The organism is Rhodanobacter sp. Root480 (genome assembly GCF_001426645.1).
Classification (GTDB): Bacteria; Pseudomonadota; Gammaproteobacteria; order Xanthomonadales; family Rhodanobacteraceae; genus Rhodanobacter; species Rhodanobacter ginsenosidimutans.
The window spans coordinates 1,259,288-1,313,564 of record NZ_LMEX01000002.1 but is presented as its reverse complement, the minus strand read 5'-3'; the positions used below and the strand labels follow the sequence as shown (position 1 = coordinate 1,313,564).

Here is a 54,277-nt window from a genome sequence, read left to right as displayed (position 1 = left end):
CGCCGCGATGCGAGCGCTCGGCCGGCAGCAGGCGCGTGCGCACGGCGTTGGCCACCGCGTAGTACATCTCGTCCAGCCGCGCGCGGTCGGCCAGCGCCAGTTGGCCCAGCGCGTACAGCGTCTGGCCTTCGGCCAGGTGGTGCTGGGCTTCGTGGAACAGCTCCAGCGGCGGGCGGTGATCGAGTTCGGCCCAGATCTCGCGCAGGTGACGCAGCACCATCGGCTCGTCCGCCGCCGGGGGTGGAATCGTGCCGGCGGGCACCTGTTCGACCTCGGTCACGTTGACCACCATCACCGCATGGTGCGCGGTCATGGCGCGGCCCGATTCGGTGAGGATGTGCGGCGCCGGCAGGCCCTCGGCCGCGGCGGCTTCGGACAGCGACTGCACGATGGTGGAGGCGTATTGCTCGATCGAGTAATTGATCGAGTTGTAGCTGCGCGAGCGCGAGCCGTCGTAATCCACGCCCAGGCCGCCACCCACGTCCACGATCTCCAGCGGCACGCCCATGCGGCTCAGCTCCACGAAATACCGCGTGGCCTCGCGCATGCCGTTGGCGATGTCGCGCACGTTGGAGATCTGCGAGCCCATGTGGAAGTGCTGCAGCTTCAATGTGTGTTTGAGCCCGGCCGCATCCAGCCGCTGGATCAGCGTCAGCACCTGGCTCGGCGACAGCCCGAACTTGCCCTTGTCGCCGCCGGTGTTCTGCCACTTGCCTGCGCCGATGGAGGCCAGGCGCACGCGCACGCCCAGCAGAGGCTCGATGCCCAGCGCCTTGGCCTCACTGAAAACATGGTCCAGCTCGGACAGCTTCTCGATCACGATATGGACGCGCAGGCCGAGTTTCTTGCCGATCAGCGCCAGGCGGATGTATTCGCGATCCTTGTAGCCGTTGCAGATCACGATGGAACCGGGCCGCGCCATCCCCAGCACCGCCATCAGCTCGGGCTTGGAGCCCGCTTCCAGGCCGAAACCGTGGGTGCCGGCGGCCACCAGCTCGCCGGCCACGCCGCGCTGCTGGTTGACCTTGATCGGGTAGATGGCGGTGTAGCCGCCGGCGTAGTCGTACTCGGCAATCGCTTGGGCGAACGCGGCCTGCATGTGCGCCAGCCGGTCGGCGAGGATGTCGGGAAAACGCACCAGCAGCGGCAGCCGCAGGCCGTCGGCGCGGGCGCGTTCCACGATCGCCGGCAGCGACAGCGCCGGGCCGCCGGGACCGCGCGGCTGCATCACCATCTCGCCGTCGGTGCTCACGTCCACGTAGCCATCGCCCCAGTGCGGCACGGCGTAGGTGTGGCGGGCGTCGTCGGTAGTCCACTGTTTCGCCATCGATGTCATCTCCTGTGCAGCCGGCGCTGACGGCATCCACCGTCGCGGGCCACGTTTCCACGGATGATCGTCGCAGCGGCGGACCTTGACGGAGTACTTCGGTGTAGCCACCAGGCCCGTACGACCGGAAGCCTCGCACGCCGCGGGGCCGATCGGGCTTGTCGGCACCAGCGCGTTCTGCGCCCGGATGCCAGCGGCCATTGTAATGGCGGCTCGTGACGATAGGGACACGGCGGCCCGCAGGCGTTGCCGCTACAATGAGCGGCCTTGCATCCCACGGTTTTCAGGACACCCGCCATGTCGCAGCAGCTCAGCTGGTTCACCGAAGCCCACCAGGCCTCCGGTTCCTCCATCGGTTTCCGCACCGAGCAATTGCTGCACGCGGAGAAGACCCCGTTCCAGAACATCGAGATCTACCAGACCACCGACTGGGGCAACCTGATGGTGATCGATGGCTGCGTGATGCTCACCACGCGCGACAACTTCTTCTACCACGAGATGATGACCCACCCGGCGCTGTTCACCCATGCGCGGGCCAAGCGCGTGGTGATCATCGGCGGCGGCGACTGCGGCACGCTGCGCGAGGTGCTGAAGCACGAGGAAGTCGAGAATGCCGTGCAGGTGGAAATCGACGAGCGCGTGACGCGCCTGGCGGAGGAGTATTTCCCCGAGCTGTGCGAGGCCAACAACGATCCGCGCGCCGAGCTGCTGTTCATTGACGGCATCAAGTACATGGCCGACGCCGAGCCCGATTCGCTGGACCTGATCATCGTCGACTCCACCGACCCGGTGGGCCCGGCCGAAGGCCTGTTCAACGTGGCCTTCTACGCCAGCTGCTACAAGGCGCTGCGCCACGGCGGCCTGCTGGTGCAGCAGAGCGAATCGCCGCTGGCGCACCTGGATCTGATCAAGTCGATGCGCTCGGCCATGCGCACGTCGGGCTTCAGCGCAGTGAAGACGCTGCCGTTCCCGCAGCCGTGCTACCCCACCGGCTGGTGGAGCTGCACCATGGCGCGCAAGGGCGGCGACCTGTCCGGTTTCCGCGAGCGCGGCGCCGCCGCCAAGAACTTCCCCACCCGTTACTACAACGCCGAAGTGCACAAGGGCGCGCTGGCGCAGCCGGAGTTCATGCGCGAAGAGTTGGGGGAGTAGCGGGGCTTCCCGCGGCGTGTCCCTGCCTTGTCGATAAACGGAAAAGCCCGCGGGCACCGTAATCTCCTCTCCCCTTTGGGGAGAGGACACAGGAGAAGGGGCGGTGCTTGCGAGGGAGCTGTTGGCGCAGCTTTTCGGCGTCGTGGACAGCTTCGTTGGGGTTTCCCGCGGCGTGTCCCCCTCTCCCCTGCCCTCTCCCCAAGGGGAGAGGGTATTACGGCTTGATCTGGCGCTGAGGTTTGGCAATTACGGCTACGCATGAGCCGGCCGCGGGTGCCTTCAGAACATCTTTGATCGCACTTTGGGCAGCAGCACCAGCACCAGTGTCGCCAGCGGTCCGAGTATCAGTGACAGCAGGAACCACAGCAGGCCGCTGCGGTTCTTGCCTTGTGCCAGGGCGGCGTTGATCAACGCCAGCGTGCCCCAGCCGGCGAACCACGGCGCACCGTCGGCCCATGTGGGAAATTGACTCACGGCGGTCTCCTTTGGGTTGCCGCTGCGCCTTCGCGCTGAACAGACGGCCATATTCGTACCGCCAAGCCTCGCGCAAGCGCGCTCGCCGTGCAAACCGTGCGATCAGCCGCGCTTAAGATTCAGCCGTTAAGCTGGGGACTTTGTTTGTCTGGAGAGCATCATGCGCGGATTGCGCTATGTATGGCTGGCTTGCGCATTGACCACGATGGCGGCGCCGGCGTGGGCCGCTCGCCATCCAAAACCCGCGACAAACCACAAGGCCGATGTGGCCCGCGACAAGGCGCTGGCCGGTTTCCAGCGCGATCTGGTCAGCGTGCTGGCGCCACGCGCCGATGCCTTGCCGCTGCTCGGTGCCGCCCTGCTGGCCCGACCGCTGCCCAACCAGCCCAAGTACAACAGCTTCCACGCATTGATCGAGCGTGCGGCGCAGGCGCAGGACGCGGGCCCGGCCACCGACTGGGTGCGCCTGGCCGATTGCGACGCCAAGGCGGATGCCTGCCCCAACCGCGAGGCGCTGAGCGCCTTGCAGGCCAAGGCGCCCGACAATGCCGCCGTCTGGCTGCTCAAACTCGGCGACGACCAGCGCCAGCTGCACGACGACGCGGCACGCCAGGATCTGGCACGCGCCGCCGGCGCGAAGCTGTATGACGATTACGCCGGCATCAGCCTGAAGGCCCTCGCCAGCACCGTCGCCGTGCTGCCGCCACCGGCCACCACGCTGGATCCCAACGACACCGCCGGCGCCGCCGGCCTGCAGGTGATGATGGTGTTCGGCAGCGCCCGCGCCCAACCGCAACCGAACCTGCCGGCCGCCGCCAAGCTGTGCGAAGGCGCGGCCGACGATGCCGCGCTGAAGGCCGATTGCCTGAAACTGGGCAAGGTACTGGAGTGGGGCTCCAGCCCGCTGGCCCGCTCGCTGGGCCTGCACCTGCGCGAAACCCTGGCCGACGATGCGGCGCAACAGGAAGACGCCCGCCAGGCCCGCCACAACCTCGTGTGGCAGGTGCAGAACTTCGCCGCCCTCTCCGCCCGCGCGCAAACCGACCCCGCCGTGGCCCAGCACCTGCTGACCCTGGCCCGCAACGGCGGCAGCGAAATGAGCCTGATGCTGGCCGCCCTGCGCAACGCCGGCATCGCCGCCGAAGCGCCAGCGGACTGGAAACCCGGGAGCTGAGGGGCCGCTTCCCGCGAGCACCCGCCCCTCTCCTCAATCCTCCCCAAAGGGGAGAGGAGGTCGCAGTACGGCACAGCCGCACTATTCGACGACGACCCGCGCAACAGCAAAAAGCCGCACCACCCCAACCTCAGCGCCCAAAAGCACCGTAATCCCCTCTCCCCTTGGGGAGAGGGCAGGGAGAGGGGACACGCCGCGGGAAAGCCCCAACGACGCGACTCACGACGCCGAAAGCCCAACGAAGAGAGGCCACGCCGCGGGCGACCCAACAAAGCTGCTCCCGCCGTCCCAAAGCCTCTTCCGCCGGACCTCCCCGCAAGCACCGACCCCTCTCCTGTGTCCTCTCCCCAATGGGGAGAGGAGGTCACGATGCCCTCGGGCTTCTGTGTTCATCGACCCAGCCACCAACAACGCGGCAAACACCAAACCTGTGTCCTCCCCCCCAAGGGCAGAGGACGTCACAGTGCCTTCGAGCCTCGATGTTTGACGGCTTGGCACGGCTACGCTCAGGGCGAATGGTGGAGTTGTGCGACGCCGTTGTCATTCCCGGCTCCCCGGTTCGCCATCTTCAATATCGCTTTCCGCTCGCCCGTTCCCCTTTACCCCTTCCGCGGGTTAGGCTTGATCCACCTTCCGGGGCAAGGGTCAACCGATGCTTACGACGCTGGTGGCATGCAGCAAGGGTGGTTGCGGCAAGAGCACGCTGGTGACGCAACTGGCGTCACACTGGGCACAGGCGGGGCAGCGTACCGCCATCGTCGATGCCGACAAGCAGCATTCCAGTTTCCACTGGGCCGAGTTGCGACCCGACAACGTACCCGGCGTGCTGGCGCTGGAGGGCGGCCGCCGCGGGCTGCAGCGGGTGCCGGACGATACGCAGCAATTGCTGATCGACACCCCCGCCGGCGTCGGCGAGCGTGAACTCGAACCCTATCTCGAACTGGCCAACGTGCTGCTGGTGCCGGTGTTGCCGTCGTCGTTCGACCTCGACGCCACGCTGCGTTTCCTGGACGAACTCAAGGCCATCAATCGCATCAAGCGCGGCAAGTTGCCGGTGGCGCTGGTCGCCAACCGGCTCAAGCCGTGGACCCACGCCAGCCAGGACGCGCTGACGCGGCTGGCCGAGGAGTCGCCTTTCCCGATCGCCGCGCAACTGCGCGACAGCCAGGCCTACGTGCTGCTGAGCGCGCTGGGCAAGGGCATTTTCGATTACCAATCCGAGCAGGTGCGCAACCACCAACAGGACTGGAAAGCATTGCTGCGTTGGATCAAGCGCCACCCATGACCCTCGGAGCAGGATCGATCGACCCGCCCCCACCATCACGGAGTCACTCATGCACGAATTGATCCTGCTGCGGCACGCCGAAGCCGTCCCCATAGAAACCAGCGGCGACGATCGCCAGCGCCCGCTCAGCGCCCACGGCGAACAGGAAGCGCAGGCGGCGGGGCTGTGGCTGGCCAGCCACAATATCCGTCCGCAGCGCGTGCTGTGCTCGCCGGCGCGGCGCACCACCGAAACCGCGCGACTGGCGCTGACCGCGCTGGATTCACTGCCGGTGCCGCAACTGGCTGAGGAAATCTACGACGCCTCGCCGGGCGAACTGCTGGCCCTGCTCGATCAGCATGGCGATATTGGTTCCGTGATGCTGGTGGGCCACAACCCCGGCATCGAGCGGCTGGTGGCCCTGTTGGTGGAAGGCCGCTCGGACGATTTCCGCGGCATGCCGCCGGGCGCGCTGGCGGTATTGCATCTGGATGGCATGCTGGAGCCGGGGAATGCCCGGCTGGACGCGTTCTGGTCGCCGTGATCGCCGCGTCGGGCTGAGCACCGGACGCGGCACCGCGCCTCCGTCATCAACGCCCTCACGACACTGCCCGTATCATGCGCGCATGTCGTCACGCCTCTTTTCCCTGTCCCTTCTACTCGCAGCCTTGCTGTTGCAAGGCTGCGCCGTGTCGCGCGCGAAAATCCACCAGGCCGACCTGGCGGTGGCCGACACCATCGACCGCCAGCTCACCTGCCAGCAAGCCGACCATTGCGCCCAGCCCTCGCCGCTGCTGCAGGCGGCGGACAGCGCGCTGGCCCAATCCACGCCGGAGCAACCGGTGCATGTGGTCACCCTGCTCGACGACAGCGAGCCGGCGCTGGCCGCGCGAGTGAACCTGGTGCGCGCCGCGAGAAAGTCGATCGACGTGCAGACCTTCATCTGGGCCCAGGACGACGCCGGCCAGCTGATGTTGAACGAGCTGGTGCAGGCGGCGCGACGCGGCGTGAAGGTGCGCATCCTGGCCGACCAGCTGTTCTCCTTCAACGACCTCGACCTGCTCGACCGGCTGGTGCGCGCCAGCGTCAACCTGCACGTGCGGCTGTACAACCCCACTTTCCACAACGCGCGCACGCCGCCACTGGAATTCGCCGCGGGCGTGATCTGCTGCTTCATGAAATTCAACCAGCGCATGCACAACAAGCTGCTGCTGGTGGACGACAGCATCGGCATCACCGGCGGGCGCAACTACGAGGACCGCTACTTCAACTGGGATGACGACTTCAATTACGTCGACCGCGACGTGATGGTCGCCGGGCCGGCGGCGCGCGAGATGGCCGACAGTTTCGACCTGTTCTGGAACCACCGCCGCTCCGTGCCGCTGACCCACCTGCGCGATCTCAACAAGCGCATCCTGTCCGACGCCGAGGCGCCGACCTGGCGCCCACCGCAGTACCGACGACCCTTGCGCGTGGCGCAGGTGCAACAGGCCGCGGAGGATCCGTCGTGGCTGCATGCGTGGCTGGTCGCGCCGGGCATCGAAGTCGGCAACGTGGATTACTTCAGCGACATGCCGACCAAGACCCGTGCGCCCAAGCGGGCACGCGCGCAGGTATTCACCCGCCACATCATGCACATGATCGCCAGCGCGAAACGCGAGGTACTGCTGCAGACGCCGTACCTGGTGATGAGCGACCAGGCGCAGAAGATTTTCCGCCGACTGCACAAGCGCGCCGAACCGCCGCGCATCGTGGTGTCCACCAACTCGCTGGCGTCCACCGACGCGTTCGCCGTGTACGCCATGTCGTACAAGCACCGCAAACGCTACCTCACCAAATTCGGTTTCGAGATCCACGAGATGAAGCCGCACGCGGTGGCCGCGGCGGTCGACAACGAGCTGGCCAACCTGGGCATGGATTCGCCGACGCCGGCACCGGAAACCGCCACGCCGGCCAGCGCCCGCCAGGCGCGCTTCCACCTGCTGGGCAGCCGCGGCAGCAGCAGCCGGCCAGCGCCGTTGCTCAGCGAAGGCCGCCGCTTCGGCCTGCACGCCAAGTCGATCGTGGTGGACGACAATTTTGCCATGGTCGGCTCGCACAACTTCGATCCACGCTCGGATCACTACAACACCGAATCGGGCGTCATCGTCTACGACCGGCATTTTGCCGACGAACTGCGCAGCTCCATCCTGCGCGACACGCAACCGGAAAACGCCTGGGTGATCGCGCCACGCCGCCCCGTGGTGCCGGTGCTGACGGACATCAACCAGGCCATCGGCACCGTCTCCGAACACCTTCCGCTGTTCGACCTGTGGCCTTTCCGCTACGCCACCAGCTACGACTTGAAGCCCGGCTGCCAGCCCCTGCTTGCCAGCGACCCCAACTTCTTCAACTGCTACCGGCCGGTGGGCGATTTCCCGGACGTGGCGCTATCGCCGAAGCTGATCATCACGCGGCTGATTACCGCGTTCGGCGTGGGTGCGAAAGGGATTCTTTGAGGAAGCAGGGAATGGGAATCGGAGGGCGGCGCGCTCCGGTCGCAGCGCGGTTTACGGTGCGCGGGCGAGGCTGTCCTGGTGCGATGAGAAGCGCATCGGCAGTTCGCCGCTGACACCGGCGGGGTGATCGGCCGGCACGGCGAAGCGCCAGCCGCGCACGCTGCGCAAGGCGTGTTCGTCCAGCACCGGGTCACCGCTGGATTCGACCAGGCTGGCGCGGTCGACCTGGCCGCGGCCATCGGTATCGACGTGCACCACCACGCGGCCGTCCAGATGGCCGCGCAGCTTGTACCACGGTTGCGTGGTGTCATACGGCATCGCCACCGGCTCCAGCGGAGCGGGCGGTGATGGCGTGGCCGCAGGCGCCACTTCCTGCGGCGCGGTGCGAACGACCTTCGCCTTCGCCACGTGCACCGGCGCACGCGCATGCCGCTGCACGGGTGCCTTGGCGATGGTGGCCGAATGGCGGCTCGGCGTCTTCGCCACCGGGCCGCTCCAGCCGGCCGTCAGCGTGCTGAGCCAGCCGGTGCCGGCGATGCCGCCAGCCAGCAGCAGCAAGCTAAGACCGGTGGTGGTGCGAAGGCGTGGCATGTCGATACGGGCCGCGACTCACGGCCGCTCGAGAATCGCGGTGACGCCCATGCCGCCGGCGGTGCAGATCGAGATCAGCCCGCGGCCGCTGCCCTTCTGCTCCAGCAGCTTGGCCAACGTGGCGATGATGCGCGCGCCGGTGGCGGCGAACGGATGGCCCACCGCCAGGCTGGAGCCGTGCACGTTGAGTTTGGCCGGATCGATCGAACCCAGCGGCGCCTCCAGCCCCAGCCGGTTCTTGCAGTACTCGGCCGATTCCCACGCGCGCAAGGTGCACAACACCTGCGCCGCGAACGCCTCGTGGATTTCGTAGTAATCGAAATCCTGCAGGGTGAGGCTGTTGCGCGCCAGCAGGCGCGGCACGGCGACGGTGGGCGCCATCAGCAGACCCTCGCCGTGCACGAAATCCACCGCGGCCACTTCCGCATCGCGCAGATAGGCCTGGATTGTCAGGCCGTGGCGCGCGGCCCAGTCATCGCTGGCCAACAGCACCGCGGCCGAGCCGTCTGACAAACCGGTCGAATTGCCCGCCGTCAGCGTGCCCTGGCCGGAGCGCTTGTCGAACGCCGGCTTCAGCGAAGCCAGTTTTTCCAGCGTGGAATCCGGGCGCAGGAAACCGTCGCGCTTCAGCCCGCGGAACGGCACCACCAGATCATCGAAGAAGCCGCTCTCGTACGCCGCCGCCAGCTTGCGGTGGCTGTCCAGCGCCAGCTGATCCTGCGCTTCGCGGCTGATGTGCCACTCCTTCGCCATCAGCTCGCAGTGGTCGCCCATCGATTTGTTGGTGCGCGGCTCGGCCACGCCGGGAAACGCGGGTTTCAATTCGCGGAATGAGAAGCCGTGCAGCGCCACCTTCAACTTGTCCAGCGGCGTCTTGGCCCGGTTCATCGCCAGCAGGCGCTTGCGCAGGCGCCGGCCGTAGACGATCGGCACGTCGCTGGTGGTGTCCGAGCCGGCCGCGATGCCCGCCTCGATCTGCCCGGCGGCGATCTTGTTGGCCACGATGATCGCGTTGTCCAGCGAGGTGCCGCAGGCGCGCGCCGTGGTGATGCCCGGCGTGGTCGGTGCCAACCCGGACGACAGCAGTGCCTCGCGCGCCAGGTTCCAGTCCGCCGCATGCTTGATCACCGCACCCAGCGCCACTTCGCCCAGCTCCACCCCATGCAGTCCGTAGCGTTCCACCAGCGCGCCGAGCACCTTTACCGACAAGCCGAAATTGCCGACTTCGGCGTAGGCCGTGTTGTTGCGGCAGAACGGAATACGTACCCCGCCAACCACACCGACGCGCTTCTGCGTGTTCTCCATGCTCAGGACGATCCGAAAATATCAAGTCTCACAAGGCTAACCCGCAGTGCATCCGGGGGAAACCCCACCACGGCGCGGGGTGGCAGGTTCATTCAGCCGCGGCGAACCGCAACCGCCACCCCTCGGCACCACAAAAAAGCCGTAATCCCCCTCTCCCCTGCGGGGAGAGGGCAGGGAGAGGGGGCACACGCCGCGGGGAAACCGCGACGAAGCGGAACACGCAGCAGGGAAACCCCAACGAAACCACACCGCCGAAAACTCCATCCATCAACCTCCCCCGCAAGCACCAGCCCCCTCTCCTGTGTCCTCTCCCCAATGGGGAGAGGAGATCACGGTGCCCTCGGGCTTCTGTGGTCATCGTCCTTCGACTCCCAGGCCCCCATCCCCCATACCCGCTAGAATTGGTCTTCCCGCCCGGAATTCCCCACGTGGAAGCGCAAACGCTGCTCGACCTGCCCGCTGTACTCGCCCTCGAAATCGCTGCCGGCCAGACGCCGCCCCGGCTCACGCTGACGCGCGACGAGGCGGATGAGTTGGCCGAGCACGTGGCCACCGACCTGCGCGGGCTGGTACCGCAGGTGGACGCGGCGCGGCTGGCGCTGGCTGGCGCGCTGTTCGATCCGGTGGAATTGCTGCGGCCGAATTTCCCGGTGTGGTCCACGCTGGGCGACCTGGCGCGCCGCGTGCCGCGCGGCCAGCTGGAGAACGTGGTGGCCTTTGGCAGCAACGACGGCCAGATGCCGGCGCCTGCCCTGGAGCCCTCACCGCATTACGCCGACGGCCCGATGCGCCTGCTGCCGCTGAGCCTGCTGGCACCCGCCGAGCTGGCCGAGACGCTGTCCGAGCAGTGGGAGCTGCAACTGATCGGCCGCGGTGAAGCCGGCGCGCACACCGCCGACTGGCTGATGCGCACGCTGGGCATTCCGCTGGAGCACGTGCGCTACCTCACCCGCCACGACCTGATGGCGCTGACCTGCGTGCAGTACGAGCATGTCAACCTGGCGCCGCTGTGGGCGCTGCTGGAAGCGGCCCTGCTGACGCCCGAGCGTGACGAGTCGGCGATGAGCGCCCGCGGCCTGGGTTGGCATTACGCGCAGGGCACCATCACCGCGCAATCGCCAGCGCAATGGTTGGCCACGCAGCACGGCGAGCCGCAGCAACGCGCCCACGATTTCGCCGGCATCGTGTTCGAACTGCGCCAGTACGCCGCCCTGCTCGACGCCCACCAACTGCCGCTGGCCATGGCCGGCGACGACAGCGAAGCCGGCCGCGGCTATCTGCTGGAAACACTGGCGCCCGCCGCCGCCAACGGCAGCACGCCCACGCTGTATGCGCACGAGGCGCCGGGCCTGGGCGTGGTGGCGATCACGCTGAGCCAGCGCGATGCCGACGGTTCGGTGCGCGTTCTGGCGCACGGTTACCCGCTGCATCCGCAGGCGCGCGACGCGCTGCTGAGCCGACTTTCCGAACGCTACGGCATGGCCATCGAGCTGCAGGCACGTGGTGAGGTCGTGCTGGATGAGAGCGGGCGGTTGTCGGCACCCGCCCAATAGCGGTCCTCAGCCCCACTTGTGGGAGCGACTTCAGTCGCGATGCTCCTGCTTTGAAAGCCAAAAGCAAAAGGCATCGCGGCTGAAGCCGCTCCCACAGAAAATCACCTGTGGTCGCCCGTCGTGAAATCCGTCTCATACATCCAGTACGGGCAGCGCTGCATGCCCAGCTGCGCATAGGTGGCCTGCGCGCGCTCGTTCTCGGTTTCCACGTACAGCCGCAAACCCACCGCACCGGCGGCGCGGGCGCGTCGTGCCACGTCCGCATGCAGCGCGCGGAACACGCCGCTGCGGCGCGCGGCGGGGATCACGTAGACGCTCTGGATCCACCAGAAATCGCCGTTGCGCCAGTCGCTCCATTCGTAGGTCAGCAACAGGCCGCCCACCGCCACGCCGTCGCGTTCGGCGATCAGGTAGAAGCCGCGCCGCGGTTGCTCCAGCACGCCGGCGATGCCGCGTTCCAGCACGGCGGGGTCCAGCCGTTTGTGCTCGGTTTCCCACGCCATCGCGCTGTTCCAGGCCAGCAGGTCGGGGATGTCGGCAACCGTGGCCGGGCGGATCGACAGGGGCGGCATGGGTGGCTCCGGTGGAGGGGGAGCGGGCCATGCTAGCGCATCGTCTTCACACGCCGACGCGTACGCTGGCAGCAGAGTCAGCCGCCGAGGCGGTCTGCTCCTCACACGACAGGGTCGGGCGATCGCACGCAGCGGACGCCGGTGCCTGCGCGTGGCCAGCGCCCAAGGAAACCGGAATTGAAAATCGCAAGCCTGCTCGATCTGTTGAAGTTGCGTCGCCTGCGCGCGTTCCGCCGCCGCCGCGTCGCGGCGCATGCGCGGCCGGAGCAGGAGCCGGCACTGCGCTCGGAGCTGTTCAGCGCCGAACAGATGGAGCGCCACGGCGCGGTGCTGGCCGCGCAGCACAAGATCAGCGAGCGCTCCAACGCCGACCTGCTGCTGGCGCGCCTGGCCGACAACGAAGCGGTGCTGCTGCACACTTGCGAACGCCTCACCGCGGCCACGCGCAAGCGCAGCCGGGTCACGCCGGCGGGCGAATGGCTGCTGGACAACCTGTACCTGATCGAGGAGCAGATCCGCCTCGCCCGGCGCCACCTGCCCAAGGGCTACAGCCGCGAACTGCCGCGGCTGAGCCAGGGGCCGTCGATCACGCTGCCACGCGTGTACGACATTGCGCTGGAGATCATCTCGCACGGTGATGGCCGGGTGGACATCGCCAGCCTCAGCCGCTTCGTGATGGCCTACCAGACGATCACGCCGCTGAAGCTGGGCGAGTTGTGGGCGATCCCGATCATGCTGCGGCTGGCGCTGATCGAGAACCTGCGCCGCGTGGCGGCCCGCGTGATGGCCGACTGGCGCCACCGCAGCGAAGCCGTGGGCTGGGCCGACGCGCTCACCGCCAGCGCCGAAAGCGACCCCAAGAACGTGGTGCTGGTGGTGGCCGACATGGCGCGCTCGGACCCGGCCATGGCCAGCTCGTTCGTGGCCGAGATGACGCGCCGGCTGCAAGGCCAGAGCCCCGCGCTGGCCCTGCCGCTGAGCTGGATCGAACAGCGGTTGTCCGAATCGGGCCAGAGCATCGAGCACCTGGTGCAACTGGAGGCGCAGCAGCAGGCCGCGCACCAGGTGTCGATCAGCAACAGCATCGGCAGCCTGCGCGCGCTGTCGGCGATCGACTGGCGCGATTTCGTGGAGCACACCAGCCTGGTCGAACAACGCCTGCGCAAGGAGCCGGCCGGCATCTACCCGACCATGGATTTCGCCACCCGCGACCACTATCGCCACGTGGTCGAGTCGATGGCGCGCAACCACCACCTGACCGAGCAACAGGTGGCCGACGCGGCGCTGGAATTGTGTGGCCGTGCGGAACCGCCCGCGCTGCAACAGCATGTGGGTTTCTACCTGATCGACGAGGGTCGCCGCACGCTGGAGCAACGCCTGGGCGTGCGCCCGCTGCTGGGCGAGGCGCTGCGTCGCCAGTTCGACCGCACGCCACTACCGGTGCACCTGGGCCTGCTGGCGCTGCTGACGTTCCTGTTCGCGCGACCGCTGGTGCTCACCGCGTTCCATGACGGCCTGCCGCTGTGGGGGATCATCGCCATCGCCATCCCCGCCGCCATCGTGGCCAGCCAGCTGGGCATGAGCCTGCTCAACTGGCTGGCCACGCTGATGGTGGAACCGCAGCGGCTGCCGCGGATGGATTATTCGGCCGGCATCCCGGCCAGCGCGCGCACGCTGGTGGCGGTGCCCAGCCTGTTCGCCAACGCGCAGGACATCGAGGATCTGGTGGAGACGCTGGAGGTGCGTTTCCTGGGCAACCGCGATCCGAATCTTCACTTCGCGCTGCTCACCGATTTCACCGACGCGGCCAGCGAAACCCTGCCCGGCGACGCTGCGCTGCTGGCGCTGGCGCAGCGGCGCATCGAGGCGCTCAACGAGCGCTACGCCACCACCGACAGCGACCGCTTTTTCCTGTTCCATCGCCCGCGCCGCTGGAACGATGCCGAGCAATGCTGGATGGGCCACGAACGCAAGCGCGGCAAGCTGGCGGACATGAATGCCCTGCTGCGCGGCAACGGCCACGACCGCTTCCAGTTGATCGTGGGCGACATCGACACGCTGGGCACGGTGCACTACGTCATCACGCTGGATACCGATACCCAGCTGCCGCGCGACTCCGCGCAGGAGATGGTGGGCACGCTGGATCACCCGCTGAATCGCGCCGTGTACGACCCGGCGCAGCGGCGCGTGGTGGCCGGCTACTCGATCCTGCAGCCGCGGGTGGGCATCAGCCTGCCCAGCACCGCGCGCTCGCGCTACGCGCAGTTGTACGGCAGCGACGCCGGCATCGACCCGTATACGCGGATGGTTTCGGACGTCTATCAGGATGTGTTCCAGGAAGGCTCGTTCATCGGCAAGGGCATCTACAACATCGATGCGTTCGAGCTGACGCTGGACGGCCGCTTCCCGGAAAACCGCATCCTCAGCCACGACCTGGTGGAAGGCTGCCACGCGCGCTCGGGCCTGCTCAGCGACGTGCAGGTGTACGAGGAATACCCCGCCCGCTACAGCGCCGACGTCAAGCGTCGCCACCGCTGGATCCGCGGCGACTGGCAACTGCTGCCCTGGCTGCTGCCGTGGGCGCCGACCGCGCACGACGGCTGGCGCCGCAATGCGCTGACCGCGTTGTCGCGCTGGAAAATCCTGGACAACCTGCGCCGCAGCCTGGTGCCGCCGTCGCTGGTGGTGTTGCTGGCGGTGGGCTGGCTGATGTTGTCGCCGCCGCTGTCGTGGATGCTGGCGGTGCTGGCGATGGTGGTGCTGCCGCCGATGCTGGCGGCGCTGCTGGACCTGGTGCAGAAGCCGGCCGAGGTGCAACTGGATCAGCATCTGCGCGCGGCCTTCCGCTCGGCCGCGCAACACCTGGCGCGCATGCTGCTGGGGCTGGCGTGGCTGCCGCACGAAACCTTGTACAGCCTCGACGCCATCGTGCGCACGCTGTGGCGCATGGGTTTCAGCGGTCGCCATTTGCTGCAATGGCAGACCTCCAGCGATGCCGAGCGCACCAGCAGCAACGCGCCGGGCGCGCTGTGGCGGCTGATGTGGATCGGGCCATTGCTGGCGCTGGTGCTCACCGTGGTGCTGGCGCTGCACCGGCCGATGGTGTTGTTGCTGGCCGAGCCATTGCTGCTGCTGTGGCTGTGCTCGCCAGGTTTCGCCTGGTGGATCAGCCAGCCACGACGCGCCAGCGCGTTTGCGCCCAGCGGCAGCCAGCAGCGCTTCCTGCGCTCGCTGGCGCGGCGCACCTGGGCCTATTTCGATACCCACGTGGGCCCGGCCGAGCACTGGCTGCCGCCGGACAACATGCAGGAAGACCCGGAGCCGGTGGTCGCCCACCGCACCTCGCCCACCAATATCGGCATGGCGCTGCTGGCGAACCTGGCGGCCTACGATTTCGGTTTCCTCAGCATGGGCCGGCTGCTCGACCGCACCCGCCACACGCTGGCCACGATGCGCGCGCTGACACGTCACCGCGGGCACTTCTACAACTGGTACGACACGCAGACCCTGCAGCCGCTGCAGCCGCTGTACGTCTCCACGGTGGACAGCGGCAACCTCGCCGGCCACCTGTTGACGCTGCAGCCAGGCCTGCTGGCGCTGGTCGACGAGCCGCTGTTCCACCCGCGCCTGCTGCACGGCCTGCGCGATACCGTGGCGGTGTTGCGCGACGCGCTGGGCAGCGTGCGCCCGACCGTGCTGCAACCGATGCGGCGCGCGCTGGATGCCGCGGTGGAAACGCCACCGGCCACGCTCGGCGAGGCCGTCGCGCTGCTGCAACGCCTGTGCGACCACGCCAACGCACTGGCGCTGGAATTGCCGCAGGAACCGGACAACGAGGTGGCATTCTGGAGCGCTGCGCTGGTGCAGCAATGCCACGAGCTGTACGACGACGTGCAGGCCTTCCAGCTCGATCCCCCGGCCGACGAGAAGATCAATTTCAGCGGCATTCCCACCCTGGCCCAGTTGGGTCGTATCGAGCCGCTGTGCTGGCCCTGCGAGGCCGGCGCCGAGGCGATCCGCGAACGCGCGCGCGAGCGCATCGCCCTGCTGGAGCAACTGGCCGACCAGGCCGGCGAGATGGCCGTGGTCGATTACCACTTCCTGTACGACGCCGGCCGCGACCTGCTGGCGATCGGCTACAACGTGGACGAACGCCGCCGCGACGAAGGCTATTACGACCTGCTGGCCTCCGAGGCGCGGCTGGCCAGTTTCGTGGCCATCGCCCAGGGCCAGCTGCCGCAGGAAAACTGGTTCGCACTGGGCCGGTTGCTGACCACCAGCGCGGGCGAGCCGGTGCTGTTGTCGTGGACCGGCTCGATGTTCGAGTACCTGATGCCGATGCTGGTGATGCCCAGCTACGAGAACACCCTGCTGGACCAGACCTGCCGCGCGGCCGTGGGCCGGCAGATCGAATACGGCAACCAGCTGAATATCCCGTGGGGCGTTTCCGAATCCGGTTACAACACCCGCGACGCGCAGTTCAATTATCAGTACCGCGCGTTCGGCGTGCCCGGCCTGGGCCTGAAGCGCGGGCTGGGCGAGGACGTGGTGATCGCGCCCTACGCCACCGCGCTGGCAATGATGGTGCGGCCCGCCGCCGCCACCGCCAACCTGCAACGGCTGGCGACGGAAGCCGGCGCGCTGGGGCGCTTTGGCCTGTACGAGGCGATCGACTACACCCCGGCGCGGCTGCCGGTGGGGCAAGGTTCGGCGCTGGTGCAGTCGTTCATGGCGCATCACCAGGGCATGAGCCTGCTGGCGCTGGCGCACGCGCTGCTGGGCCAGCCGATGCAGCGGCGGTTCGAGTCGTACCCGCCGTTCCAGGCCACCAGCCTGCTGCTGCAGGAGCGCATCCCGCGCACCGCAGCCGAATACCTGCATGCGTCGGGCTTCCCCGAATTCGACGGCACACCACGCATGGCCGAGTCGCGGCTGCGCATCTTCACCGACCCCGACCGCCCGCGCCCCGCCGTGCAGCTGCTGTCCAACGGCCGCTACCACGTGATGGTGAGCAGCGCCGGCGGCGGTTACAGCCGCCGTGGCGAGCTGGCGCTGACGCGCTGGCGCGAGGACATCACGCGCGACCACTACGGCATGTTCTGCTACCTGCGCGACGTGGCCAGCGGCGAGTACTGGGCCACCACCTACCAGCCCACGCTGAAGAAGACCGAACTGTTCGAGGCGATCTTCTCCGACGCGCGGGCCGAGTTCCGCGTGCGCGAGAAGGATTTCCACGCCCATACCGAGATCGTGGTTTCGCCCGAAGACGACATCGAACTGCGCCGCACCCGCATCACCAACCGCGGCCGTGGCCGCCGCACGATCGAGCTGACCAGCTACGCCGAAGTGGTGCTGGCGCCGCCGATCACCGACGCCGCGCACCCGGCCTTCAGCAACCTGTTCGTGCAGACCGAGCTGCTGCCCGAGCTGCAGGCCATCGTGTGCAGCCGCCGGCCGCGTTCGCAAGGTGAGGCGGTGCCGTGGATGTGCCACCTGCTGGCCGTGCACAACGCGCACATTGACCAGATTTCCTACGAGACCGATCGCGCCCGCTTCATCGGCCGCGGCCGCAGCACCGCGCAACCGCAGGTGCTGGATCTGGAGCAGGCCCGGCTGTCCAACAGCGAGGGCTCGGTACTCGATCCAATCGTGGCGATCCGCTGTCGCATCACGCTGGAGCCCGAACAGTCGGCCACCATCGACCTGGTCACCGGCATGGCCGACAGCCGCGACGGCTGCCTGCAGCTGATCGGCAAATACCGCGACCGCCACCTGGCCGACCGCGTGTTCGACCTGGCCTGGACGCACAGCCAGGTGCTGCTGCGCCAGCTCAACGCCAGCCTGGCCGATGCGCAGCTGTACGAACACATGGCCACCGCGATCATCTACCCGAACACGCAGTTGCGCGCTGACCCGGCCGTGTTGCGCGGCAACCGGCGCGGCCAGTCGGGGCTGTGGGGGCAATCGATTTCCGGCGACCTGCCGATCGTGCTGCTGCAGATTTCCGACCCGGCGCGGATCGAGCTGGTGCGCCAACTGGTGCAGGCCCACGCGTACTGGCGGCTGAAAGGCCTGACAGTGGACCTGGTGATCTGGAACGAGGACCGCGCCGGCTACCGGCAGGAGCTGCAGGACCAGATCATGGGCCTGATCGCGTCGGGCAGCGAAGCGAGCCTGCTCGATCGCCCCGGTGGCATCTTCGTGCGGCCGTCGCAGCAATTGTCCAGCGAGGATCGGATGGTGGTGCAGGCCAGCGCCCGCATCATCCTGGGCGACACCCGCGGCAGCCTGGCCGAGCAGATCAGCCGCCGCCGCGTGGAAACCCACGCCCCGCGCTTCGAACCCGACCGCACCCGCCGCGCCGCCGCCCCCACCGAAACCATCACGGCCACGCCCGAGCCGCGCACGCTGCAATTGCCCAGCCCGCACGGCGGTTTCAGCGCGGACGGCAGCGAGTACGTGATCGTGCTGCGCCCCGGCGACGCTACCCCGGCACCGTGGTCCAACGTGCTGGCCAACCCGCATTTCGGCACCGTGGTGTCCGAAAGCGGCGGAGCCTATACCTGGGGCGAGAACGCGCACGAATTCCGGCTCACGCCGTGGCACAACGACCCGGTCAGCGACAGCAGCGGCGAAGCCATCTACCTGCGCGACGAGGACACCGGCCAGCACTGGTCGCCCACCCCGCTGCCGCATCGCGGCGAGGGCGAGTACGTCACCCGCCACGGCTTCGGCTACAGCGTGTTCGAGCACACCGAGGACGGCATCCACGGCGAGCTGTGGATGTACGTAGCGCTGGATGCCTCGGTGAAATTCTCGGTACTGAAACTGCGCAACGACTCCGACCGCCCGCGCCGGCTCAACATCGTCGGCTACGTCGAATGGCTGCTCGGCGACCTGCGCGAGAAAACCTCGATGCACGTGGTCACCGAAGCGGACCCCGCCACCGGCGCGTTGTTCGCGCGCAACGCCTACAACGGCGAATTCCCCGACCGCGTGGCGTTCTTCGACGTCGACGACCCCGACCGCCGCGTGGGCGGCGACCGCACCGAGTTCCTGGGCCGCAACGGCAGCATGCAGGCGCCGGCGGCGCTGGAGCGCGCGCATCTCTCCGGCCGCCTCGGCGCCGGCATGGACCCCTGCGGCGCCCTGCAGATGACCGTGCCGCTGGAACAGGGGGAGCAGCGCGAGATCGTGTTCCGGCTGGGCCTGGGCCGCGACAGCGCCGATGCCCGCGCCCTGGTGCAACGCTTCCGCGGCACCAGCGCCGCCGCCGACGCGCTGGCCCAGGTGCGCGCGCACTGGCAACGCACGCTGGGCGCGGTGCAGATCAGCACGCCCGAACCCGCGCTGGACATGCTGGCCAACGGCTGGCTGATGTACCAGACCATCGCCTGCCGCTTCTGGGCACGCAGCGGCTATTACCAATCTGGCGGCGCGTTCGGCTTCCGCGACCAGCTGCAGGATTCGATGGCGATGCTGCATGCGGCGCCCGAGCTATCCCGCGCCCAGCTGCTGCTGTGCGCCGCGCACCAGTTCCCCGAGGGCGACGTGCAGCACTGGTGGCATCCCCCGCTCGACCGCGGTGTGCGCACCACCTGTTCGGACGACTACCTGTGGCTGCCGCTGGCCATCAGCCGCTATGTGCTGGCCACCGCCGACACCGCGGTACTGGACGAGCGCGTGGGCTATATCGAAGGACGCGCGCTGCATCCCGACGAGGAATCCTATTACGACCTGCCGCAACCCTCGGGCCTCATCGAAACGCTGTACCAGCACGGCGTGCGCGCGATCGAGCACAGCCTGCGCCGCGGCGTGCACGGCCTGCCTCTGATTGGCGGCGGCGACTGGAACGACGGCATGAACCGCGTCGGCGAAAAAGGCCGCGGCGAAAGCGTGTGGCTGGGCTTCTTCAGCTGCGAAGTGATGAACCGCTTCGCCGAAGTGGCACAGCTGCGCGGCGACGAAGCCTTCGCCAAACGCTGCCATGACGAAGTGCAAAAACTCACCGCCGCACTGGAACGGCACGGCTGGGACGGTGAGTGGTTCCGCCGCGCCTACTTCGACGACGGCACGCCGCTGGGTTCCAGCGAAAACATGGAGTGCCGCATCGACGCCATCGCCCAGAGCTGGTCGGTGCTGTCCGGCGTGGCCACGCCGGAACGCCAGGCACAGGCGATGGCATCACTCGACCGCCATCTGGTGCGCCGCGACGCCGGCCTGATCCAGCTGCTGGACCCGCCCTTCGACAAATCCCCGCATGACCCCGGCTACATCAAGGGCTACGTGCCCGGCGTGCGCGAAAACGGCGGCCAATACACCCACGCCGCCATCTGGACCACCATGGCCTTCGCCGAACGCGGCGACCACGCCCGCGCGTGGGAACTGCTGCGCATGATCAACCCGCTCAGCCACACCAACGACGCCACCGAGATGGACGTCTACAAGGTCGAGCCCTACGTCATCTGCGCCGACGTCTACGCCGTCCAACCCCACACCGGCCGCGGCGGCTGGAGCTGGTACACCGGATCGGCGGGCTGGATGTATCGCCTGATGGTGGAGTCGTTGCTGGGCCTGAAACTGGAAGCCGGCCACCTCCGCTTCGCGCCCGTGCTGCCGCCGGAGTGGGAAGGCTTCTCGATGACCTATCGCCACGGCGACACCACGTACCGGATCGAACTGCGCCTGGTTCCGCCCGACAGCCCCGCCACCGTCCACCTCGACGGCATCGCGCGACCCGACGCCCATATCCCGCTGAAAGACGATGGCGCGGACCATCACGTCTTGATCAACCACCCCCGCCCCCACTGACTCGCCACCCGAATAGCCGTCTCCTCCCCGGGGGAGAGCGGTTGGGGGAGAGGGCCCGACAGCACGCACACCCCCACCCCATGCCCGAATAGCCCCTCTCCCCTCGGGGAGAGGGGTTGGGGTGAGGGCCCGACAGCGCGAACAGTCCCACCCCACCCTCACCCCAGCCAATCCGCTCAACGATCCAGCGGACTCACCACTCCCTGCCCGCCCCGATTGAGCACGTGCGTATAGATCTGCGTGGTCGCCACGTCCTTGTGGCCCAGCAGTTCCTGGATCGTGCGGATGTCTTGGCCAGCCTCCAGCAGATGCGTGGCAAACGAATGGCGCAACGTGTGGCATGTGGCGGGTTTGACGATGCCCGCGCGCTCCCGCGCCGACTTAACCGCGCGCTGCAGCCGCGACTCGTCCACGTGATGGCGACGCTCCGCGCCGTCGCGCGGGTCCACGCTGCGCGCCGCCGCGGGAAACACGTACTGCCAGCCCCACTCCGCCGCAGCGCCAGGAAACTTGCGCGCCAGCGCGTCAGGCATCCAGGCCCGGCCGAAGCCGGCCGCCAGATCCCGCTGGTGGATTCGCTGCGCCTCCGCCAGCTGCGCCCGCAATGGCTCGGCCAGCGTACGTGGCAGCATGGTGCGACGATCTTTCGCCCCCTTGCCCTGGCGCACCAGAATTTCGTGACGTTCGAAATCCACGTCCTTCACGCGCACGCGCATGCACTCCATCAACCGCATCCCGGTGCCGTACAACAGGCTCCCCATCAACCACGGCAGGCCCGTCAATTCGCCCAGCAGCGCCGTCACCTCCGGTCGGGTCAGCACCACCGGCAGACGCTGCGGCCGCCTCGCCCGCTCGATCCCGTCCAGCCACGGCAGCTCGATGCCCAACACCTGTTTGTAAAGGAACAGCAGCGCCGACAAGGCCTGGTTCTGCGTAGCCGCAGCGACATGGGCATGCACCGCCAGCGCGGTGAGGAAACGCTCGATCTCCGGCGCACCGAGTCCGGCCGGGTGGCGCTTGTCGTTGGCCAGGATAAAACGGCGAATCCAGCCGACATAAGCGTCCTCACTGCGCCTGGACATGCCCAGCCGCCGCATCCGGTCGCGCACCTGGTCGAGCAGCTTCGGCGACGATGCCGCCGCTGCCCCATCCGTCCGTTTCCCCGCGTCGCCAAAGGAAGTCATCCGTGTCCCCTGTCTGCAATAGACGGCGAGATTAGGTTGCCAGATTAGGCGGGCCCAAGAAGCGCAACCCATTGATTCGTGTAGGCTGCCGGCCCTGGCAAGCCTCGGGATGCAGGGATTAGGCTGCAGGATTAGACTGCACTTTGAAATCTACTTAGCGTTAGACAGCAGTGGAAAAAAACTTATGGCAGACGGACGGGAAACGCGGGCCGCAATTGACTCGGAGACAGTTCGTGGCTTACTCCTCATTAACGGCGGCGGCGCAGTTGCACTTCTCGCATTTCTTTCCAGCATCATTGGCAAGCCAGGCTTCTCATCCCTTTCAGCGGCCATAATCTTCGCTACTTTCCTTTTTCAATTGGGCTTGATGACCGCCGTCATCCACAACCGGTTCCGTCGTCTTTGCTCGATGGAGTACGCAAAGAAGCCAGAGAACAGAAAACAATGTGCTATTTTTGGTCGGACACTGAGAGAGCCATGCATTTGCCATTGGAGCACCGGCTTCATGTGGGCGTCCATACTCGCATTCGTGGCTGCTGGCGTGGTTGTGCTTGTTTCTGGCCTCTGTGTTGTCAATGCACAAACACATGCAGTTCCTTCCAAAGCACCAACTGTCAGCGGCCTGCTGTCTAACCACTCGTCCGAGGCGGACGGCTCCGCCGCCGCTCAACTCAAGCGTTAGGCCGCAAGCAGCAGATATGGAATTTCTCCTCTACCTTGCTGGCGTTATCGTTTTCAGCGCCTTCTATTTCCAGCTAAAGGTCTCTCTTGGTGGAGGCGTTTGGTTTTTCCTCGCGGTGGTCGTGTACTTGTTGAGCGTTCGCGCAGTCGGGCGTTTTGTCAGTCGGCGTCTTGGCGGGTCGCGCCGTAGCGGCGGGTCGCGCTAATGTGTAGTGGATAGCACTTCCATGGCCCGGTTCCGGTCTAACATTTCGTTCGAGGCGGACGGCTACGCCGCCGCTCAACTTCAGCGTTAGGTGTTAAACAAATGCTTCAGTGCCCTCACTGCCACCAACCCGCAATGTCACAAGCTAGGAAATCGTTCCTAGGCCCAGCGCTATCAACGTCTTGTGCGCACTGTGGTAAGCGTGTCTCTGTCTCTTGGCTCGCCATGCTTGCGGTCATACCTTTTCTTGCCAGCATCCCAGCGGCACGACATTTCGGCTATTCCTGGCAAGCTGCTCTCGTCGTACTGGTTGGCGTTGGTGCCATGTTTGCCATTCATGCGTTTCTGGTTCCACTGGTGCCGCGAGGCACCTAACCAGTCGTTCAAGCGGACGGCTCCGCCGCCGCTTAATTCCAGCGTTAGACACCAGGATGTGGGGGCTTGGCATGATGCGTATTTTGCTTAGGAGCGCTGCGGTATCCCTCTTGACCACACTGGCTGCGCTACTCGCTTTTCTATTCTTTCTGGGCAGTTACGCGTTTATTCCTACTGCCGCTGCGGCCGGTCTAAAAGCCGTGCCGGTCGCACAACAGGCGGCATGGATAGCTGCCAATACAAAGGTTGTCACTGGTTTGGGCTACGCGAGCTTCGTCGCAGTCGACCCCGCGATGCGCTCGGCCGCCATTTTAGGCTCCGCTTACGTAGTCGTGTTCGGTTTGGTATGTGCGTTCGCAAGTGCGCTCGTTCAGCGCCGCAGCGCAGGCGTCTAACATTTCGTTCAAGGCGGACGGCTGCGCCGCCGCTTAACTCAAGCGTTAGGCCGTATGAGAGAGCTCCTTCCATTCCTATTCCCTGCGGCACTTGTTGCCATCAGCATCTATTTTCAATCTAGGCGTCGCTCTGCTCCCAGTACTACCGAGCGTTTTGCGGCGTTTGCTTGGCTCATCATTCGTCGCATTGTTTGTTTTGGTGCAGCAGCGATTTGCCTTGCAGCAGCCGGTGCGCTTGTTTACTCCATGTTTCGCGCATCTATCTCAGCCATCGGCGTTGTTGGTGCTGTGCTCGCACTTTCGTTTGCCTTTATCCTTGGCCATTGGGGCATGTACGGCACGGGGTACCGCAGGTACGATGTCAAAGACGACAGGCCAGTTCATGAGTTACGCAAGAAGAGATATGGCTGGCCGTGGTAGTTTGCGGCCTAACAGGTCGTTCAAGGCGGACGGCTTCGCCGCCGCTTAACTCCAGCGTTAGGCGCTAAGGGGGTAGCATGAAGTATCTAATTGCAGTCGCACTGGGTCTTCTCATTACCGTGCCTGCACACGCTGTATCGAGCGATAACCTGGAGGGTCTTGTCGGTTACACAATAATCGCAAGCAAGACCATAGATGGGTATCGCGACGGCGGCCAAAGCGGGAAAAACGGAGACGACTTCGAGGGTTGTGACTTCGACAGGGTCATTGTGTTCAGAGACGGTACAAGCCTCACGTGCGCAGAATACGGCTATCAGTATGCCTATGCGCCAACGGCAATTATATCGCAAAGCAAGTATCCTCTGGCGGCCACACCTTCTACGACTTCAAGATGCTCGTAGAGGACGAAGTCTATGACATGCATAAATAGGGCGTGTCCGATGCCTAACCACTCGTTCGAGGCGGACGGCTGCGCCGCCGCTCAACTCAAGCGTTAGAGCGCAATGAAAGATTCTCAGGAATTGCAAAAGGAGCTAGAAACGTTCTTCGGTGTCCTTGAGGACGCCACGGAGACCTTTGGTATTTGGCAAGCTTGCCAGCAGTCCCATGGCGACAACGAGACCGTTAACATGTTCAACAGCACCTACCCTGGTCTGTTTGTATGGATCGAGCATTCATTGCTAGCAAATAGCGTCAACTGTCTTTGTTTCCTCAACGAGAGGCGCAAGGACACGCTCAACTTCGGATCGCTGTTATCTCGTTTCAAAGAATCATTGTCGGACACTTCGTACCGCGAACTTGAATCAAAAATCTCGGAGCTGAAACCCGTGTGGGTGAAGCTGTCGATGCTTCGCAATGAGATCTTTGCTCATCGCACAGGCAAACGCGCTATCGAAGACTCCTTCAGCAAAGCCAGCATCGCGCCCGTCGAAATTGAGTCATACATCAAGACTGCACAATTCATCGTGCGACGGCTTGGAGTCCTGCGCTATGGCGTCACGTATCACTTCACTCCAAGCAGCGGCGCAACAATGGCTAGACTCATCCAGGACTTGCGCTCTAACAACTCGTTCAAGGCGGACGGCTTCGCCGCCGCTTAACTCCAGCGTTAGGCCTACATGAAACCCACAGGCTGGTTGATCGCCTTTCTACTTGCTCCGCTGGCGGCGCTATTGGTGCTGGCCCAGAGCCTTTCTGGCTTCGGAGTCGGCTATGGGTTAGCCGATGCAATAGCGATCTCTTGTTATTACCTTATCTACCTGTTCTACGGCCCAAAGCGAGAAAGCGTCTTGCAGCGTTGGCTTCCCATCAAGACAAAGGTTCGCCCTGTAGTTGCATGTACTCTGCTACTTTTGAGTGCAAGTGCTTGCATGTACTACGCAGCTACAGCCCTCCTGGGCCACGACTGCGCTGTTTTTTCCCAGGGACCTTCGGTTAGATCGAGGTGGGTTGGCGTAATCTTGCAAGGCGGCTGCCAAGTCCTTGGTCCCGTTATTCCAAGCCTCTTCATATGCGCTGTGGGTGTATTCGCCGCTTATCGCGCATTAGCGTGGCTCAAGACTGGCAGGCCTAACAACTCGTCCAAGCGGACGCGCGAAAAGCCGCGCGCCGCTTAACTCCAGCGTTAGGGTGCACAAGCAGCGATGAAGAAACTGGCACTATTTCTTCTATTTGTTTCGGTTTCGCTTCCGTCCGTGTGCACCGCACAGATGACAGCGAAAGTCGCACGCACCATGCCGCTCACGGAGCTCGCTCATCTGCTACTCGGCAAGTCTGGTGCGATCATGATCGGTATTGATCGGCCTCGCTTCCCGGGCATCCTCGAACCAATTCGGTTCTACAGCCACGCAATCGTTACGGGTTCACAGTTTGGCCTGTGCGGTTCGGACTGGGTCACTGTTGGCTTTGATGAAAAAGGCAATGTTGAACGTCTGTCGTCACAAAGACGATTTGGCGTAGCTGGAAATATTTATCGGGCACCCGGTAGCTGGACGTACGACGAATACGGACAGCTCTGCAGCGCAGTGAAATCAACCAAGAACTACTTTCCAGCCCCAAGCGGCCAAGCGGCGCTCGAAATCGCGTGGTACGTTGACGCAATCACTGGTAAGGGGCCGTACGCTCAACAACATTTCAGCTACAGTTGCACGGGCAGTTGCAGCAAAAATCGCATAGACCTCAAGTGGCTTCGGTTGGGCAACATTGACGCCGCTCGTGAAATCGACTGTCCAGCAACAAAGCTAAAGCTACCGTCGTGCTATGAGGTAACCGTTGGAGATGCAAAAATTGGCGCGTTTCCAAAGATCTACAAAATTTATGGATCGTGCTACATGAATAAAGTTGTCGTATGGGCGGTATCCGTTGATGTGTCTTTTACGCTCGAATAAGTGCACCCTAACAACTCAATCCAGCGGACGCGCTACGCGCGCCGCTGATTTCGGGCGTTAGGCCTCAGTGATTACCGTCGTCATTGCCATCGTCATATCAGTGTTCGTCGTCTACTTCTGCATCGCAGTGTTCACGGCGCACCGATCGTGGAGGGGGTTCTGGCTCAACTTCAGTGTTGGCATGCTAGCGCTGTTAGGGCTGGTCGCATCCCACACTGACCACGACACGCCAGCAGATGGTTTGGTAGAGTGGTTCCTTGCTGCTCTATTCGTGACATTGTTTGTTCTTACTGGCTTGGCTTGGCTTTGTTCTTGGGTGGTTCTCCGGGGCTCTCGCTATTGGCGCAAGGCCTAACAATTCGTCCAAGCGGACGCGCGAAAAAAGCCGCGCGCCGCTTAACTCCAGCGTTAGGCATCAGAGACCATCCGCATGACAACTCTTGCCCCAATGCGTACCGAAGCATACCCGGCCTTCTTCGAAGAGGCTGTCGCATTCTATGCCGAAGAAAACATTGCGGTCGGCCGCTGGCGGGCCGAAGAAGCGCTTGGCCTTTCAAGGAGCGAAACGGAGAACATGCTTTCACGGGGGCTTGAAACCCCAGATCAGTACATATTCGAGATCTTCGCCACAGTCGAGCAAGAACCGGTTGGCTACGTCTGGGTCGCCGTGATGCCAAGTGGAACGACCAAGGCGGCATTCGTCATCCAACTGAAGGTCCATCCCAAGTCGCAACGCCAAGGTCACGCTCGCGAAGCGCTTGGCTTTGTCGAGCAGTTTGCTCGGCAGCGCGGACTCTCCGGCATGGCGCTCCAAGTCTTCGCCCCCAACCCCGCTGCGCAGACCTTGTACGAGTCGGTGGGGTACAAAGTTTCAAGCTTCAACATGATCAAACCGTTCACCTAGAGTGGCGCCTAACAACTCGTTCAAGGCGAACGGCTACGCCGCCGCTTAACTCCAGCGTTAGGACTCAAGAATGCGGCTTCTGATATTTTTCGCGCTGACCAGTATTGCATCTACTGCATCCGCGAGCGGCTTTGGACCGTGGCATTTTGGGATGACGGCTGCCGAGATTCGTGCGGTGTCAAGCCATGGGCCTTATCGCACCTTCAAGAACGGCGACCTCGAGACATACAACGCAACACTTTGCGACCAAAAGCAGAATGTTCAGTTCTACCTCCGGGGTGGCCATCTCTTGCGAATCGTCGTGGTCACGTATGAGGGCACGGGCCTTAACGAAGCCACAAACAATTGGCTTTCCACATATAATTGCCTCGCCAAGCTTCACGGCGCGTTGGAGACTCCCGGGCTTAGAGGCGAGAACGCCCGAGCACTGGCCAATCAAGCAGAAGCACTTGTCAGCAATGGTACGAAGGTTCAGATGGCTCCTTTATCGCAGAGCAAGGACCGCTTCATATTCAGCTCCTTCGACAGCTACACGGTCAAAGGCGTCACGATTTATCGCGTTTGGATCAACTACGACAAACCATCGCCCTAACAGTTCGTCCAAGGCGGACGGCTTCGCCGCCGCTTAACTCAAGCGTTAGACATTAATGCTCAGAAAAATGGCCAGTTTGGTAGATCGCGGAATCGCCCATGGCTGCCTCGTGGCCGTTCTGTTGTTTGCTTGGCTCATGCTTGCACCACTTTCGCTACTGGCACTCTTGGGTCCCCCGACATCTTTCTTGCTCGGCTTCAGTGGTTTGGCCGGGCTGCTGGGGGCATCAATTCGTATTTATCTCGGCCCACGTTTCTTTTTGCTAGCGCGTTGGCGCCAACGACTTTTGGTCGGTTGCCTGGCCGCAGGAGCGGCGGCCACCCTTCTCGCGTTTGTTATCCTGCCCGCACGTATTTACTGGGCTACGCCTATCTGGTTTGTCGGCCTCGCCGGCATGCTAGTGCTCTTTGGCTCCATCATGGGCTCCGGGTTGGAGCCTAACAACTCGTCCAAGCGGACGCGCGAAAAGCCGCGCGCCGCTTAACTCCAGCGTTGGACCGCAGATAAGGAAACCCCCATGCAACCAACTAAAAAGCCCTATAGACCCGGCCACTGGATTGTTGTGGGAACGATCCTCGGAACGTTTATCGGAATACTTCTCGGCAAGCTGGCGCTTGGAATGATCTTCGGCTTTTTCCTGGGCGTCATGATTGACGCTCATAAGCGCAAATCGATTGCCGTGCCCGCTGAAGAATCGTCTGATGAAAAGTAAGACTCCTTGTACTGGCTTTGTTTCTTGTTGGCTCGCTCTGCCTGCGCGCCGCATGCGCTCGTTTGCGGTCTGGCAAGTCATTCAAGCTGATTCCGCTTGGCGGGCCGGCTTGATTCAGGCGTCAGGCGTCTGAGGAAAACACTTCGTCGCGCTTGGGATGCGGAGCTTTTGCCCGGCCTTGTCGGTTGCCGCAGCCCTCACCTCGCTACCATCCGGGAACCGTAGTCACCACTTTTGCCATGACGTTGGAAGTCCGCAAAATTCAGTTCGCCGACGCACATAGCTATCGAGAATGCCTGGATTCGGTCGCTCGGGAGCGCCGATTTCTTGCCCAGGTCGAGGCTTTGCCCATCGAGCAGATCGAACAGTTTGTCGCCGAGTCGGTAGCCACCGATGCCGCGCAGTATGTCGCCGTCGAGAACGGCATGGTCATCGGATGGTGCGATGTGTTCTCCCACTGGGCTTACGCCATCGCCCATGTCGGCAGCCTTGGCATGGGGGTTCGCGCGGAGTATCGCGGCCGCGGCATCGGCGAACGCCTGCTCCGGGCAACGCTGACGCATGCCGAACAGAAGGGGATCTTTCGCGTCACGCTGGAGGCCCGCGCGGACAACCGGGCCGCGATCCGCCTCTACGAGAAGGTGGGGTTTCGCATCGAAGCTCGAACACCGTGCGCGTTGCGCTTTGACGACACGTTTTACGAGGGCGTACAAATGGCGCTGCTGCAAGGGCCGGCGAGTGCGGCGTGACCCGGCGCTCAAGCTGATGCGCCACGACGGCTTGGTTTGACTGCCTTGGTACGCAACTCAGCTCTACGTTAGCCTGCCAGAAATTCCGTCCAACCCGCCAAGGTCAACTACATGCCGCCCCGGAAAGTTACGGAGCAACCACCCGAGGGGTTGCCAATCTATCGCATCCTCACCGGCCCGGATGACGCCAGGTTCTGTCACAGGGTCAGCGAGGCTTTGGCGCTGGGTTATCGGCTTTACGGTTCGCCTGCTGCAACTTTCGATGGCGAGAGAGTTATCGTTGCGCAAGCCATCATCTGGCCGTCTGCGCTCACCCTGAATGGCGGCGAGAATGGCCAGCGGGCAAGCTAGCAAGTCAATGCAGCGGATGCGCTGTGCACACTGCTGATTTCGGACGCTGGATGGTGTTTACACGTTCTCGTCATTCAACGGGAACCACCCAATGATCGGTGCTGCCGGTGTTGCCATGAAGAAGGTTGAGCCGCAGCTCGCTTCCCTGGGGCTGCTGCTGATCGAGGACCGGGACTATGCCGCTACTTTCTCCAGCGCCACTCACACATTGCATGTGGCAAGTGAGCCTTACTATTCCGGCCTGTCCATCTCACTCCGGGATGCATGCGGCGAAACGTATGAGCTTGGCCTGTTGGCTCGCCAGATCGCACCAGAGCGTTACGCCCAGCCCAACGGGCTGCAGGCAACAGATGGCCAGGAAATGTTTGGTTTGAGTAGCATGGTCAGCTTTCTGCAAGACAACAAAGCATTGGTTTTCGAGCAACCCGCTCCCTATTCCGCTGCATACCAGGAAGCTGAAAAACTACGTTTGGCAGAGCCGGGCTTGTCGGGAGCCATCTGATAATTCGTGCGGGGCGGACGGCTTCGCCGCCACTCAACTCCAGCGTCACCCGCTATGAGTAATTCACGGCCATGGGGCTTTTGACTTTCAGCATCAACGTCACCCTCGACGGTTGCGTCGACCACCAGGAAGGGATCGCGGACGACGAGACACATGCTTTCTTCACCCGCCTCATGGATGAAGGCGGGGCGATGCTGTGGGGTCGCGTTACCTACGAGATGATGGAGAGCTACTGGCCGGCAGTCGCCCGAGGCGACGTGGAGGCAGCGCCGGCGATCCGCGAGTGGGCGGTCAAGCTGGAGACCAAGCCGAAGTACGTGGTGTCGTCGACGCGAAATGACTTTCGATGGAACCATACCCACCGCATCGCCGGCGACCTTCGCACGGAGGTGCAGAAACTGAAGGATGCGACGCCGGCCGGCGTGCTTCTGGGTAGCGGCAAGCTCGCGACCGAGCTGGACCGGCTGGATCTGATCGACGAGTACGTGTTTCTCGTCCACCCCAGGATCGCGGGCCACGGCCCGACGCTGTATCAGAGTGGGCTGCCTGGCACGCGACGGCTCGATCTGGTTTCCGCGAAGCCGCTCCGCAACGGCGCGGTCGCCTTGCACTACCGGCGCGAGCGCGGCTGAATCCATGCAAGCCGAAGCCGTTTCGCGGTGCGGCTCAATTCTGGCGTCAGGCCGCAGGTGAGGCATGGTGAAACTACGGGACGAGCTTCCTTCCGACGCAGCCGCCATTGACGCGGTCACCATTGCCGCATTTCGTCATGCCGCACATGCAAGCCACACGGAACAATTTATCGTTCGTGCGCTGCGCGACGCCGGGCAACTCGCTGTCGCCCTCGTCGCAGAGGACGGCGGTGTCATCATCGGCCATGTGGCGGTGTCGCCTGTCGCCATCACGGGTATGTCAGCTGGCTGGTACGGCCTCGGACCCATTTCCGTTCTACCGGAGCATCAGGGTCGTGGTGTCGGCACGTTGCTCATGCAGGGCTCGCTCGCGCGGCTGCGGGCGTTGGGCGCGGCCGGCTGTGTCGTGCTGGGGGAGCCGGGGTATTACCAGCGCTTTGGTTTTGCGGCTTCGTCGCTGGTGCTCCCCGACGTTCCACAACAATATTTCCAGGCTGTCGCCTTCAACGGCCACATGCCGTCCGGCACAGTCGCGTACCATGCGTCATTCGAGGCTACGGTCTGACGGTTTGTGCAGGGCGCACGCGAAAAGCCGGGCGCCGCTTGATCCAGCGCCGGGAATGCCAACGAGATACTGATGCTCTTCCAGCTTTCCAAAACCTTGGGCCTGTTCGCGCTCACCGCGTTGGCTGAGATCATCGGCTGCTATCTGCCCTATCTGTGGCTGAAGCAGGGCCACTCGGCGTGGCTGCTTGTGCCCGCCGCGCTGAGTCTGGCCGCATTTGCGTGGCTTCTCACTCTCCATCCCCAAGCTGCCGGCCGCGTGTATGCGGCATACGGTGGCGTGTACATCAGCGTGGCGCTGCTCTGGCTCTGGGCCGTGGATTCCGTCAAACCTTCCGTCGCGGACTTCATCGGTGTCGGGTTCTGCCTGCTGGGCATGTCGATCATCATGTTCGCGCCGCGACCGGGCTGACCATTCATTCAGGCCGGCGCCGCCATGCGGTGCGGCTTGATTCAGGGATTGGGTCTTGCATGACCTTTGCCACCAATAGAACTCGCACCGTGGAGTCATCGTGCCATTACCCGCTCGCGCCGGCATTTTCATCTACGCCAAGCATCCGGAAAGCCTTTCGGCCTTTTACCAATCCGTCCTGGGCATGACAGTCGCTCATCGCACTGATCAGATGATCGTGCTTTGCTCGCCGGATCTGCAGATCGTCGTTCACGCGATGCCTGCGGACATTGCGTCGCAAGTGGCAATCACCCGCCCACCGCGGCTGCGCGACAATGTCGCCATCAAGTTCTTCTGTACCGTCCCCAGTCTTTCGGGTGCTGAGGAATCAGCGCGAGCATTGGGCGGGAACGTGTTTCCGGAGCAATGGCAAGGCCCCGGCTTTGTGGTTCGCAATGCCTGCGATCCGGAGGGCAACGTCTTTCAGGTGCGCGCGAGCGTGGACTGACAATGCGCTCGAGCCGGAGCCTCCTCGTTCTGCAAAGCACCCGGTGGATGCGGCTTGCCCTGCGCCCTGCTCCACTACACGTCTCGATCTGACCACCCGAACCACCAGTCATCATGCCCATGAAAATGATCGCCTCCTGTCATTGCGGCGCCGTCCAGATAGCCGTTGCGCACTTTCCGACGGAAGTGACCGAATGCAACTGCTCGCTCTGCCACAGTTACGGCGTGCTCTGGTCCTACTACGCGGCTGGCGACGTCATCTCCGTGCCGGACAGCTCGCTGACCGACACCTATGCGTGGGCTGGGCATAATGTCGATTTTCATCGGTGCCGTACCTGCGGCTGCGTCACGCACTGGGTGCCTCGCGACGCAAAACGCGATCGGCGCGGCATCAATGCGCGGCTCTTTCCAACGCATGCTCTTGAGGACGCACGCATACGCCGCCGGGATGGCGCCGGCACGGGCAAGTTCCTGAGCTGGCCTGCAGGCGCAACCTGACATTTCGCGCAAGGCGGTGCTCAACTCCGGCGCCGAACATCAAACCCGACATCATCAAAGGCGAGAAGCATGCATCCTGTACTTATCCTGCCAGGCCTTGGCAACTCCGGCCCGGACCACTGGCAGAGCCATTGGGAGCGTCAGGATTCTTCATGCGAGCGGGTGCTCCAAAATGACTGGGAGACGCCTCGTTGCCGGGATTGGGTTGACCGCCTCGACCATGTGGTGGGGCAACGCAATGGCCCGGTCGTTCTCGCTGCGCATAGTTCAGCCTGTGCATTGGTGGCCCATTGGGCCGCCTCGGCGTCATCGCCGCAGTTGGAGCGAGTCTGTGGCGCTCTTCTTGTAGCCCCGAGTGATCCTGACGGCGCCAATTACCCGCCGGGCCCTGTCGGTTTCGGCCCCGTCCCGCTGCTGCCGCTTCCTTTTCCCTCGATCATCGTCGCAAGCGCCGATGATCGGTATATAGAGCCGACGCGAGCCCGCCAGTACGCCGACGCCTGGCGCAGCCGCTTCGTGCTTTTGCAAGGTGCGGGGCACATCAATGCGTCCAGCGGGTTTGGCCCATGGCCGGAGGGCTACGCCCTGCTTTGCGCGTTGCGCGCGGAAGAGCACGCTGATGCCTGACCATTCGTTCAAGGCGATGCCATTTCGCGGCAGGCCTGATTCAAACATTAGGTACCCACAGACCCATGTCATCATCCAGCGTTGTCACTCTCGAAAGTCCGTACACCTTCTCCGACACGGTTCGGCGTTTGCTTGCTGCGTTTGCCGCGAAGAGCATCAAGGTTTTCGCGGTCATTGATCAGCAGGCTGAGGCCAGTGCGGCCGGGTTGGCAATGCCGCCGACGACTCTGGTGATCTTCGGCAACCCTCAGGCGGGTACACCGCTCATGCTCGCCAATCCGCAAGTGGGCGTTGATCTGCCGCTCAAGGTGCTTGTCAGCGAGGCCGTGCCGGGGCGGGTTGTCGTGTGCTTCACCTCAACCGCGGCCATCGTCCAACGCCATGGACTCCCGCCCGAGTTTGTGACCAACCTGGCACCCGCCGAGCGCGTGATCGAGGCGGCGCTGGGCAAGAGCGTTGGCGTCTGACAATCATCCAGAGGGACTAGCGGATACGCTCCGCCCGAAGCTTCACTTGAGCCTCAAGACACTTGAATAGTCTCGTGAGTGACGCATGCCTTTTCACTACCCTGGCGTTCTTCTGCCTCCACATCGTTCTCGTGGCCATTCTCAAGCCCCCGGTAGCCGCGGTATACGCACTATCATCGACAGCGGCGTTCACGCTGCCGCCACTTCATTGACGCGGCGTAACTCAGGCAGCTTTACCCGGGTGTCAGCCGTCCATGCCAACCATCGTGTTACGCGACCACGAAAACCGGGATCAGGGCTTCCTGCTCGTGGCCGGCAGCGAGGCCGTGTTTGCCATGGATACGCGTGACGTCGTGCTCATGGCGCTGCCATCCCCCACCACGTCACCGATCGCAACCTTTCTGCAGAGGTTCAAGCATGTGGAGTTCAAGGCGGACTTCACCATCGGCGATTCAGGCGGCCGGATTTCCTTCGCGGTGACACCCGAGCTGTCTTTCCTTGCCTCGCTCGATGCTTCCGGTATCGGCTCCTGGTCAGCAGGTACCATCGGCGGTGGCAGCTGCCGGTTGCTCAACGGCGGCTGACAACGCGCTTGCGCGGGCTTGCATCGGCTTCGCCACCACTCAACTTCAGCACCAACTCCCATGTCGCATACCCGGGTACGTCGAGGCACCGATTCGGATCTCACGCTTGGCGGACGCGCTATAGCCGCCGTCGCGTCGTGTCTGTTCTCGGTGCCGCTCATGGGCCTGATCTGGCTGATCATCAACAACCAGATCGCGCCCATCTCGGACACCGTGTTGCCGCTGTCGGCGCTGGTCGCAGCCATCGTCGGGTTCGCCGCCCTGTCGTTCGCCTTCCCTCGCCTTGCCCCGAACGTCTTCGGCTGGATCTGCGACACCCTGATGCGGTTGGCGCGATGGCTGTGGTGACGCATCGGGGTCCGCGTCTGTCCGGGTTGGCCAGAGTGTCGCGAACGACTCGGCATGCGCGGTCGTGATGTCCATCAGGCAATGGGCGAAACGCCTCAAGCATCAGACCACGGTGGTGTATTACGCCGCCCGCGATCCGCGCACGCCGTGGTTTGTCCGGCTGCTGGCGCTGGCGGTGGCGGCCTATGCACTCAGCCCCATCGACCTCATCCCGGACTTCATTCCGGTGCTGGGTTACCTGGATGACCTGATCATCGTGCCACTCGGATTGGCGCTGGTGCTCCGCCTCATTCCCGCCGACGTAATGGCCGCCGCAAGCGAGCGGGCGCTGGCCGCGGCCGCCCGGCCAACGAGTCGCGTCATGGCGGTTTTCATTGTTACGCTGTGGGTTCTGGCGCTGGGCGGGTTCGGCTGGTGGGCATTTCGCAAGATGCACACCTGACGCCTCATTCCGACGGACTGCGCCGTCTTTCACTCCGGCATCGGGCACCGCATGAAGGATTTCACATGACCGGCGACATCTTCGTGGCCCATTCGGATGAGGACATCCTGTCGTGCTTTGCCGCCTTCAGTGCGCTGCGGCCGCACTTTCAGGAGCAGGCGTTCCTGTCCCAGGTACGTCGGCAGCAGGCGCAGTCCTACCAGATCGTGGCGTTGAAGCATGACGGCAAGGTTCAGAGCGCCGCCGGCTTTCGGTTCGCGGAGTTCCTGGCGTGGGGAAAAGTCCTCTACATAGACGACCTGACGACCCTGCCCGGGGCCACGTCACAGGGCTTTGCCGGTGCGCTCATGGACTGGATGGTGGCGCATGCCAGGGCCAACGACTGCCAGGGCGTGCACCTGGACACGGGCTATACCCGGCACGCGGCGCACCGGTTGTATCTGCGCAAGGGACTGCAGTTGAATTGCCACCATCTGGCGCTTGATCTGGGCCAGGACTGACGAGTCACTCAAGCTCGCGTTCCTTCGCGCGACTTGATCCAGGCATCAACCCCTCAAGTATTTTCGCCCTATGGAAGAACTCCGGATCACCACAGAAGCGGCCGAGCTGGATCTCCAGCTCATCCATCGCTTTCTCTCGGAACAGACTTACTGGGCCAAAGCCATTCCTTTCGCCGTGGTCGAGCGGGCCGTTGCCAACTCACTTTGTTTTGGCGGCTTTCTCGGCAAGCGGCAGGTCGCGTTTGCCCGCGTCATATCCGACTACGCCACGTTCGCCAATCTGGTGGACGTTTTCGTTCTGCCGGAACATCGCGGCAAGGGCTACAGCAAGGCGCTCATGGGCGCGGTCTTTGCTCACCCGCAACTTCAGGGCCTGCGCCGCTTCACCCTCGCCACCGGAGATGCGCATGGGCTGTACGCCCGGTTCGGGTTTACGGCACCTGCGCATCCGCAGACGCTCATGGAGCGCTATGCGCCGGATGTCTATGCCGCGCCGTAGCGAGGCTCTGCACCAGGAGTAGCCACAGCCTACGGACTGCATATCGAACGCGCCATCATTCAACGCTGGCGTTGAGCGCACCTGCAGAAAGCTCCACCTATGCTGCCGGGCATCGATGACGTCGGGCAACAAGCCACCATCCCCACGAGAACCGAAAGACGACGAGGGCACTCCGGATGAATGAGGGAAGCAGCAACCGTTTCGATTACTCCGTCGGCGAACAACAGTACGCAGGCGCGCTCTACAACGCTTCGATCGCCGAGCCTGACGCGGCGATCGTGTTGCTGCCGGACTGGCGTGGGCAAAGCGCTCTTGCGGGCGATCATGCCGCGTATCTGATGGGCATCGGCTGCACCGTGGCCATTGCCGACCTGTATGGCGATGGCTTCAATCCGGACAACCCGGAGCAAGTGGGGCCGATGGTAAAGCGCCTGCTGGAGAACAGGGCTCATGGCGTCACGGCGCTCGCCGCATGCGTGGCGCGACTTCGCCAAGAGGTACCGGTGGGGACACCGGTGATCTGCCTCGGGTACAGCGCGGGAGGCATGATCGCGCTCGATTACGCGCGTAGTGGCGCCGACGTCGCGGGCATCATTTTGTGTTCCGCGCTGTTGAAGACGGCAGCGCCAGGCATGGATACCCGCATCGAGGCCCCGGTTTTGATTCTTCAGGGGACACAGGATCAGGTCTCGCCGATGACAACGATCGACTCGGTCATCGCCGAGATGGATGCGGCCGGAAACGATGTGCGCTTCGAACTCTACAGTCAGACGCATCACGCCTTCGACAACCCGGAGGCCGGCACCGATCCCACGGCACGGCTGGTCTACTCACCGCGGTCGGCGCGTCGCGCAAGGCTCGCGATCGCGCGTTTCATCTCGGAGGCGGCCGCGCAGGTCGGGGATGCGTGATGGCATCCTCGCGCCATGGCCCGCCAGGGGAAGCACCGGGAGTGAACACCCGAACCAGGCGCGCTGCCGAACTGCCAATGCTTCACTTCGAGCAGCCATCGGGCTGGGCGACCTGGCTGGATGAAAATCACGCCGCATCGCCCGGGGCATGGCTGCGGATCGCGAAGAAAGGCGCGGACGCGCAATCGGTGTCGTACGACGAAGCCATCGCCGTTGCGCTTTGCTTTGGCTGGATAGATGGGCAGAAGAAGGCGCACAGCGATCGATTCTGGCTGCAGAAATTCACCCGGCGCTCGGACAAGAGCGTTTGGTCGAAGATCAACCGCGACAAGGCACTTGCCCTGGTCAAGGCCAGGAAGATGAAACCCGCCGGGCTCAAGGAAATTGAGCGGGCAAAACTCGACGGGCGCTGGGACGCTGCCTATGACTCCTCCAGCAAGGCCACGGTGCCCAGTGATTTCCAGTCTGCGCTGGACGGCAATGCGCGGGCCAAGGCGTTTTTTGGCACCCTCGACAGCAGGAATCGGTACGCAGTTCTGTTCCGGATTCAAACCGCCAAGAAGGCCGAGACGCGCGCCAAACGCATTTCGCAGTTCGTGCTGATGCTGGAGCGGCACGAGAAGGTCCATCCATGAGCACTCCAGGGGCCGTTGCCGCAAGTTGATCCGCACGCGGCACCGGCGTCGCGATCCTTCTTGACCTGCCATCGGCCTGCCGTGGCGTCGCAAAAGTATGATGGTTGGGAAGCGCCTTGGGTTGCATTGGCGCGCAGGCTGCAGCTCTGGCAACGGCATGGCTGCCGCAAGCTGACGATTTGTTTCAGGCGGCTCTGCCGCCGCTCACTCCCACGTTGGACCGCATCATGGATCATCGTATTTCAGGCATCGACACGGCGGAGCACTACACATGGGGCGGCGTCTGCGATGGCTGGCACCTGCTCAAGGACCCCACGCTCAGCGTGATCCAGGAGCGCGTGCCGCCGGGGGCGAGCGAGACGTCGCATTTTCATTCGCAGGCACGCCAGTTCTTCTACGTGCTTTCGGGCACGGCGACGATGGAGTTCGAGCATGAGGCGGTGACGTTCGCCGCCGGCCAGGGGCTGCATGTGCCGCCGGGCTCGCGGCACCGTTTCACCAACCGTTCGGACGCCTACGTGGTGTTTCTCGTCATATCGTCACCCACGACGGCCGGCGACCGTACCAATCTGCCCGACGCGGCGGCGCCATCCCATCTGGAGGCAAAGTGATGCGACTGATCGGCATGCTGGATTCGCCCTACGTGCGGCGCGTCGCCATTTCGCTGGAATGCCTGGGCATCCCGTTCGGGCTCGAGCCTATCTCGGTGTTCAGCACGTACGCGCAGTTTCAGCGCATCAACCCGGTGGTGAAGGCGCCGACGCTGGTGTGCGATGACGGCGAGGTGTTGATGGATTCCTCGCTGATCCTGCAGTTCGTCGAAGCGACCCGGAGCGGTGGCGATGCGCTGTGGAGCCTCGGCGACGCCACGCGCATGCAGCACGAGATGCGTGCCGTCAGCCTGGCATTGGCGGCTTGCGAGAAGAGTGTGCAGATCGTCTACGAGCGCAAGCTGCGGCCGCCGTCCGCGCAGTACGAGCCGTGGGTGGAGCGGGTGCAGGGGCAGCTGCTGGAAGCCTGTGCCGCCCTGGAGCGCGAGGTGCAGACGCGTCAGCCTGTTTTTGCGGAGCCACGCCGTCAGGCCGGCATCACCACCGCGGTCGTCTGGCAGTTCACGCAGTCCATGCTGGCGTCGATCGTGGTGGCGGAGAAGTATCCGGGCCTGGTGACGCTGTCCGCCCGCATGGAGCGCACGCCCGAGTTCCGGAAGTACCCGCCGGTGGGCCCGGGTGCCTGAGCAACGCGTCGATAGCGCGAGGAAATCATGAGCAAGGTTTTCGTCAATATCGGACTCAGTCTCGATGGCTACATGGCGCCGGAAGGGATGACCATGGGCAGGCCCGAGTACAAGGGCTGGGGCGCCAAATGGGGCGCGATGATGGCCTGGATACTCAACCAGCAGTACTTTCGCGAGAAGCTGCTGAAGCTCGATGGGGGAGAAACCGGCCCGGTCAATGATCTGGTTCGCCAGACTGCCGAGCGCAGCGGCGCCAACATCATGGGCAAGCGGATGTTCGACCAGGGCGAGATCGCCTGGCCGGAGGAGGCACCGTTCCACACGCCGGTCTACGTGCTTACCCACGAGAAGCGCGAGCCGTGGGTGCGCCCCGGCGGCACGACGTTCCACTTCGTCAACGACGGGCCGCAGCGTGCACTGGAATTGGCCAGGGAATCCGCGGGCAACCGCGACATCCGGGTTTCGGGCGGCGCGGATGTGATCCAGCAATACCTCAACCTGGGTGTGGTCGACGAACTGGAGATCGCACTGGCGCCCGTGTTGTTCGGCAGCGGCCGGCGCCTGTTCGAAAACCTGCACGAGCCCGGCCCGGCGTTTCGCATCGACCGCATTCTTGACGGTTCGGCCGCCACCCATTTGCGCTATGTACGCCAGTGATGTCACCCGACGATTCGCTGCACCCTGCACCCACACCAGGAAACGCCCATGTCGAAAGCAAATGGATTTCTTTCCGTATACGCCGGCCTGCTGACTGTTTTGCTGCTGGGTGGCCTGGCTTATGGCGCTGGAAAGCGCGCCATCACCACCGATGAGATAACGGTTCAACGCATCAACATTGTCGAACCGGATGGCACGCCACGGCTGATTATTTCCAACCACGCGAAGCTGCCCGGCGTGCTGGTACATGGCAAGGAGAAGCCGCTGGATCGACCCCAGGCCGGCCTCATCTTCCTCAATGACGAGGGCTCCGAGATTGGCGGGCTGATCTTCGGCGGCAGAAAAGACAAGGACGGAAAGGTGCGTGATTCCGGCGGCAGCCTTTCATTCGATCGCTATGAAGCAAACCAGGTGGTGCAACTGCTTGGCGTCGATGATTCGGAAGACCGCTTCGCCGGGCTGGCGATCTCCGACAGCCCGGCGGGCAACGACGTTCGCCGCAGGATCTGGCTCGGGCGCGGCGATGATGGCGAAGCCTCATTGGCGCTGCTCGATGGCGCCGGCAACAAGCGTATCGTCATGAAGGTCGCGGAGAACGGCGAGTCCAGCATTTCCGTTCTGGATGCCACGGGCAAAACGGTCAAGGAACTGTTGCCCTGAATCGCACGCAAAGCCGCGACGTGGTCGATGTATTCCATATGACAGGGTTTGCTGGCGGCGGCGACAAAGATGCTCCTGGATGTCGGGACACCCGCCAGGGCTACCCGTCCAGTTATCACGCCGCTTTCGTTCCGGATCAGGATGGCAGCAACATCGAAGCCGTTTGTCGCCCGTTGCAGCGCACGTGGCGTACTGCTTTCCGGCTGCGTGGCGCATGGCGACAAATCATTGGCATGCAGCGGTGAAAGCCAACCACTCCCGGGGGGATTCCAGTTCGTTGCGGGCGCCGTTGCACGGCGTCAATTCGCCAGCTACCTTCACGCATGATGTTCGTCCAGACGAAGCCGCTTCGCGGATCGGTTCAATTCGGTTATCAGGCGGTAGAACATGACGACATTACGTCTGGAAACAGAGCACGGAACGACGCTGACCAACCCGTCTTCCGGGCAAATCGCGCAGGCTCTCTCCTCTCTCGATGGAAAATCGAATGCGTTCGCGATCCTGGCGCGCGCTGATCAGGTTTATGTCCAGACCTCCGGCTCCGGCTCGAGCGGATTTGTGCTGGAGTATCGGGACGGCGATGAGGTGTCTCATTTTCAAGCCAGCAACAAATCGTTGCCGCTCGACGTGATCCAGGATGTATTTGAAAAATATGCCGAGGGTGATTCGGCATGGAAGGAGTCGCTGGTATGGGAGCCGTTGTCCGCCGGCGAAATCAGGGTGCCGGCGAAGTGGTTGGTGGCGGCCGTGATGGCGGCACTTGCGGCTATTGCATGGGTGGCTGTTGCCGCCTGACCGTTCATTCGGGCGGCCATCACCGGACGGGCATGGCTGATCTCAGGGTTGTAGTGCACAGGGGAATCTTTCGTGAGCCAATTCAACAAGACCACACGGTTTTTCAGCGTCATGCTCGTGGCCGGCGGCGGCGTCGGTGTCGCCATGGTCATGATCCTGGGTCTCAAGCTTCTTCCACAGGGTTGGTTGCTGCTCGTTCCACTGGCTGGGCTTGCCGCACTTTTCGCGTGGGCAGCCTTCACCGGCATCCGCTTGTGGCAGGGCACACCTTACGGTCGGCGTTGGGCGCCGATTCTGTTTGCGTCGCAGATCCCGATGTTCTCGCTGCAAGGCATCCGGTATCAATGGTTCACGGGCGCCGAACTTTCACCGACCGTGCAACTTGGCACTGGCAGCGTTCCACTGGGCTTGAGCGTCAATCTGGGTGCCAATGGCCAGTTCTTCTTCGGCGATGAAGCCGCCGAGCTCTTCATCGGCCTGAACCTGTTTGCGGTTGTCGCGCTCGTGCTGCTGCTGCGCGCCAACAGCTCATTCAAGCGGCGACTCGCCACTCATTGATCGCAGCACTGGGCAAACGGGAGACATCAATGCGCTCTGTGTGGTTGATCGCCGTGGCGACAGGACTCGGCGTGCCCATCCACATCCCAGACCACACGGAGCAGGTCCCTGATGAAATGTCCTCACTGCAACACCTCGATCAGCGTGTTCTCGAAAGAGATGAACCGCTTCGGAAAACGCAAGGTCTGCCCCCACTGCGGTGAGGGCGTCACGCTCGGGGTGAGGTTCGCGTCGGTAGCGCTGTGGTTCATCCCCGTGATCGCCCTCTCCCTGGTGCTGCATCGTTGGCTGGGTGGTGGCGCAACCGCACTGGCTTCTGTCTTGCTGTTGCTGCTGTCCCTGAGGTTGAAGCCGGCGGCATAGCGAGGCCTCAGGTGAGCGCTTCACTATTCGCCCCAAGCCACAACCGGGCCGGGCCGTCATTGAAAACCAAAGCGGCGCCACGTTCGTGATCGAGAACATCAAGCGGCCTTGGCCGCTCGGCCGGCGTGGAGGTTGGTGATGTGCGGCATTTCATGCACTGGAGGTTTCCATGCAAGCAGAACATCTTGGGTCGTGCCTTTGCGGTGCCGTGCACTTCAAGGTGACCGGTACGTTCGAGCGCTTTTATCTCTGCCATTGCGCGTACTGCCGCAAGGACACCGGTTCGGCGCACGCCGCCAATCTTTTCTCGTCGACAGCTACGCTTGAGTGGCTCTCCGGGCGGGAACAGGTGAACACCTTCAACCTGCCACGGACGCGGCACCTGCGGTGCTTTTGTTCGGTCTGTGGCTCGGCGCTACCCTTCGCCTCACCGGGGATGCTGGTGGTTCCCGCGGGCAGTCTGGATACGCCGTCTTCCATCGTCCCCGATGCCCATGTTTTCATGGCGAGCAGGGCCTCCTGGGATCGTGACCTGGCATTGGCGCCGGGTTTCGATGCGTTCCCGTCGTAGGTGCCGGCCATCATTGCGTCGGACCGAACGCGAGACACCGATGGCTTTTGCACATCCCAACGCAGGTTGCGGGCTTTCAACAGGAGAACGACATGTGCGGTGCAAAACGGAGTGGCTACCTCTTCATGGCGGCCGGTTGCGCGTTCTTTCTGGCGGCGTATCTCGGCGCGCAGGTCGCCTTCTACGGAATCGCGGCCGCTTTCATCGCCATCGGTGTTTCCCGCGTGGCTCGGGCCAGGCGTCGTTAGCGCACCGGGGCCCGACGATGGGGCACGACCCTGATCCCGGGCAGGCCGGTCCACGGCTGCTCACCGTATCGTCCGACACCGCTGGAAACCTATGCCGCCCGAGACACTGATCAGACCCTGCCTGCCCGGCGACGAGCACGCGCTTGCGCTTGTGGGACAGGCGACGTTCCTCGAAACCTTTGCGGGCCTGCTGGCCGGCCCGGACATCATCGCCCACTGCGCCAACGCCCATGCGGTGGCGTTGTATCGGGACTGGCTGGCCGATCCCGATTACCAGCTGTGGCTGGTCGAGACGCCGCAGGGCCGTGCGCCGGTCGGCTTCATGGTGGTGGCGCCGGCGCGGTTGCCCCTGCCCGATCTCTCCCCGCGGGATCGGGAGATCAAGCGCATCTACATGCTGGGCAAGTTCCAGGGTGGCGGCACGGGAAAGAAGCTGGTGGCCGAAGCCCTGGCGCATGCACGCGCCAGCCACGCCGCGCGCCTGTTGCTTGGCGTCTATGCGGGCAATGCGGCCGCGATCGGGTTTTATGAGCGGGTGGGTTTCGGCAAACTGGGCAGCCGCCAGTTCGACGTCGGCGGGCAGAGCTACGACGACAACATCATGGGCATGTCGGTGTAACGCGCGGAAAGGCCTGCGCCGCGCGACTCCGGCACCGGGCACGGAGACACGATGAGTCAGAGTCCCGAACTATTGCGGCGGTTGCTGCGCGCGAAGGACCGGATGGACGCCGCGCCCCATGAGCCGTGGCCGATCAGCCGGCTGGCGCAGGTGAGCGCGGTGTCCGAAGCGCACTTTGCGCGCCAGTTTGGCCAGGCCTTCGGCGTGCCGCCGCATCGCTACCTGCTTACGCGCCGCATCGAGCGCGCCATCGCCCTGCTGCGCGATACCGACCTGCCCGTTACCGAGGTCGCGTACCGGACCGGCTGGAACAGCCTCGGCACGTTCGGGCGCATTTTTCGCGACATCACCGGCGAGAGCCCCGGCGAACTTCGCGCCCGCGAGCGGCCAGCCCCGCACGGGCGGGATGAGGCGCCCGAATGCCTGGTGCGTGCCGCGCATCGGCCGGATCTCAAGACCGCAGTTTCGGAGAAGCGGCGGCGGGAGGCAGACGGTAAAACAGGGATCCAACCAACGGAGGCTCCATGAATCAAGGCATAAATGTAGCGGGCGTGTACGTGCGCGATCAGGACGAGGCACTGGCGTTCTATGTCGACAAACTGGGTTTTCGCGTGCACACGGATGCCCGCAACGGCGATTACCGATGGCTCACGGTGCAGCACCCGGAGCAGCCCTCGTTCCAGCTCGGCCTGTTCAAGCCGGGGCCGCCGATGCACGACGCAGCCACCGCGCAGGCACTGTGCGAGGCCGTGGCCAAGGGCGCGATGCCGCCGCTGGTGCTGGTGGTGGATGACTGCCGCGCGGCCTACGAGCGCATGAGCGCCAGCGGGGTCGAGTTCATGCAGGAGCCGGTGGATCGCTACGGCACCGTGGACGCCGGCTTCCGCGACCCTTCCGGCAATGGATGGAAGATGATCGAAAGCTCGCCGTCGCGGGAGGCGCAATGAAACGGGGCGGCTGGATGCGGCAGAGCCATCGCTGGCTGTCCATCGTTTTCACGGCAGCCGTGGCCGCCAACTTCATCGCCCGTGCGCTGGCGCCGGGCGAGCCATCGCCATGGCTGACCTACGCGCCGCTGCCGCCGCTTTTCCTGCAGCTGTTTACCGGCCTGTACCTGTTTGCGCTGCCGTATACCCGCAACGGACGCGGCGTGCCGCAAGCATGACGCTGGCCACGCACGAGCCGCTGTTGACGATGGCCCGGTCGGCCCTGGAGCAGATCGAACCGCTCGCGGCGCAGGGCTGGGCGCCGGCGCAGAGCATCGCCCGGCAGTTGCGCTGGTGCGTGGCATGGGCGTCCGGCCAACCCGGCCCGGATCGCCCCGGCCCGTTCTCCATGGGGCTGATCGCCACGCGGGAGCTGGACATGTACGGCGACCGGCCCGAGCTGGCGGAGCTCATCAACCGGATTCAGCAGGAAGTCGAGCGCGCGCTGGCGTAGTCTCCGTGCGATGGGCGGCTCGCCGCCGCTTCGCTGCAACGTCTGGCCACTGAGCCACGGAGGCACCATGAAAGCGCTGATCGCCGGAATCGTCTTGCTGGCCGTGTCCATGGCGACCTCGGCACAACCCCCGAATGCCGAAGCCGCCGTGCGGCAGACGGTGCAGGCCTTCTATGCGGCCTTCAACGCCCACGGGTTCGACCATGCGGCCGATTTCACCACCGACGACTGGAACCACATCAACCCGTATGGCGGCAGGACCCGCGGCCGCGCGCAGGTCCTGAAGGAGCTGCATCAGGTGCACGGCAGCTTTCTCAAGGGCGTGTCGGACAACATCGAGCAGCTGGACGTGCGGTTTGCGGGCAAGGAAGCCGCGGTCGCGACCGTGACCAGCCGCATGAGCACGTTCACCAGCCCGGACGGCATAAGGCACGTGAACGAGCAGCACATACGCACGTTTGTCCTGGCCAAACGCGGTACGCGGTGGTTGATCATGCAGGATCAAAATACCGTGGTGGCCGCGCCACCGGGGCAATGAGGCACGAGCTGCAGGTTCACGCATCCGGCGCGGCGTTCAGGCTGAATACCCGGAAGCGCGTAGCGTTCCCTACCTGACAACGAGGAGCAGGCCATGGCCAGCAAAGCCGATATCGCCACCGAGTTTCTGTCCCTGTGCGCATCCGGAAAGGTGCGGGAAGCCTACGACCGCCACGTCGCCGAAAACTTCCGGCACCACAATGCGTATTTCCCCGGCGATCGCGATGCCCTGCTGACCGCGATGGAGCAAAGCGCGCAGTCCGAGCCGAACAAGTCGTTCACCGTACGGCAGACGATTGAGTCGGCCGATCGCGTCGCGGTGATGTCGCACCTGCGCCGCGCGCAGGTCGATATGGAGTACGCCGTGGTCCACATCCTTCGCTTCGAGCAAGGCAGGATTGTCGAGATGTGGGACGTGGCCCAGGAAATCCCGCGGGATTCCCCAAACCAGCTCGGCATGTTCTAGCCTCGGTAGCCCGCGCCCGACCGCAGCGAGCAGGAACCACAACATGAAGATCACCGTTGACGCCCTCGCCCACGCGCCCATCGCCAGGGTGTGGGCGGCCTACACCACGCCGCAGGACATCAGGCAGTGGAACGCCGCGTCCGACGACTGGCACACCACCCGCGCCAACGTCGACCTGCGCGTGGGCGGCGAATTCTCGTCGCGCATGGAGGCGAAGGACGGCAGCGTGGGCTTCGACTTCGCCGGCACCTATACCCGGGTCGAGCCGCACGCCTTGATCGAATACACGTTTGGCGACCGGGTGGGCCTGGTCGAGTTCGTGGCGGTTCCGGAAGGGATCATGGTGCGCGTCACTTTCGACGCGGAAACGGACAACCCGGCCGAGATGCAGCGCCAAGGCTGGCAGGCCATCCTGGACAACTTCGTCAGGTACGTCGAAGGCCATCGTTGATGCGTTGCCGGCCGACGCGGTTTCGACATTGATGCACCGACCACGCCTTCCGTCGCGGCTGCTGTTTGGCGCGTCCTGCGCATGCGCCATGGCGGCGGTGCCGTTCGGCCTTTTCTACTACGCGCTTTACTGGCGCTACCGCGGCTTGTTCAATGAGGAAGGCCGCTACCTCGACCCGCAGGAGCTGGTCGTGCATCACGCACAGGACGCGGTGCTCGCGGTACCGGCAGGCTTGTTCGCGCTGCTGGCCATCGTGTTGTTTGTCGCCGGCTGGCTCCATCGCCGGTCCGAAACGGAGACCCCATGAGTGATTGCTGCTCCAGCAAGGCATGCCAGCTCGACGCACTGCGTCGCCGGCAGACATCGACGCTGAAGATCGTGTTGCTGATCAACGCGGCGATGTTTTTCGCCGAATTCGCCGCGGGATGGGCCGCGGGGTCGGTGGCCCTGGTCTCGGACTCGCTGGACATGCTCGGCGATGCGCTGGTCTACGGTTTCAGCCTTTACGCGGTAACGGAGAGTCTGCGGACGAAGGCGCTCGCGGCCCGGATCAAGGGCCTTATCATGGCCGCGTTTGCGCTGGCGGCGTTTGGCCAGGTGGTCTACCGGCTGCTGGTACCGCAGGTTCCCGCTTTCGAGGCGATGGGCGCCATGGGCTTGTTGGCGTTGCTGGCCAATGGTGTGTGTTTCGCCCTGCTGTGGCGCCATCGCACCGACGACATCAACATGAGCTCGGTGTGGTTGTGCTCGCGCAATGACCTGATTGCCAACGTGTCGGTCATCGCCGCGGCCGGTGGCGTGTTGCTGACGCACTCGGGGTGGCCCGACATGGTGGTGGGCGTCGCCATCGCGGCACTGTTCACCCGGTCCGCGATCACGGTCCTGTCGGAATCGGGGCGTGAACTTCGTCGTGCCGACGCCGATCATCAGCCAACCCCATCGATACCCGCAGGGCGATCCCATGACTGACGCCGGCGGAAAATCCACGTTCAAGGCCAGGCTGCTTGGCCCTGCCAAAACCGGCAAGGGTGCGTCATGGGCGTTCCTGATATTGCCCAAAGCCGCCAGCGATCGGCTTCCGCGACGCGGCAGGACCACGGTGGATGGCCACCTCAACGGCCACGCCTTTCAGGCCACGCTCGAGCCGGATGGCCAGCTGAGCCACTGGCTGAAGGTGGACGAGGCGCTGCGCAAAGCGGCCGGCGTGCAGGTGGGCGAGACGGTCACGGTGCGGATCGATCCGGTGACGCAGGAGCCGGAGCCCGAGTTGCCATCCGACCTGCGCGACGCACTGGCCGCGTGCCCGGAGGCGCGAACGGTTTGGGACGGCACCACGACGCTGGCGCGGGTGGACTGGATTCACTGGATCGAATCGGCCAAGCAGGCCAAAACGCGGCAGAAGCGGGTGGATGAGGCCTGCGACAAGCTCGGCGGCGGACAGCGACGCGTCTGCTGCTTCGATCCCTCCGGGTTCTACAGCAAGTGCCTCAGCGCACCGCAAGCGGCGGATCAGGACGCGTGACATGAGCGAATCATGGACGCGCCCGCCACCGCCTGCGCGCTCGACGCTGGTCGAGTGGGCACGCCTGCTGAAGTTTTTCCGTTACTACCGTCACTACGGCGGCCACTCCATCATCGAGGACGAGTTTGTGGTGGCACTGGCACCGGATGCGTTTACGCGCGAGCTCGGTGAACAACTGCTCGCCATGGCCCGGGCGCACGGGCAATCGCCCCACATCGACACCTTCGACGATCGCGTTCTCATCGGCGTCACCGACGCGGAAACATACAGCGTCACGCCGCGTTCGCTGCAGGCCTCGATCGAGCTGGAGTCGCTGCTGACGCCGTTGGCGGGCGCGCTGCTGGAACCGCCGATCGACAGCAGGCATTGTTTTTCTCCGACGCACCATCCCGAGTTGTGGGCCGAACACCGCTGAGGATTTGCTCATGACACGGCACGACAGGATCGGCACGAAGCGCAAACCGCTTTTCGTCCTCGTATTTTTCGCGATGTCTGCCGCTGTCGCGGGTTCGGCGCCACCGCTGCCGATAGCGTCCGGCCAGTACACGTTCCGGCACCGGTTCGCGGAGCAGCCCGACCTGCCCAGCATCTCCCTCACGGCGAAGATCCGCGGCCACCACATCGTGCTGATCAACCCGGGCAAGGCCCGCATCTTTCCGCACGGCGTGGTGGCCGAAGGCACCTTGATGTGGAACGTGGCGATCAGGCAGTGGGTCATCGGCACGGCGGCGTCGGACAGCACCACCCCCGAGGCCGGTGGCTGCAGCGAGGGGCCGGAAGTGGTCGACCTGGTGAACCGCACTTACTGGACGTGTTGATTCACGCCAATACCATCGGAAGACACGCATGAAAACAACGCTGCTGGTGGCTCCCTTCCTGCTGGCGATGGCGCTGGCCGTTTATGTGCAGGGCGGCGACTCCATCGGGTTCGCGCTGTGGAATGCGCTGCCGATGCTGGCGGGCCTGGGCATGCTCCTGGTCGGGCATCGCAGCCGCCGCGCGATGCCATGGGGACGCGTGGCGTTCGCCGTGGTCGCCACGCTGTTCATGGTCTGGTTCCATCTCTCGTGGTTGTTCGACTGGAGCGGCGCCAGAACCAGCTCATCCACCTCGGCGCTGGCTTTCATCTTCATGCCGCTATGGGCGTTCATCCTCGGCGCCGTTGCCAGCGTGCTGGCCTGGACAACCCACCGGCTCGCCCGCCTTCGCGCCACGCCATAGCCGAACTGGCTCCCTCCCCTGCTCGCAGGGGAGGGCTGGGGAGGGGTCGCTCTTCGTCACGCGGAGCGAAAAGCGTCACCCCATCCAGCCTCCCCCCGCAAGCAGGGGGAGGGGCAGAAGCGGCGGTTTCGCAAGTCCCCATTCCCCATTCCCTATGCGCCGCCTTAACCGTGCCTCGCGCAGGCTGCGTAGTGGAGTTGTCGCCGCGACAATGCAACCATCGGCGGATAGCGTTTTTCCGCGCCGTGCAGCCGGCCGGCTGCATCCCCACCCGCATGGAGTGATTCCTCGTTATGCCGATTTCCCGCTCGGATGCCCTCGTGTTCTTTGGCGCCACTGGCGACCTGGCCTACAAGAAGATCTTCCCCGCGCTGCAGTCGATGATCCAGCGCGACGGGCTGGACCTGCCGATCATCTGCATCGCGCATTCGGGTTGGACACTGGAGCAATTGCGCCAGCGCGCCCACGACAGCCTGGCGCACGCGGCCAAGGCGCAGGGCACCACGCTGGACGAGGCCACGTTCGCGAAGCTGGCGGCGAAACTGCAATACGTCGATGGCGACTACAACGACCCGGCCACCTTCACGCTGTTGAAACAGGCGCTGGGCGAGGCGCAGCGGCCGCTGCACTACCTGGCGATACCGCCCGCGCTGTTCGGGGTGGTGGCGCGCGGCCTGAAACAGGCCGGTTGCGCCGACGAGGCGCGCATCGTGGTGGAGAAGCCGTTCGGCCGCGACCTGGCCTCGGCGCGCAAGCTCAACGCCACGTTGCACGAGGTGTTTCCGGAGCCGTCGATCTTCCGCATCGACCACTACCTGGGCAAGGAGCCGGTGCAGAACCTGCTGTATTTCCGTTTCGCCAACACCGTGTTCGAGCCGGTGTGGAACCACCATTACGTGGACAGCGTGCAGATCACCATGGCCGAGCAGTTCGGCGTGGACGGTCGCGGCGGGTTCTATGAAAGCGTGGGGGCGATCCGCGACGTGCTGCAGAACCACCTGCTGCAGGTGACGTCCTTGCTGGCGATGGACGCGCCGGTAGGCAACGACCCGGCCTCGCTCAACGCCGAGAAGCTGCGCCTGTTCCGCGCGATGCGCCCGCTGGAACCGGCCGACGTGGTGCGCGGCCAGTTCACCGGCTACCGCGACGTCGACGGCGTGGCGCCGGATTCGGACGTGGAAACCTTCGTGGCGCTGCGCCTGTATATCGACACCTGGCGCTGGGCCGGGGTGCCGTTCTACATCCGCGCGGGCAAGAACCTGCCGATCACCACCACCGAGGTGATGGTCGACATGAAGACGCCGCCGATGTCGATCTTCGACGATATCCGCGCGCCGGAATCCAACTACTTCCGCTTCCGGCTCAGCCCCGAGGTGGTGATCGCCGAGGGTGCGCGGGTGAAGCGGCCGGGCGAGGCGATGCGCGGCAACCCGGTGGAACTGGTGGCGCGGCACGACACGACGCCGGAGAAATCGCCGTACGAGCGGCTGCTGGGCGACGCGATCCGCGGCGACAACTCGCTGTTCACCAGCGATGAATGTGTGGAGGCGGCCTGGGCCGTGGTCGACCGCGTGCTGAATCACGAAAGCCCGGTCGCGCCCTACGAACCGGGCACCTGGGGGCCCGCCGCCGCCGCTGACGTCGTCGCCAGCGCCGAGGGCTGGCACGACCCGCAAGCGGAGACCAGCGAACCATGTTGACCGATACCCAAGACGCTACCCCGGCCGTCGTTTTCCTGTGCGACGTGGACAATACCCTGCTGGACAACGACCGCTTTCGCGACGACCTGGGCGACGAGCTGGAGCGCCTGTTCGGCACCGCTGAGCGCGACCGCTACTGGACGATCTACGACCGGCGCCGCGAGGAGCTGGGCTACGCCGACTACCTGGGCACGCTGGAATGCTTCCGCACCGGGCTGGACAACGACCCGCAGCTGCTGAGCATGTCCGGCTGGCTGCTGGATTACCCGTTCGCCGACCGGCTGTACCCGCAGGCACTGGAAACGGTGGCACACCTGCAATCGCTGGGCCCCACGGCGCTGCTGTCCGACGGCGACATCGTGTTCCAGCCGCGCAAGATCCACCGCTCCGGGCTGTGGCAGGCGCTGGGCGGCCACGTCATGGTCTACCTGCACAAGGAGCGCATGCTGGTGGCCATGCAGCAGCGCTACCCGGCCGCGCATTACGTGATGGTGGACGACAAGCCGCACCTGCTGGCGCGCATGAAACAGCACATGGGCAGCCGGCTGACCACCGTGTTCGTGCGCCAGGGCCATTACGCCGAGAATGCCGCCGGCGACACCATCGATCCGGCCCCCGACATCACCATTGCGTGCATCGGTGACCTGCGCGGGCGTAAGCTTGGAAGTTTCCTGCCCACCGGGGCGGTCATCAGTTTGCCGTCGACGAGCTTGCCATCCGGTTGAGCCGTCCATACGTCCATAATGAATACCCCATCCGATCAATCCGCAACAAGGCACCATGGAGTCCGCATGAAAGCGACACAACAATTGCATGAACTCGGCCAGAGTCTGTGGCTGGACAACATCACCCGCACGATGCTGGACGACGGCACGCTGGCCCGCTACATCGCCGATTTCTCGGTGACCGGCCTCACCTCCAACCCCAGCATCTTCGAAGCGGCGATGGCCGAGGGCGACGCCTACGACGACGGTATCAAGGCCAAATCCAGGGCCGGGCTGTCCGGCGAGGCGCTGTTCACCGAACTGGCGCTGGAAGACCTGCGCCGCGCCGCCAAGCTGTTCAAGCCCGTTTTCGACGCCACCAACCAGGTCGACGGCTGGGTGTCGATGGAGGTTTCCCCGCTGCTGGCCGCCGACACCGCCGGCTCGCTGGAGGCCGCCCGCCAGATCCACGACCAAGGCAACTGCCCCAACCTGTTCGTGAAGATCCCGGGTACCCCCGAGGGCGTGCCGGCGATCGAGGAGGCGATTTTCGCCGGCATCCCGATCAACGTGACCCTGCTGTTCTCCCGCGAGCAGTACCTGGCCGTGGCCGAGGCGTACATGCGCGGCATCGAGCGCCGCGTCGCCGCCGGGCTGGACCCGAAAGTGGGCTCGGTGGCGTCGGTCTTCGTCAGCCGCTGGGACGTGGCCAGCAACAAGCAGCTGCCGCCGGAACTGCACAACAAGCTGGGCATCGCCGTGATCCAGCAGACCTACCGCGCCTACCGCGAACTGCTGGCCTCGCCGCGCTGGCAGAAACTGGCCGCCGCCGGCGCCCAGCCGCAGCGCCTGCTGGTGGCCAGCACCGGCACCAAGGACCCGAACGCGTCCGACACGCTGTACATCAGCGCCCTGGCGGCACCGGACACCATCGACACCATGCCGGAGAAAACCCTGCTGGCGCTGGCTGACCACGGCCAACTGAACGGCGTGATGCCGGAGAACGGCGGCGATGCGGACGCGACCGTGGCGAAGATCGCCGCCGCCGGCGTGGACATCGACGCCCTGGCGCTGAAGCTGCAGCAGGATGGCGCGCAAGCGTTCGTGAAGTCGTGGCACCAGTTGCTGGGACGTCTGTCGGACAAGGTGGACAGCCTCGGCGCCGCCAAGGCATGAGCGCCGACCTCACCCGCAGCCCTGCATGGCTGGCGCTGAAACAGCACGCGGCGCAGGTCGGCTCACGCCACCTGCGCGAGCTGTTCGCCGCCGATCCGCAGCGCGGCGAGCGGCTGGTGATCGAGGACGTGGGCCTGTATTTCGATTACGCCAAGCAGCGCGTCAACGCCGACACCATGGACCTGCTGCGCCAGCTGGCCGAAGACCGCGGCGTGCGCCAGCGCACCGCCGCGATGTTCGCCGGCGAGCGCATCAACACCACCGAAGACCGCGCCGTGCTGCACGTGGCCCTGCGCGCCCCGGCCGGCGAGCAGATTCTGTTCGACGGCCATGACGTGGTAGCCGACGTGCACGCGGTGCTCGACCGCATGGCCGCGTTCAGCGACCAGGTGCGCGATGGCAGCTGGCGCGGCCATACCGGCAAGCGCATCCGCAACGTGGTCAGCATCGGCATCGGCGGCTCGGATCTCGGGCCAGTGATGGCGTACGAGGCGCTACGCGACTTCAGCCAGCGCGACATGGTGTTCCGCTTCGTCTCCAACGTGGACGGCACCGACTTCGCCGAGGCCGTGCGCGACCTGGACGCGGCCGAGACGCTGTTCATCGTCTGCTCGAAAACCTTCACCACGCTGGAAACGCTGAGCAATGCGCAGGCCGCGCGGCAATGGGCGGTGCAGGCGCTGGGCGATGACAGCGCGGTGGCGAAGCACTTCGTGGCCGTCTCCACCAACGCCGACGAAGTGGCGAAGTTCGGCATCGACACCGCCAACATGTTCGGCTTCTGGGACTGGGTGGGCGGTCGCTATTCGATGGAGTCGGCGATCGGCCTGTCCACCATGCTGGCGATCGGGCCGAAGCACTTCCGCGACATGCTGGCCGGTTTCCATGCGATGGACGTGCATTTCCGCGATGCGCCGTTCGAACGCAACCTGCCGGTGACGATGGCCCTGCTGGGGATCTGGAACACCAACTTCCTGGACGCGGCCACGGTGGCGGTGCTGCCGTACGAGCAGTACCTGAAGCGCTTCCCCGCCTACCTGCAGCAGCTGACGATGGAGAGCAACGGCAAGAGCGTCACCCTCGACGGCCAGGCGGTGGATTACGCCACCGGGCCGATCTACTGGGGCGAGCCGGGCACCAACGGCCAGCACTCGTTCTACCAGCTGATCCACCAGGGCACGCGCATCGTGCCGTGCGACTTCATCGGCTTCGGCCAGACACGCAACCCGGTGGGCAACCAGCACGATCTGCTGATCGCCAACCTGATTGCCCAGGGCGAGGCGCTGGCGTTCGGCAAGAGCGCTGACGAAGTGCGTGCCGAAGGCACCGCCGAGGCGCTGGTGCCGCACCGCACCTTCGACGGCAACCGCCCCAGCAGCACCTTGCTGGCGGCCGAGCTGACGCCGTTCGCGCTGGGCTCGCTGATCGCGCTGTACGAGCACAGCGTGTTCGTGCAGGGCGTGATCTGGGCTATCGACTCGTTCGACCAGTGGGGCGTGGAACTGGGCAAGCAACTGGCCAAGACCACCATCGCCGAACTCACCGCAGCCCAGCTGCCGGCATTGGCAC

64 protein-coding genes (2 of these 64 cut by a window edge) are annotated in these 54,277 nt (G+C 64.6%); 58 read left to right on the top strand and 6 right to left on the bottom strand.

The window, feature by feature from the left end:
• Positions 1 to 1,327 carry the 5' portion of a biosynthetic arginine decarboxylase gene (gene speA / locus ASD22_RS12720; protein ID WP_056084301.1) on the bottom strand. It extends 563 nt beyond the left edge of the window, so the window shows 1,327 of its 1,890 coding nt (coding positions 1-1,327); its start codon is at positions 1,325 to 1,327; its stop codon lies off the left edge, out of view.
• Between the two features lie 297 nt (positions 1,328 to 1,624).
• Between speA and speE the strand changes: the two genes are divergently transcribed.
• Complete coding sequence (gene speE, locus ASD22_RS12715; RefSeq protein WP_056083861.1) at positions 1,625 to 2,479, top strand: polyamine aminopropyltransferase; 855 nt, start codon at positions 1,625 to 1,627, stop codon at positions 2,477 to 2,479.
• 279 nt (positions 2,480 to 2,758) lie between these two features.
• Here the strand turns inward: speE and ASD22_RS12710 are convergent, their stop codons facing one another.
• The gene (locus ASD22_RS12710) at positions 2,759 to 2,953 is read right to left on the bottom strand and encodes a hypothetical protein (protein WP_056083858.1); all 195 of its coding nucleotides are present in this window, start codon (positions 2,951 to 2,953) and stop codon (positions 2,759 to 2,761) included.
• Positions 2,954 to 3,113: 160 nt separating this feature from the next.
• Here ASD22_RS12710 and ASD22_RS12705 point away from each other — a divergent pair, with 160 nt between their 5' ends.
• The 4 genes from ASD22_RS12705 (at position 3,114) to ASD22_RS12690 (ending at position 7,889) form a co-directional block, all read left to right on the top strand.
• Positions 3,114 to 4,127 carry a hypothetical protein gene (locus ASD22_RS12705; RefSeq protein ID WP_200946359.1) on the top strand — a complete coding sequence of 338 codons (1,014 nt, stop codon included), beginning with the start codon at positions 3,114 to 3,116 and terminating at the stop codon, positions 4,125 to 4,127.
• A 652-nt stretch (positions 4,128 to 4,779) separates the two neighbouring features.
• The gene (locus tag ASD22_RS12700) at positions 4,780 to 5,412 is read left to right on the top strand and encodes a ParA family protein (RefSeq protein ID WP_056083852.1); all 633 of its coding nucleotides are present in this window, start codon (positions 4,780 to 4,782) and stop codon (positions 5,410 to 5,412) included.
• A 49-nt stretch (positions 5,413 to 5,461) separates the two neighbouring features.
• Positions 5,462 to 5,935 carry a histidine phosphatase family protein gene (locus tag ASD22_RS12695; protein ID WP_056083849.1) on the top strand — a complete coding sequence of 158 codons (474 nt, stop codon included), beginning with the start codon at positions 5,462 to 5,464 and terminating at the stop codon, positions 5,933 to 5,935.
• Between the two features lie 82 nt (positions 5,936 to 6,017).
• Positions 6,018 to 7,889: a phospholipase D family protein gene (locus tag ASD22_RS12690; protein WP_056083846.1), complete on the top strand. Its 1,872-nt coding sequence runs from the start codon at positions 6,018 to 6,020 to the stop codon at positions 7,887 to 7,889.
• Positions 7,890 to 7,940: 51 nt separating this feature from the next.
• Here ASD22_RS12690 and ASD22_RS12685 read toward each other — a convergent pair whose 3' ends face one another.
• A complete protein-coding gene (locus tag ASD22_RS12685; RefSeq protein ID WP_056083843.1) occupies positions 7,941 to 8,480 on the bottom strand; it encodes an energy transducer TonB in 540 nt (179 codons plus the stop codon).
• Positions 8,481 to 8,498: 18 nt separating this feature from the next.
• Complete coding sequence (locus tag ASD22_RS12680) at positions 8,499 to 9,785, bottom strand: acetyl-CoA C-acetyltransferase (RefSeq protein ID WP_056083840.1); 1,287 nt, start codon at positions 9,783 to 9,785, stop codon at positions 8,499 to 8,501.
• 428 nt (positions 9,786 to 10,213) lie between these two features.
• Here ASD22_RS12680 and ASD22_RS12675 point away from each other — a divergent pair, with 428 nt between their 5' ends.
• Positions 10,214 to 11,338, top strand: coding sequence for a hypothetical protein (locus ASD22_RS12675; protein WP_056083837.1), 1,125 nt, complete (start codon positions 10,214 to 10,216; stop codon positions 11,336 to 11,338).
• Between the two features lie 101 nt (positions 11,339 to 11,439).
• Here the strand turns inward: ASD22_RS12675 and ASD22_RS12670 are convergent, their stop codons facing one another.
• Positions 11,440 to 11,910, bottom strand: a complete 471-nt coding sequence (locus ASD22_RS12670) for a GNAT family N-acetyltransferase (RefSeq protein ID WP_056083835.1) — start codon at positions 11,908 to 11,910, stop codon at positions 11,440 to 11,442.
• A 177-nt stretch (positions 11,911 to 12,087) separates the two neighbouring features.
• On the opposite strand from ASD22_RS12670, the gene ASD22_RS12665 reads away from it, so the two are divergent.
• Complete coding sequence (locus tag ASD22_RS12665) at positions 12,088 to 20,721, top strand: glucoamylase family protein (RefSeq protein ID WP_056083832.1); 8,634 nt, start codon at positions 12,088 to 12,090, stop codon at positions 20,719 to 20,721.
• A 176-nt stretch (positions 20,722 to 20,897) separates the two neighbouring features.
• On the opposite strand, the gene ASD22_RS12660 is transcribed toward ASD22_RS12665, so the two are convergent.
• Positions 20,898 to 21,905: an integron integrase gene (locus tag ASD22_RS12660; protein ID WP_056083827.1), complete on the bottom strand. Its 1,008-nt coding sequence runs from the start codon at positions 21,903 to 21,905 to the stop codon at positions 20,898 to 20,900.
• A 184-nt stretch (positions 21,906 to 22,089) separates the two neighbouring features.
• Between ASD22_RS12660 and ASD22_RS16785 the strand changes: the two genes are divergently transcribed.
• The 51 genes from ASD22_RS16785 to pgi form a co-directional block, all read left to right on the top strand.
• Positions 22,090 to 22,587: a hypothetical protein gene (locus tag ASD22_RS16785; protein WP_156459013.1), complete on the top strand. Its 498-nt coding sequence runs from the start codon at positions 22,090 to 22,092 to the stop codon at positions 22,585 to 22,587.
• 650 nt (positions 22,588 to 23,237) lie between these two features.
• A complete protein-coding gene (locus ASD22_RS12655; RefSeq protein ID WP_156459012.1) occupies positions 23,238 to 23,561 on the top strand; it encodes a hypothetical protein in 324 nt (107 codons plus the stop codon).
• 923 nt (positions 23,562 to 24,484) lie between these two features.
• Positions 24,485 to 25,081, top strand: a complete 597-nt coding sequence (locus ASD22_RS12650) for a hypothetical protein (protein ID WP_056083820.1) — start codon at positions 24,485 to 24,487, stop codon at positions 25,079 to 25,081.
• A 543-nt stretch (positions 25,082 to 25,624) separates the two neighbouring features.
• Entirely contained in the window at positions 25,625 to 26,368 is a 744-nt protein-coding gene (locus tag ASD22_RS16780; protein WP_156459011.1) for a hypothetical protein, read from the top strand.
• A 430-nt stretch (positions 26,369 to 26,798) separates the two neighbouring features.
• Positions 26,799 to 27,272, top strand: a complete 474-nt coding sequence (locus tag ASD22_RS12640; RefSeq protein ID WP_082520250.1) for a GNAT family N-acetyltransferase — start codon at positions 26,799 to 26,801, stop codon at positions 27,270 to 27,272.
• 70 nt (positions 27,273 to 27,342) lie between these two features.
• A complete protein-coding gene (locus ASD22_RS12635) occupies positions 27,343 to 27,864 on the top strand; it encodes a hypothetical protein (protein WP_156458394.1) in 522 nt (173 codons plus the stop codon).
• Between the two features lie 67 nt (positions 27,865 to 27,931).
• Positions 27,932 to 28,348, top strand: coding sequence for a hypothetical protein (locus ASD22_RS12630; RefSeq protein WP_156459010.1), 417 nt, complete (start codon positions 27,932 to 27,934; stop codon positions 28,346 to 28,348).
• A 33-nt stretch (positions 28,349 to 28,381) separates the two neighbouring features.
• Positions 28,382 to 28,576, top strand: a complete 195-nt coding sequence (locus ASD22_RS16775) for a hypothetical protein (protein WP_156459009.1) — start codon at positions 28,382 to 28,384, stop codon at positions 28,574 to 28,576.
• A 239-nt stretch (positions 28,577 to 28,815) separates the two neighbouring features.
• Positions 28,816 to 29,325 carry a GNAT family N-acetyltransferase gene (locus ASD22_RS12625; RefSeq protein ID WP_056083804.1) on the top strand — a complete coding sequence of 170 codons (510 nt, stop codon included), beginning with the start codon at positions 28,816 to 28,818 and terminating at the stop codon, positions 29,323 to 29,325.
• A 111-nt stretch (positions 29,326 to 29,436) separates the two neighbouring features.
• The gene (locus ASD22_RS16455) at positions 29,437 to 29,676 is read left to right on the top strand and encodes a DUF1737 domain-containing protein (RefSeq protein WP_082520249.1); all 240 of its coding nucleotides are present in this window, start codon (positions 29,437 to 29,439) and stop codon (positions 29,674 to 29,676) included.
• Positions 29,677 to 29,767: 91 nt separating this feature from the next.
• Positions 29,768 to 30,178 carry a hypothetical protein gene (locus tag ASD22_RS12620; protein WP_056083801.1) on the top strand — a complete coding sequence of 137 codons (411 nt, stop codon included), beginning with the start codon at positions 29,768 to 29,770 and terminating at the stop codon, positions 30,176 to 30,178.
• A 71-nt stretch (positions 30,179 to 30,249) separates the two neighbouring features.
• The gene (locus ASD22_RS12615; protein ID WP_056083798.1) at positions 30,250 to 30,810 is read left to right on the top strand and encodes a dihydrofolate reductase family protein; all 561 of its coding nucleotides are present in this window, start codon (positions 30,250 to 30,252) and stop codon (positions 30,808 to 30,810) included.
• A 64-nt stretch (positions 30,811 to 30,874) separates the two neighbouring features.
• The gene (locus tag ASD22_RS12610) at positions 30,875 to 31,375 is read left to right on the top strand and encodes an N-acetyltransferase (RefSeq protein ID WP_056083795.1); all 501 of its coding nucleotides are present in this window, start codon (positions 30,875 to 30,877) and stop codon (positions 31,373 to 31,375) included.
• A gap of 72 nt (positions 31,376 to 31,447) precedes the next feature.
• Positions 31,448 to 31,786 carry a YnfA family protein gene (locus ASD22_RS12605; protein ID WP_056083793.1) on the top strand — a complete coding sequence of 113 codons (339 nt, stop codon included), beginning with the start codon at positions 31,448 to 31,450 and terminating at the stop codon, positions 31,784 to 31,786.
• Positions 31,787 to 31,886: 100 nt separating this feature from the next.
• On the top strand, positions 31,887 to 32,273 hold the full coding sequence (locus ASD22_RS12600; protein ID WP_056083789.1) for a VOC family protein: 387 nt from the start codon (positions 31,887 to 31,889) through the stop codon (positions 32,271 to 32,273).
• Positions 32,274 to 32,392: 119 nt separating this feature from the next.
• The gene (locus ASD22_RS16770) at positions 32,393 to 32,770 is read left to right on the top strand and encodes a GFA family protein (RefSeq protein ID WP_156459008.1); all 378 of its coding nucleotides are present in this window, start codon (positions 32,393 to 32,395) and stop codon (positions 32,768 to 32,770) included.
• 69 nt (positions 32,771 to 32,839) lie between these two features.
• Complete coding sequence (locus ASD22_RS16450) at positions 32,840 to 33,397, top strand: alpha/beta hydrolase (RefSeq protein ID WP_082520248.1); 558 nt, start codon at positions 32,840 to 32,842, stop codon at positions 33,395 to 33,397.
• 65 nt (positions 33,398 to 33,462) lie between these two features.
• Positions 33,463 to 33,864, top strand: coding sequence for a DUF302 domain-containing protein (locus tag ASD22_RS12590; RefSeq protein ID WP_056083782.1), 402 nt, complete (start codon positions 33,463 to 33,465; stop codon positions 33,862 to 33,864).
• Positions 33,865 to 34,118: 254 nt separating this feature from the next.
• The gene (locus ASD22_RS12585; RefSeq protein WP_056083780.1) at positions 34,119 to 34,448 is read left to right on the top strand and encodes a hypothetical protein; all 330 of its coding nucleotides are present in this window, start codon (positions 34,119 to 34,121) and stop codon (positions 34,446 to 34,448) included.
• Positions 34,449 to 34,607: 159 nt separating this feature from the next.
• Positions 34,608 to 34,796, top strand: a complete 189-nt coding sequence (locus ASD22_RS12580) for a hypothetical protein (RefSeq protein ID WP_056083777.1) — start codon at positions 34,608 to 34,610, stop codon at positions 34,794 to 34,796.
• 67 nt (positions 34,797 to 34,863) lie between these two features.
• The gene (locus tag ASD22_RS12575) at positions 34,864 to 35,238 is read left to right on the top strand and encodes a YkvA family protein (RefSeq protein ID WP_056083774.1); all 375 of its coding nucleotides are present in this window, start codon (positions 34,864 to 34,866) and stop codon (positions 35,236 to 35,238) included.
• Positions 35,239 to 35,303: 65 nt separating this feature from the next.
• Entirely contained in the window at positions 35,304 to 35,738 is a 435-nt protein-coding gene (locus ASD22_RS12570; RefSeq protein ID WP_056083772.1) for a GNAT family N-acetyltransferase, read from the top strand.
• Positions 35,739 to 35,808: 70 nt separating this feature from the next.
• Positions 35,809 to 36,237 carry a GNAT family N-acetyltransferase gene (locus tag ASD22_RS12565; protein WP_056083769.1) on the top strand — a complete coding sequence of 143 codons (429 nt, stop codon included), beginning with the start codon at positions 35,809 to 35,811 and terminating at the stop codon, positions 36,235 to 36,237.
• 176 nt (positions 36,238 to 36,413) lie between these two features.
• A complete protein-coding gene (locus tag ASD22_RS12560) occupies positions 36,414 to 37,148 on the top strand; it encodes an alpha/beta fold hydrolase (protein ID WP_056083766.1) in 735 nt (244 codons plus the stop codon).
• A gap of 41 nt (positions 37,149 to 37,189) precedes the next feature.
• Positions 37,190 to 37,783, top strand: coding sequence for a YdeI/OmpD-associated family protein (locus ASD22_RS12555; RefSeq protein WP_235577628.1), 594 nt, complete (start codon positions 37,190 to 37,192; stop codon positions 37,781 to 37,783).
• Positions 37,784 to 38,010: 227 nt separating this feature from the next.
• Positions 38,011 to 38,394, top strand: coding sequence for a cupin domain-containing protein (locus ASD22_RS12550; protein WP_056084296.1), 384 nt, complete (start codon positions 38,011 to 38,013; stop codon positions 38,392 to 38,394).
• A complete protein-coding gene (locus ASD22_RS12545; RefSeq protein WP_056083764.1) occupies positions 38,394 to 39,020 on the top strand; it encodes a glutathione S-transferase in 627 nt (208 codons plus the stop codon). The genes ASD22_RS12550 and ASD22_RS12545 overlap by 1 nt, the downstream gene beginning before the upstream one ends.
• 27 nt (positions 39,021 to 39,047) lie before the next feature.
• Entirely contained in the window at positions 39,048 to 39,677 is a 630-nt protein-coding gene (locus tag ASD22_RS12540; protein WP_056083761.1) for a dihydrofolate reductase family protein, read from the top strand.
• Between the two features lie 48 nt (positions 39,678 to 39,725).
• Positions 39,726 to 40,337, top strand: coding sequence for a hypothetical protein (locus ASD22_RS12535; protein WP_056083757.1), 612 nt, complete (start codon positions 39,726 to 39,728; stop codon positions 40,335 to 40,337).
• A gap of 387 nt (positions 40,338 to 40,724) precedes the next feature.
• Positions 40,725 to 41,132 carry a hypothetical protein gene (locus ASD22_RS12530; protein WP_056083754.1) on the top strand — a complete coding sequence of 136 codons (408 nt, stop codon included), beginning with the start codon at positions 40,725 to 40,727 and terminating at the stop codon, positions 41,130 to 41,132.
• Positions 41,133 to 41,204: 72 nt separating this feature from the next.
• The gene (locus ASD22_RS12525) at positions 41,205 to 41,690 is read left to right on the top strand and encodes a hypothetical protein (protein WP_056083751.1); all 486 of its coding nucleotides are present in this window, start codon (positions 41,205 to 41,207) and stop codon (positions 41,688 to 41,690) included.
• Positions 41,691 to 41,801: 111 nt separating this feature from the next.
• On the top strand, positions 41,802 to 42,053 hold the full coding sequence (locus tag ASD22_RS12520; RefSeq protein WP_056083749.1) for a hypothetical protein: 252 nt from the start codon (positions 41,802 to 41,804) through the stop codon (positions 42,051 to 42,053).
• Between the two features lie 169 nt (positions 42,054 to 42,222).
• Positions 42,223 to 42,624, top strand: coding sequence for a GFA family protein (locus ASD22_RS16445; protein WP_082520246.1), 402 nt, complete (start codon positions 42,223 to 42,225; stop codon positions 42,622 to 42,624).
• Between the two features lie 339 nt (positions 42,625 to 42,963).
• Positions 42,964 to 43,491 (top strand): GNAT family N-acetyltransferase, encoded by a 528-nt coding sequence (locus tag ASD22_RS12505; protein ID WP_056083741.1) that lies wholly within the window; start codon positions 42,964 to 42,966, stop codon positions 43,489 to 43,491.
• 51 nt (positions 43,492 to 43,542) lie between these two features.
• Positions 43,543 to 44,019, top strand: coding sequence for an AraC family transcriptional regulator (locus ASD22_RS12500; RefSeq protein ID WP_056083738.1), 477 nt, complete (start codon positions 43,543 to 43,545; stop codon positions 44,017 to 44,019).
• The gene (locus ASD22_RS12495) at positions 44,016 to 44,438 is read left to right on the top strand and encodes a VOC family protein (RefSeq protein ID WP_056083735.1); all 423 of its coding nucleotides are present in this window, start codon (positions 44,016 to 44,018) and stop codon (positions 44,436 to 44,438) included. The genes ASD22_RS12500 and ASD22_RS12495 overlap by 4 nt, the downstream gene beginning before the upstream one ends.
• Positions 44,435 to 44,656, top strand: a complete 222-nt coding sequence (locus ASD22_RS12490; protein ID WP_056083732.1) for a hypothetical protein — start codon at positions 44,435 to 44,437, stop codon at positions 44,654 to 44,656. The genes ASD22_RS12495 and ASD22_RS12490 overlap by 4 nt, the downstream gene beginning before the upstream one ends.
• Positions 44,653 to 44,931, top strand: a complete 279-nt coding sequence (locus tag ASD22_RS12485; protein WP_056083729.1) for a hypothetical protein — start codon at positions 44,653 to 44,655, stop codon at positions 44,929 to 44,931. The genes ASD22_RS12490 and ASD22_RS12485 overlap by 4 nt, the downstream gene beginning before the upstream one ends.
• A 67-nt stretch (positions 44,932 to 44,998) precedes the next feature.
• Positions 44,999 to 45,469: an SgcJ/EcaC family oxidoreductase gene (locus ASD22_RS12480; RefSeq protein WP_056083726.1), complete on the top strand. Its 471-nt coding sequence runs from the start codon at positions 44,999 to 45,001 to the stop codon at positions 45,467 to 45,469.
• A 93-nt stretch (positions 45,470 to 45,562) separates the two neighbouring features.
• Positions 45,563 to 45,934 (top strand): nuclear transport factor 2 family protein, encoded by a 372-nt coding sequence (locus tag ASD22_RS12475; protein ID WP_056083723.1) that lies wholly within the window; start codon positions 45,563 to 45,565, stop codon positions 45,932 to 45,934.
• A gap of 43 nt (positions 45,935 to 45,977) precedes the next feature.
• Positions 45,978 to 46,385 carry an SRPBCC family protein gene (locus tag ASD22_RS12470; protein WP_056083720.1) on the top strand — a complete coding sequence of 136 codons (408 nt, stop codon included), beginning with the start codon at positions 45,978 to 45,980 and terminating at the stop codon, positions 46,383 to 46,385.
• Between the two features lie 31 nt (positions 46,386 to 46,416).
• Entirely contained in the window at positions 46,417 to 46,692 is a 276-nt protein-coding gene (locus tag ASD22_RS12465; RefSeq protein WP_156459007.1) for a hypothetical protein, read from the top strand.
• Positions 46,689 to 47,354 (top strand): cation transporter, encoded by a 666-nt coding sequence (locus tag ASD22_RS12460; protein ID WP_056083714.1) that lies wholly within the window; start codon positions 46,689 to 46,691, stop codon positions 47,352 to 47,354. The genes ASD22_RS12465 and ASD22_RS12460 overlap by 4 nt, the downstream gene beginning before the upstream one ends.
• Complete coding sequence (locus ASD22_RS12455) at positions 47,347 to 47,907, top strand: YdeI/OmpD-associated family protein (RefSeq protein ID WP_056083711.1); 561 nt, start codon at positions 47,347 to 47,349, stop codon at positions 47,905 to 47,907. Before ASD22_RS12460 ends, ASD22_RS12455 begins: the two co-directional genes overlap by 8 nt.
• A gap of 1 nt (position 47,908) precedes the next feature.
• Entirely contained in the window at positions 47,909 to 48,322 is a 414-nt protein-coding gene (locus ASD22_RS12450; RefSeq protein WP_056083708.1) for a hypothetical protein, read from the top strand.
• 73 nt (positions 48,323 to 48,395) lie between these two features.
• Positions 48,396 to 48,725 (top strand): hypothetical protein, encoded by a 330-nt coding sequence (locus ASD22_RS12445; protein WP_156458392.1) that lies wholly within the window; start codon positions 48,396 to 48,398, stop codon positions 48,723 to 48,725.
• A 28-nt stretch (positions 48,726 to 48,753) separates the two neighbouring features.
• The gene (locus tag ASD22_RS12440) at positions 48,754 to 49,128 is read left to right on the top strand and encodes a hypothetical protein (protein ID WP_056083700.1); all 375 of its coding nucleotides are present in this window, start codon (positions 48,754 to 48,756) and stop codon (positions 49,126 to 49,128) included.
• Between the two features lie 293 nt (positions 49,129 to 49,421).
• A complete protein-coding gene (gene zwf / locus ASD22_RS12435) occupies positions 49,422 to 50,828 on the top strand; it encodes a glucose-6-phosphate dehydrogenase (protein WP_056083698.1) in 1,407 nt (468 codons plus the stop codon).
• Entirely contained in the window at positions 50,822 to 51,553 is a 732-nt protein-coding gene (locus ASD22_RS12430) for an HAD family hydrolase (RefSeq protein WP_056083695.1), read from the top strand. Before zwf ends, ASD22_RS12430 begins: the two co-directional genes overlap by 7 nt.
• A gap of 66 nt (positions 51,554 to 51,619) precedes the next feature.
• A complete protein-coding gene (gene tal, locus ASD22_RS12425; protein ID WP_056083692.1) occupies positions 51,620 to 52,708 on the top strand; it encodes a transaldolase in 1,089 nt (362 codons plus the stop codon).
• Positions 52,705 to 54,277, top strand: the 5' portion of a protein-coding gene (pgi, locus tag ASD22_RS12420; RefSeq protein ID WP_056083689.1) for a glucose-6-phosphate isomerase. The gene runs 74 nt beyond the window's last position; 1,573 of the gene's 1,647 nt are visible here — the first part of the coding sequence; its start codon is at positions 52,705 to 52,707; the stop codon falls past the right edge of the window. The genes tal and pgi overlap by 4 nt, the downstream gene beginning before the upstream one ends.

What these genes read in the sequence shown, in the direction of transcription:
- speE (WP_056083861.1), top strand. Translation starts at nt 1,625, where the DNA reads ATGTCGCAGCAGCTCAGCTGGTTCACCGAAGCCCACCAGGCCTCCGGT.
- ASD22_RS12705 (WP_200946359.1), top strand. Translation starts at nt 3,114, where the DNA reads ATGCGCGGATTGCGCTATGTATGGCTGGCTTGCGCATTGACCACGATG.
- ASD22_RS12700 (WP_056083852.1), top strand. Translation starts at nt 4,780, where the DNA reads ATGCTTACGACGCTGGTGGCATGCAGCAAGGGTGGTTGCGGCAAGAGC.
- ASD22_RS12695 (WP_056083849.1), top strand. Translation starts at nt 5,462, where the DNA reads ATGCACGAATTGATCCTGCTGCGGCACGCCGAAGCCGTCCCCATAGAA.
- ASD22_RS12690 (WP_056083846.1), top strand. Translation starts at nt 6,018, where the DNA reads ATGTCGTCACGCCTCTTTTCCCTGTCCCTTCTACTCGCAGCCTTGCTG.
- ASD22_RS12685 (WP_056083843.1), bottom strand. Translation starts at nt 8,480, where the DNA reads ATGCCACGCCTTCGCACCACCACCGGTCTTAGCTTGCTGCTGCTGGCT.
- ASD22_RS12680 (WP_056083840.1), bottom strand. Translation starts at nt 9,785, where the DNA reads ATGGAGAACACGCAGAAGCGCGTCGGTGTGGTTGGCGGGGTACGTATT.
- ASD22_RS12670 (WP_056083835.1), bottom strand. Translation starts at nt 11,910, where the DNA reads ATGCCGCCCCTGTCGATCCGCCCGGCCACGGTTGCCGACATCCCCGAC.
- ASD22_RS12660 (WP_056083827.1), bottom strand. Translation starts at nt 21,905, where the DNA reads ATGACTTCCTTTGGCGACGCGGGGAAACGGACGGATGGGGCAGCGGCG.
- ASD22_RS16785 (WP_156459013.1), top strand. Translation starts at nt 22,090, where the DNA reads ATGGCAGACGGACGGGAAACGCGGGCCGCAATTGACTCGGAGACAGTT.
- ASD22_RS12655 (WP_156459012.1), top strand. Translation starts at nt 23,238, where the DNA reads ATGATGCGTATTTTGCTTAGGAGCGCTGCGGTATCCCTCTTGACCACA.
- ASD22_RS12650 (WP_056083820.1), top strand. Translation starts at nt 24,485, where the DNA reads ATGAAAGATTCTCAGGAATTGCAAAAGGAGCTAGAAACGTTCTTCGGT.
- ASD22_RS16780 (WP_156459011.1), top strand. Translation starts at nt 25,625, where the DNA reads ATGAAGAAACTGGCACTATTTCTTCTATTTGTTTCGGTTTCGCTTCCG.
- ASD22_RS12640 (WP_082520250.1), top strand. Translation starts at nt 26,799, where the DNA reads ATGACAACTCTTGCCCCAATGCGTACCGAAGCATACCCGGCCTTCTTC.
- ASD22_RS12635 (WP_156458394.1), top strand. Translation starts at nt 27,343, where the DNA reads ATGCGGCTTCTGATATTTTTCGCGCTGACCAGTATTGCATCTACTGCA.
- ASD22_RS12630 (WP_156459010.1), top strand. Translation starts at nt 27,932, where the DNA reads ATGGCCAGTTTGGTAGATCGCGGAATCGCCCATGGCTGCCTCGTGGCC.
- ASD22_RS16775 (WP_156459009.1), top strand. Translation starts at nt 28,382, where the DNA reads ATGCAACCAACTAAAAAGCCCTATAGACCCGGCCACTGGATTGTTGTG.
- ASD22_RS12625 (WP_056083804.1), top strand. Translation starts at nt 28,816, where the DNA reads ATGACGTTGGAAGTCCGCAAAATTCAGTTCGCCGACGCACATAGCTAT.
- ASD22_RS16455 (WP_082520249.1), top strand. Translation starts at nt 29,437, where the DNA reads ATGCCGCCCCGGAAAGTTACGGAGCAACCACCCGAGGGGTTGCCAATC.
- ASD22_RS12620 (WP_056083801.1), top strand. Translation starts at nt 29,768, where the DNA reads ATGATCGGTGCTGCCGGTGTTGCCATGAAGAAGGTTGAGCCGCAGCTC.
- ASD22_RS12615 (WP_056083798.1), top strand. Translation starts at nt 30,250, where the DNA reads ATGGGGCTTTTGACTTTCAGCATCAACGTCACCCTCGACGGTTGCGTC.
- ASD22_RS12610 (WP_056083795.1), top strand. Translation starts at nt 30,875, where the DNA reads ATGGTGAAACTACGGGACGAGCTTCCTTCCGACGCAGCCGCCATTGAC.
- ASD22_RS12605 (WP_056083793.1), top strand. Translation starts at nt 31,448, where the DNA reads ATGCTCTTCCAGCTTTCCAAAACCTTGGGCCTGTTCGCGCTCACCGCG.
- ASD22_RS16770 (WP_156459008.1), top strand. Translation starts at nt 32,393, where the DNA reads ATGAAAATGATCGCCTCCTGTCATTGCGGCGCCGTCCAGATAGCCGTT.
- ASD22_RS16450 (WP_082520248.1), top strand. Translation starts at nt 32,840, where the DNA reads ATGCATCCTGTACTTATCCTGCCAGGCCTTGGCAACTCCGGCCCGGAC.
- ASD22_RS12590 (WP_056083782.1), top strand. Translation starts at nt 33,463, where the DNA reads ATGTCATCATCCAGCGTTGTCACTCTCGAAAGTCCGTACACCTTCTCC.
- ASD22_RS12585 (WP_056083780.1), top strand. Translation starts at nt 34,119, where the DNA reads ATGCCAACCATCGTGTTACGCGACCACGAAAACCGGGATCAGGGCTTC.
- ASD22_RS12580 (WP_056083777.1), top strand. Translation starts at nt 34,608, where the DNA reads ATGGGCCTGATCTGGCTGATCATCAACAACCAGATCGCGCCCATCTCG.
- ASD22_RS12575 (WP_056083774.1), top strand. Translation starts at nt 34,864, where the DNA reads ATGTCCATCAGGCAATGGGCGAAACGCCTCAAGCATCAGACCACGGTG.
- ASD22_RS12570 (WP_056083772.1), top strand. Translation starts at nt 35,304, where the DNA reads ATGACCGGCGACATCTTCGTGGCCCATTCGGATGAGGACATCCTGTCG.
- ASD22_RS12565 (WP_056083769.1), top strand. Translation starts at nt 35,809, where the DNA reads ATGGAAGAACTCCGGATCACCACAGAAGCGGCCGAGCTGGATCTCCAG.
- ASD22_RS12560 (WP_056083766.1), top strand. Translation starts at nt 36,414, where the DNA reads ATGAATGAGGGAAGCAGCAACCGTTTCGATTACTCCGTCGGCGAACAA.
- ASD22_RS12550 (WP_056084296.1), top strand. Translation starts at nt 38,011, where the DNA reads ATGGATCATCGTATTTCAGGCATCGACACGGCGGAGCACTACACATGG.
- ASD22_RS12545 (WP_056083764.1), top strand. Translation starts at nt 38,394, where the DNA reads ATGCGACTGATCGGCATGCTGGATTCGCCCTACGTGCGGCGCGTCGCC.
- ASD22_RS12540 (WP_056083761.1), top strand. Translation starts at nt 39,048, where the DNA reads ATGAGCAAGGTTTTCGTCAATATCGGACTCAGTCTCGATGGCTACATG.
- ASD22_RS12535 (WP_056083757.1), top strand. Translation starts at nt 39,726, where the DNA reads ATGTCGAAAGCAAATGGATTTCTTTCCGTATACGCCGGCCTGCTGACT.
- ASD22_RS12530 (WP_056083754.1), top strand. Translation starts at nt 40,725, where the DNA reads ATGACGACATTACGTCTGGAAACAGAGCACGGAACGACGCTGACCAAC.
- ASD22_RS12520 (WP_056083749.1), top strand. Translation starts at nt 41,802, where the DNA reads ATGAAATGTCCTCACTGCAACACCTCGATCAGCGTGTTCTCGAAAGAG.
- ASD22_RS16445 (WP_082520246.1), top strand. Translation starts at nt 42,223, where the DNA reads ATGCAAGCAGAACATCTTGGGTCGTGCCTTTGCGGTGCCGTGCACTTC.
- ASD22_RS12505 (WP_056083741.1), top strand. Translation starts at nt 42,964, where the DNA reads ATGCCGCCCGAGACACTGATCAGACCCTGCCTGCCCGGCGACGAGCAC.
- ASD22_RS12500 (WP_056083738.1), top strand. Translation starts at nt 43,543, where the DNA reads ATGAGTCAGAGTCCCGAACTATTGCGGCGGTTGCTGCGCGCGAAGGAC.
- ASD22_RS12495 (WP_056083735.1), top strand. Translation starts at nt 44,016, where the DNA reads ATGAATCAAGGCATAAATGTAGCGGGCGTGTACGTGCGCGATCAGGAC.
- ASD22_RS12490 (WP_056083732.1), top strand. Translation starts at nt 44,435, where the DNA reads ATGAAACGGGGCGGCTGGATGCGGCAGAGCCATCGCTGGCTGTCCATC.
- ASD22_RS12485 (WP_056083729.1), top strand. Translation starts at nt 44,653, where the DNA reads ATGACGCTGGCCACGCACGAGCCGCTGTTGACGATGGCCCGGTCGGCC.
- ASD22_RS12480 (WP_056083726.1), top strand. Translation starts at nt 44,999, where the DNA reads ATGAAAGCGCTGATCGCCGGAATCGTCTTGCTGGCCGTGTCCATGGCG.
- ASD22_RS12475 (WP_056083723.1), top strand. Translation starts at nt 45,563, where the DNA reads ATGGCCAGCAAAGCCGATATCGCCACCGAGTTTCTGTCCCTGTGCGCA.
- ASD22_RS12470 (WP_056083720.1), top strand. Translation starts at nt 45,978, where the DNA reads ATGAAGATCACCGTTGACGCCCTCGCCCACGCGCCCATCGCCAGGGTG.
- ASD22_RS12465 (WP_156459007.1), top strand. Translation starts at nt 46,417, where the DNA reads ATGCACCGACCACGCCTTCCGTCGCGGCTGCTGTTTGGCGCGTCCTGC.
- ASD22_RS12460 (WP_056083714.1), top strand. Translation starts at nt 46,689, where the DNA reads ATGAGTGATTGCTGCTCCAGCAAGGCATGCCAGCTCGACGCACTGCGT.
- ASD22_RS12455 (WP_056083711.1), top strand. Translation starts at nt 47,347, where the DNA reads ATGACTGACGCCGGCGGAAAATCCACGTTCAAGGCCAGGCTGCTTGGC.
- ASD22_RS12450 (WP_056083708.1), top strand. Translation starts at nt 47,909, where the DNA reads ATGAGCGAATCATGGACGCGCCCGCCACCGCCTGCGCGCTCGACGCTG.
- ASD22_RS12445 (WP_156458392.1), top strand. Translation starts at nt 48,396, where the DNA reads ATGTCTGCCGCTGTCGCGGGTTCGGCGCCACCGCTGCCGATAGCGTCC.
- ASD22_RS12440 (WP_056083700.1), top strand. Translation starts at nt 48,754, where the DNA reads ATGAAAACAACGCTGCTGGTGGCTCCCTTCCTGCTGGCGATGGCGCTG.
- zwf (WP_056083698.1), top strand. Translation starts at nt 49,422, where the DNA reads ATGCCGATTTCCCGCTCGGATGCCCTCGTGTTCTTTGGCGCCACTGGC.
- ASD22_RS12430 (WP_056083695.1), top strand. Translation starts at nt 50,822, where the DNA reads ATGTTGACCGATACCCAAGACGCTACCCCGGCCGTCGTTTTCCTGTGC.
- tal (WP_056083692.1), top strand. Translation starts at nt 51,620, where the DNA reads ATGAAAGCGACACAACAATTGCATGAACTCGGCCAGAGTCTGTGGCTG.